This is a genomic window from Mediterraneibacter flintii, assembly GCF_055387595.1.
Map to the genome: position 1 here is coordinate 2,361,811 of NZ_AP031405.1, position 57,671 is coordinate 2,419,481.

Genomic DNA, 57,671 nt, shown 5'->3' on the forward strand with positions numbered 1-57,671 from the left:
AAGGATCATTCCTCTGACTAGTCCGTTATCTAACTGCTGTGATATTAAAAAAGGATATACATATACAAGAACAAGTACCAGACCCAAAAACAACATGCCGGAACGGTTATAGAACCGGCGTGATGCGGAAAGGATAGAATTTACTTCATCCGTCCTTTTTAAAGCCAGCGGATTATACAATGCTACAACTGTCGCTGTCCCTACTCCTGCTTCCGCCAATCCCAGATAGGTGAGAAACTGATTTACAGAGGTAATCATTCCATTGACACTGGAACCATAGGCTTCCAGAATAAATCTGGGCAGTATAATCCCCGACAAAAATACGATAACCTGCAACAGCAGATTCGCAGTCATATTTTTAAAAGCCAGTTTACTTCTCATGCGTTTTCCTTTCCTTTTCCTGCTTTTTCTGTATTGTCTCAAACACCATATCAACGATATCGCTATCGATAGTCTCATCAAATTTTCGTGCAAACAAATGTGGTGCATCTATCAGTTCTTGAAAATCTTCTTTTCTCCAGACATATGGCTGTCCCCGTTTCCAGTCAATCAGGCGTAAACAGGCAAAATAATCATCCTTCAAAGAAAACACATTTTTTCTGAAGGGAGAATTCCACACTAGCGTCTGTACAAAAAACTCATCACAACAGAGTGTTGCATGAAACATTTTATAAATGAGCCTTTCATTTTTTAAAATGTACTTTAACAATCCATGTGTTATACTCATCCAGTTTGCTCCAAGACAGCAGCACATGTTCCCATAATTCCGGCAGATTCCCAGTTTTCTCTGTAAGAATAAAGAGACTCTCTCTGCCTGATATAAGATACCTCTGTTCTCTCTGCCGATTTTTTCCTGCAAAAAGCGATACTGTTCATATTTATATGCAGATTCTTTCCAAAAGTCAGACGGACAGAAATACAAAAATTCCTTTCCCTCGTTCTGCTTAAAAAATGAATGTATCTGATCCTGTGTTTTTAACGGCAGATCAGCACCACTCAATAAATGATAATATACATAGTCCCCTTTTTTAGCAGCTTTAAAAAGGGACAGCTCACTTTTAATCTGGCTGTATCCACCCCATGTCTCCTTTACAGGGGGCACAAAATAAATATGGGATCGTACAGTACAGCTTTCTAGCTTTCTCTTGTCATATATAACATTCTTTCCTATATGGATATATATATCATTTCTTTCATCATCCAGCAGTATCAGCAGCTTTTCAAGCAATCCGAACTGATGATGTGCTTTGATTAGATACGCATGCTTTTTCATTTTTCACCTTTTCTTTTCTTCACTGATAAATACCAGTCTTCGGTACACGCCTGTATTTAAAAACAAAATCAGTGCTGCTGTTTTCCGCTTCTTCTGGAAATAGGGATTTTTCATGATCAAAAACAGATGCCTTTTTATAAAGCACTTCAGTTCTTTATATCCCTCCAGCTTTTTATACCCTTCTTCCATAAGCATTTTATCTAATACAATAAATCTGGACCATATCCATAGGCACTGCGCCTCCTTTTCCAGACTTGGAAATGCCCTTTTTACAACCTGGTAATTCTTTGTATACCCGTCAATAATATCAAAAAGCTGCGGTCTGTATGCCCTGCCTGTGATACTGTCCTCTCTATGAAGATAATAATATTTGGGCTTTGTTCCGACTGCTACTTTCTTTACTCTCTGCATTAAATCCACAGTATAATAAATATCTTCATACAGTCTGCCTTTCGGAAACCGGAGATCTACCATACATTCTTTTCTTATCAGCTTATTCCATATCTCTCCGCGTATCGTATGTCCCCGCAGTATACAGCGAAAGGCTTCCTCACCACTGCATACAAAATCGTCTTTCTCTTTCTGTGCCTCTATTCTGTCCTTATAGACTTCATAAATACCGCATGTCGCCATATCAGCGTTAGCTTCTTTTATATTTGTATATAAATATTCCAGCATATCTTTTTCAATATAGTCATCACTGTCCAAAAAAATTACATATTTGGCTTCTGCATAGGGAATTCCCGCATTTCGCGCGTCGCTCAAGCCGCCGTTTTCCTTATGCACTACCTGTATTCTTGTATCTTTTCTGGCATATTCCTCACAGATGTCTCCGCACCGATCGGGGCTTCCATCATCCACCAGGATGACCTGTATATCTGAAAATGTCTGTCCCAATATAGAATCCACACATTTATGAATATACGGCTCTACTTTATACACTGGTACGATCACACTAATTTCTGCCATTCTCCCTCTCCTTCTTTCCACTTTCATAATAGGATAACAAAGTCTGCGCCGCGCTCTCGATGTCATATCCTGCCTCACAGAATTGTCTCTTTATCGCAGAATTGTATGCTTCCTTTTGTTTATGTTTTTCAGCCGCAAGAATACAATCCCGCCATTTCTCCTTTGTCGCTTCCAAAGAAAGAAACTCTACGTGGTCTGTTAATTTTACTTCCTTTGTAATTGTATCTGCCATAACGCTGTATATTCCAGATGCCTGTGCCTCCAAAGCAACGATTGGAAGACCTTCAAATAATGACGGGAAGACGAATACATCCATCGCTTTCCAGAGTCTGTCCACATCCTTTCGGATTCCAAGAAAACGTACTTTTTCTTCCAGATGACAGTCTTTTACTTTTTGTCTAGCCTTTTCCTGCAGTTCTCCGTCACCGATCAGTAGAAGCACCGCGTCCTTTCGCGCCTCTGCCACCTTTTGAAACACCTCTATCAAAAACAAATGATTCTTCTGTTCCTCAAACCTTCCCACATGCCCTACCACAAATTTTCCGTCTAGGTGTAGTTCTGCTCTTACTTCTTTCCTGACAGATTCAGAAAATAAAAACTTTTCCATGCACAAAGCATTGTGAATCAAATGAAACGCATTCCCCTTGACAATCTTTTCCGAGAAAAGCCAATGTCCCGCCACTTCACTGCATGCAAAATAGACAGACGCCGTCCTGGGAATCAAACTTTTATTTACGCGGTGAAGAATATTGCGCAGTAATCCCGGGGTAGAAGAATTGTGAGAATGTGCGGCTATTATGGGCACATTGCTCTGTTTTGCAGCCAGCAGAGGAACAATATTCGCCGCCGACAGCATGTTTACATGAACTACGTCATAGTGCTCCTTCTTTAAGATTTGTATCATTTCCTTTTGAAATGCCATTGGGTGCTTTCTGGCATCTGTTGTATGAAATACCCTGCCTCCCAGAGAAAGAATCTCCTTTTCATAGGCAAGCTGTGGGAACATACTAATAAAATCGAACTGTACCCCCATCTTTCTCATCTGCCTGTAATATGTCATCACAAAGCTCTCGATTCCACCGGGATTATAGGACATCCCTACTTGTAATACTTTCATTTTCTTTCCCGTCCTGTCTGCATACCCTATGCATGCTTTGTCAATTCCTCTATTAGCTCCTGCCATTGCCTGTATATCTGTTCCTTCTCAAATCGCTGTATACCTTCTTTTGTATACTCTGAGAATGCTACTCTTTTTTCATCGTCCAGCATAAGTTCTTCGATCCGCTGTGCCATCTTGTCCAAATTATACGGTTCAATCAGATAGCCGTCTTTCCCGTTCTCTATAATCTCCCGCGGTCCAGTCATTACATCAAAGCTTATCATCGGCAGTCCGCAGGCTTTCGCCTCCAAAAGTACAAGCGGCAGCCCTTCCCTGTAAGAAGGAAGGACAAGAAATGCATAGTCCCCAAACTGTCTGTATACCTGCTTCACATTTCCCTTAAAAATCACCTGTGAAGTCAAGTGGTTTTTCTCTATACTTTCACGTATCTCTTCCAAAGTATCACCTGTTCCATATAAATGCCATTCCCAGTCCGGATGTACTGTCAGCACTCTTTTCGCAACCTCCACAAGCATATCATATCCTTTTTCCTCACTGAATCTACCTACCGTAATAATTTTCTTTGATGTATGGTCGTATTCCCCACGACATTCCAAAACCTCCGGTGCAATCCAATTATAGATACTTTGCACTTTCTTTGGATTCATATGAAACCTTCGTATATAATCCTGCCTATTTTGCTCTGTCAAAGTCACCGTCTTATGAGAAATCAGAGAAGCCCAGAATCGAAAAGCTGTAATATCCTTTTTCTCCTGCTCATTTATCAACGCTCCATGATCACAGAATACATACTTTGCCTTTGTAAAAAAACGTACCGGAGATACTGTCAAAGCCGGATGATTCTCCATTAAAAATACCAGGTCTATCTGATTCTCTTTTATATACTTTTTAAATGGTTTAAAACATTTTTGGATTCTCTTACGTATCCTGCAATCCCATTTTAGTTCGGCGTGGTAATGTATCCGTTCATCCCATTCATAGGGCACTTTACCATCTTTCCCAAAAATTGCAAATATATATACTTCATAATCATTGCAGAAGGCATTGGCAAGTGAAGTTGTCACCTGTTCAACGCCTCCTGTCACTGTCATATCATAATTTACAAAACATATTCTTTTCATGTTAACCTCTTATTTTCGCTTTATCTAACTGACTTTATGTCTAAAACACTCTCTATAACACTTCTTTCCTATTATAAGCAAAAGTAACTGGCCGCGTCAATAAAATCATTAGAACCGTCAAAGTCATATTCCATAAACTACTCAAAATATTCAAGGTTGAAAATAGTCGAATTAATTCTATTGTTTTCCAAATTTTTCCATTTTAATATAATTAGCGGAGATTATAAATGGATTGGAGGATATTGTCATTGAATTATAGACAGATTATCAGTCGGCTTCTAGATTGTCTGGGTGCTAACAATTCATGTACAGGATATGATTACATAATATATGGTTTGTTATTAGTTATGGATGATGTAAAAAGGATAAACTTAATTACAAAATCTCTATATATTGATATTGCTAAATTTTACAATACAAGTTGGAATTGTGTCGAAAAGAATATCAGAGCTGTCGTCAATTCTATATGGAATTCAGGTAATGAAGAACTATTAGAAATCATTTTCAAAAAATCGCTGCAAAAGAAAAAACTAACGAATAAACAATTTTTTAGATATATGTATGAATATATTTCTGTTTTATATAGTAAAGCATCGATTGAAGATTATAATTTTTGTTTCACATGTCCGATCTCTCAACATTATTGTAAATGGCTGGATGAGTTTTATAAAAACGTAAAGAGCCAGTCTGAAAATTAGAAGAAAAATTCCAACACAGACTGGCTGGAGTCCGAAAACTTTCATAAATATATAGTCTAAGACTCTGATATAATAAATTTTAACTCATAGCAAAACAAAAAACACTTATGTATCAAACACAAGCAATATAGATACATGGACAATACCTTTCAATAATCGCTAAAAATATAATATTTATATAGCTAAAGATATTCAAGATACACTCAGTATCTAAGTGATAAAACAACGTAAAAAATAATAAGCAATCAAACGAATGTCTCTCCTGGTTATAAAAAATTTTAGTATTCTGATATTTATAATTGCCGCAATGTCTATCATTATAAACATATATGACTAAATCGGCCTCTAGTCGAAGTTATTTCATAATCTTTACAGACATACCTTACTAAAGCTAATACTATTGTCACTATTTTTTCTAAAACAGAATACCAGCACCGCATCATATTTCAAGTAAAACTATCTGACGTATATTTCTGACAAGCCTTGGAAGGCTTTCTCTGCAACTCTCTAACCAGCTATCTGCTCCCAGATGAAAGGGAAAATAACTAATTTTTAATTAAGAAACCGAAAAAATAGTTTATAAATATTCAAATTTTATGACGAGCCAAAAGAATACCCAGAGTACACTTTCTCCTACTTTTAAATTTTCGTCAGCTATCCTAAAATTATCTATACGACTAATACTATAGAAGTATTAAATTTACCTACTCGAAATTAATCAGTAGCGGTGTATTTACGCAAAAAATACTTATACTATTGAAAACACATATCTAACAGTCTTCACTCCTATAATGAAATTGCCCTCTACTATCCGGAAATATAGTCATACTTATGAACCATTAAACATCATGTATGTGTACAGTTAATAACTTGGAGCATTCTTTTTATTTGGTTTAAAATAGGAGCGAATGCTGTGCTTCTCAATATAGCATCAAATGATAATAATATAAAAACAAAATTTTTTAACTCAATATAAATTTTATTTCAACTTATTTAATTCCTATAAAATATTTATCATTAAATTAACTAAAAATTGTTATATACAAACGACACTTCTGGCCCTGTATTAATAACAATTCCCCACAACAATATCAATAAAAGAATTGCATATCCTAAACAACGTAAAATTCCTGTACTCTTAAGTTTTTCAATAATACTCCGATATTTTATAATCCACATATAGCCATCCTTTCCACCCCAAGTGCATTGCATCATGCATAAAATATGGTTCATACTCTTTTTCTTCCAAGGTAAGACAATCTATATCATACTTCTTACATTGCTCTGATACCCAATCATATAGTTCTCCCCGTACATCTTGGTTAATTCCTATATAATCATAATAATATCCATTTGTATTCATCATAATTATATATGGTTGTATCCCTAAATCCTTACATATAGAAAGAAAATGGATAAAATCTTCTCTTTCCTTTGATTCAAATTTCACATTAATACCTGTATTTTTTAATTCCTCGACTTTATCTTTAATATATGTGTTATAATATTCATCTTCTACATAAAAAGGATTATTAGTACAACTCATTTTTCCTTGTTGTTCTGCTTTTTCATTCTCCTTTTCCCAATTAATTTCTAACACTTCTTCTGGAGAACTCTGCATTACTTCAATACTTTTCATTTTATTATACAGCTCATATTTATCCCTGAATTTCAACATCTCATAATTTAGCCTATAATATGGTTGTAGTACTGTCAGTATAACTTGATTTAAAGTAGTATCCTTCCCATAAAGAGTAGAATATATTTTCACATCTTCATATTCTGCTGTAGTCTCTAATATTTCTAAAAGCCTTTCACATATATATTTCTTATTTTCAAAACTTATTTTTTCATTATACATTAATGTATAAAATTGAAGTTCTGAAAAATTAGCTAAAAATCCCGAAATATCAATATCATCACCTTGAAACCATTGTAATGAAACAATCGCAACAGTTTTCGGGTCCTCCGTGGTCATCGCACTTTCACCTAACGTGGCTATATTCATAGATTGTAATAGACTTTGTACATATGCTCGTCCCACAATTGTAACATCTGCATCCAAATCAGAATTTGGAAACATATTAACCGGATTTTGCTCTACCATTGAACTTAATTCTGAAGATCCTAAAATTATTAAGTTGTCCTTATCTACACTTTTTTCTAACACATAGTTTGACTTAGTTCCATATTCATGTTCAAGATAGTTTGTATACATCTTTTCTATCTCATTGTCTATATACCTATTTATTAATAAGAACATACTCATAAATATGATAATTGTGCCCAATAAAATAATTGCACCATGGATCAGTTGTTTCTTCATATTAGTATTGTACCTTTTTCTCTAAATATTTTACAAAATTAGTTACTGTTGAAATGTCCTCTTTCTGTATATCAGTTGGTTGTAACCGTATTCCACATTTTTCTTCTATTCCTAATAATACAGAAACTATTCCTAACGAATCTAAAAATCCTGCTTCAAATAAATCCAACTCCTCATCTTCTCTTACCTCATCTGTTTCACATGCTTCTTCCAAAATTTCTAGTGCAATCTCTTTTAAATTTTCCATTTCCATTACCTCCTACTTAAATTGAAAAAAGATACCCTGAAAAAATTAACATTCCCACAGCTACAACATGAAAACATACAACTCGGCTAAGCCAATTATAATATTTTCTCTTTTTAAAATTTTTATAAACTTTACTTTTCATATATATGTCTGTTATCACTAATGCTATGCCTTCATATAAGCCATATAATATATAGAACAAATATGGGCCATGCCAAATTCCCATAACAAGCATTGTAACCATATTTCCACATCTCGCAGCATTTTTTTTGTTTTTAAACAACCCATTTCTCATATTATTTAAAACAAATCTTTTATAAATATAATCTCCAAACCATGTTGAAAGTGAAATATGCCATCTTTCCCAAAATTCTTTCATATTACGTGCCAAAAATGGCTTATTGAAATTTTCCATCACTTTAATTCCAAGAATATAGCCACTTCCAATAGCCATACTAGAATACCCTGCGAAATCAAAAAATAGATATAATGTGTATGCATACATATATATAATAATTGTTTTTATCGTATGTTCTTCTGGCAATGATAATATAATATATTGGTTTATTAAAAAAGCAAAACCAAACTTATAAATAATACCTTTGCCAATTTTTCTAAGTCCTGCCCCTAAATATTCTGTCAAGTATTCTGTACGTGGTATCACTCTATTCGCATCCTGTTGAAATCTTTCGTATCTATCAATAGGCCCGGAACTCAATGTTGGAAAAAAAGTAATAAAATATATTATAGTTCCAAATGACAGTTTTTCTATATGCTTATCATGAATATCTATAATCAACTGCCATATACGAAAACTAATATATGAAATTCCTATAAATCCAACTCCACTAAACCTTGTATATACACTTAATTTCACAAGAAATATAGGTAAAATTGACATCCCTAAAACTATAAAGTATACGAATTCGCTAGAAATCTTTTTTGAAATATAATAATATGCAATTATTAATATCAATTCACATACTATAAATACACAAAATAATTTTATTGCCAAACTGTCGAGCCCGAGTAACAAAATAAACATAGGAATACTTAAAACTATTCCGTAATACTTTATTTTTTTTTGAAACAAATTTGCTATAATAGCTGGAATAAGTAATAAGGTAAAAATATATATTATCAATAAACTTCCATATTGAGTAAAAGGAATCATTTCAGATATTCCTCCTCCAGCTTTTTCTTGTCAACTTTTCCATTTGTATTCATCGGAAATTGCTCTACTATTACTACTTTTCTAGGCACCATATAGGATGGAATTAACTTTCTAAGTTCTTTCTTTATCTCAATTCCTTGTTTCATTTCAGATAAATTTTTCTGTTCCTTCAACATAACAAAAGCCACAAGATACGAAACTCTGCCTTCTTTATATACAGGTATTACAGTACTATTACTTACATTGTCAATTTTATTTAAATTATTACTTATATCTGTTAATTCTACTCTAAACCCATTTAACTTAATCTGGGTATCTTTTCGTGTTACATAATATAATAATCCATTTTCTTCAAAAACTATATCACCTGTATAATATCCTCTTCTACCACTTTCATCATTAAAAAATACTTTTTCTGTCTGCTCTTTATTATTAAAATATCCATTACTGATACTATCACTTACAACAACAAGCTCTCCGCATTCCCCTTCTTTTACTTCCTTTCCATCTTTCAGTATCTTATATTTTCCATCTGCTAAAATTTTTCCTATAGGTAAACATTTTATATCATTTAACATTTCTTGCGTAATCTCGCAAGCGCTTAAAAGTACAGTTCCCTCTGTAGGTCCATATCCATTTATAATTTTAATATTAGGAAACTTATCCTTTATGGATTCAACTAGCCTTTTAGAAAGAATTTCGCCCGCAAGTATAATCAATTCTAGTTCTTTCAACATTTGGCAGTCAAACTTTTCATCAAATGAGCAGATTTCTAAAAACGTAGGAGTAGACACCCATGCTGCAATATTACTTTCTTTCAAATACTCAAACAATTCCTTTAAATTATCCATCATAAGTTTATCGATGGAATATAGCGTTTTCCCCATAGCAAGATATATGTATATTGCTATGACTGATACATCAAAGGAGTACGATACTTGATTTAATACAATTTGTCTATTTGAGGGTAATACGCATATCTTGCTAAACCAGTTGACAAAATTCATAATATTCTTTTTTGTAATTTGTACTCCTTTAGGTTTTCCTGTACTCCCAGAAGTAAATAAAATATAGCAGTTTTCATCTTCTTTAACAGAAACTAATTTATCTATATTCCTCCCTTGCTTTTCTATAAATATACTTTCCAATTTATTTTTATTAATAGAAACTATGTCTACTATATCTTCACAGGTATAATTAAAAATAACTTCTGCCTCAGTTTCCTTTATAATTTCCTTTACTCTTCTTAAAGGAAACGTAATATCTAACGGGACATACGCTCTTCCCGTTTTCAATGCTGCAACCATAGCAATAAGAATCTCAACATCCTTATTTCCATATATCACCACCGGTCTTTTTGTCTTTAATTCACTTTCCATCCATACAGCTAAACTTTCGGACTTTCTCCATAAATCTTTAAATGAAAGTTTAACCTCTCTGTGGTAGATAGCTATATCTTCACAGTTTTTTCTTTTTTCTAGTTCATCTAATAACCACATATATTCTCCTAAGTCTCCCTCTCCTATTTAACGTTTTACTTCATAATATAATTGGCAATATTTTTCTTTAATATCTATAATATCCAATATTCATATCGACATTCCCTGATATACCTTGTACACTTCCTCTAGATGAATACTGCCAAATTGTAACATTCCCCGGCCCACTATATTGATACCCCAAATCTGGTGTATAGTCTCTATATTGAGCTATCCACACATCTTCCTGACTAAATTGCTTCATATCAATAATATTCTCTAGCCAGTTTTTATTTGCGTATATCATAAATTGATATCCATTACTTTCTATTACCTGCTTAAAAGCTTTTATAATATTAGTAAGTTCAGTCTTTGACAAATTTTCCGGGCCTTGTGTTTCAATATCTTCCACATCATAAGCAACAGGATATGAAATATCATAACCACTCGATTTTAATGCATTAACCACCATTTGAGCTTCTCTTCTCGCTTCATCAACACTTTCAGCATATCCATAACGGTATACTCCTACTGAAATACCATTATTACTTGCATTTGCAATATTATTATAAAATTGGCTATCTATCGTTAAGTTATCCATTGTCCCTGATAGAATTCTAAGCATGGCAAAATCCACATCTGATTGTTTTACTTTGCTCCAATCCACATACCCCTGCCATGCTGAAACATCAATTCCTTTATCAAAAGTTCCATTTGAAACCACATTTAGATTATATGATAACGTTAATACAGCATTTGCTTTATCCTTTATATTTACAGAATATGTATACATTCCTGGCATTTTGGTTCTAAATGAATATGTATTAGTTTCACTATACTCTTGAACAATTTTTCTTTCTCCTTCAAATATCTGGATAAATTGATACTCATATCCACCATACCCATTTGTTACATTAGCAGTCAATACAACATCACGACTTGAATATACTGGACTAGTAACACTACTATTCAAAGTTCCTGTCATTTGCTTGGCCGGATGTCCTATAACCTGAATAGAGTATTTCAATGTTATTTTCTGTTCTTTAGCATCTTTTATTATCACATAATAGTCGTGTATGCCGATTGTATCTGTTCTAAAACTATAAACATTATTTTTACTATATTTCTGTACAACTTTTCTTATTCCCTGATATTCTTCTTCAAACTGATACTGATATTCTCCATATCCTCCTTCTGCTTCTGCTGTTAAATACATACTTCTGTCTACATACTCATAATTTGAAGCACTATTTGTGACTTTTCCCGATAACTTATATGCAGGATGGCCGACAACTTCTAATTTATATGATAACTCTATTTCTTTCCCTTTACTATCCTTAATAGTCACATAATATACATACTCTCCAATTTTATCTGAATTAAAAGTATATATATTATTTTCACTAAATTTCTGAACTACTTTCCTATCTGTATTACCATATACTTCCTCAAACTGATATTTATATCCCCCATTTCCACTCAAAACATTTGCAGTTAATACTATATTTCTTTCAGCATATACCGGACTTGTTTGATTACTCGTAAGCGTTCCTTTTAATTCCTGGGCCGGATATTCCCTTACTTCCATTGCATATGACAATTGTAGAGTCTTCCCTTTTGCATCCCGTACATCCACATAATAGGTATGTACTCCTACTCCTTTTATCCCGTTTACTGTATAGCTATTCTCTCCACTATAGCTTTTTACTATATTCTTCTTTCCATTATATACTTCTGTAAACTGATACTCATATCCACCATTTCCACTGCTTATCTCTGCCGTCAGTGTCACTGTCCTCTGTTCATACACAGGACTTGTAGGATTACTCGTAAGTGTTCCCTTTAATTCCTGGGCCGGATATTCCCTTACTTCCATTGCATATGACAATTGTAGAGTCTTCCCTTTTGCATCCCGTACATCCACATAATAGGTATGTACTCCTACTCCTTTTATCCCGTTTACTGTATAGCTATTCTCTCCACTATAGCTTTTTACTATATTCTTCTTTCCATTATATACTTCTGTAAACTGATACTCATATCCACCATTTCCACTGCTTATCTCTGCTGTCAGTGTCACTGTCCTCTGTTCATACACAGGACTTGTAGGATTACTCGTAAGTGTTCCCTTTAATTCCTGGGCCGGATATTCCCTTACTTCCATTGCATATGACAATTGTAGAGTCTTCCCTTTTGCATCCCGTACATCCACATAATAGGTATGTACTCCTACTCCTTTTATCCCGTTTACTGTATAGCTATTCTCTCCACTATAGCTTTTTACTATATTCTTCTTTCCATTATATACTTCTGTAAACTGATACTCATATCCACCATTTCCACTGCTTATCTCTGCTGTCAGTGTCACTGTCCTCTGTTCATACACAGGACTTGTAGGATTACTCGTAAGTGTTCCCTTTAATTCCTGGGCCGGATATTCCCTTACTTCCATTGCATATGACAATTGTAGAGTCTTCCCTTTTGCATCCCGTACATCCACATAATAGGTATGTACTCCTACTCCTTTTATCCCGTTTACTGTATAGCTATTCTCTCCACTATAGCTTTTTACTATATTCTTCTTTCCATTATATACTTCTGTAAACTGATACTCATATCCACCATTTCCACTGCTTATCTCTGCTGTCAGTGTCACTGTCCTCTGTTCATACACAGGACTTGTAGGATTACTCGTAAGTGTTCCCTTTAATTCCTGGGCCGGATATTCCCTTACTTCCATTGCATATGACAATTGTAGAGTCTTCCCTTTTGCATCCCGTACATCCACATAATAGGTATGTACTCCTACTCCTTTTATCCCGTTTACTGTATAGCTATTCTCTCCACTATAGCTTTTTACTATATTCTTCTTTCCATTATATACTTCTGTAAACTGATACTCATATCCACCATTTCCACTGCTTATCTCTGCCGTCAGTGTCACTGTCCTCTGTTCATACACAGGACTTGTAGGATTACTCGTAAGTGTTCCCTTTAATTCCTGAGACGGATATTCCCTTACTTCCATTGCATATGACAATTGTAGAGTCTTCCCTTTTGCATCCCGTACATCCACATAATAGGTATGTACTCCTACTCCTTTTATCCCGTTTACTGTATAGCTATTCTCTCCACTATAGCTTTTTACTATATTCTTCTTTCCATTATATACTTCTGTAAACTGATACTCATATCCACCATTTCCACCGCTTATCTCTGCCGTCAGTGTCACTGTCCTCTGTTCATACACAGGACTTGTAGGATTACTCGTAAGTGTTCCCTTTAATTCTGTAGTTTCTACACTTCCTCCTGCCAGTGCAATATCTATTTTTTCTTTCCAAACATTATATCCCTCTGCCCTAAGATGTACTCCATCGCCATAATATAATTCTTTTTTAATTACTTTCGAATCACAAAATTCAGGATATAGATTAATAAAGTTTACATTTTCACTTCGACATAGATTTTCAAGAGCTGTATTTACCTCTTCTACTTTACTATTTTTCACATAGCTCTCACCTGTTGGTAAGATACTTTGTATAAAAATATCAGAAACCGACATATCTTTTTGTAATTTTTTTATAATCGTCTGCATATTTTGTACAATTTCTGCTGTCTCAATACCTTGTGTTAAGTCATTAATTCCTCCCATAATAAAAATCTTATCGGGTTTCACTTCTATAACAGAATCTATTCTCTGAAGCATCTTACCAGTGGTGTCACTTCCTACTCCCATATTATTCACTTCATATTCTGGGTACATTGATGCCCAATCATTTCTCGCAGTTAAGCTATCACCTAAAAAAGTCATTTTAATTTTTTCATTACTTTGCAGAGACTTACCTGACTGTACTTCTATAGTTCTTGATAATTCTAAAGTTTTTTCCTTTGCATCCCTTATGTTCACATAATATGTATGCGTTCCTATCCCTATAACTTTATCGATCATATAGGTGTTATCGCTACAATATTCTTTTAATATTTTTGTCTGTCCATTATATTCTTCTGAAAACTGGTACTCATATTCACCATTTCCTTCCACTATATCTGCAGTTAAAATAATCTCTCGACCCTCATATATTGTTTCTGATACACTGCATTCTAAAGTCCCTTGTATATCAATAACTGATTCTAAATCCTTACTATTACTTTCCTCACTATTGGTTTCCTCTTCTGTTATTTCTGAACCTTTTTTGTCGATTACCGATATGCAAACAGCTTTTGTAGATACTATATCTTCCTCATCTTTAACATTAATTATATATTCGAAATATCCTTCTTGATCACAGACAATATCAAAATTGCTATTGTCACTATACTCCTGAATGACCACTTCCTGAACTCCATCGTTTTTCACGAGTTCGTATTGATAAAATTTATCCTGTATTTGGGGTATAACAACAATTTTTAATGAACAATTTAAGTCTTTTTCCAAATTAATCTCGTTTTTGCTTTCGTCAAAGACTTCATTATTTCCATTCTCATCTTCTATTGTTAACAAAAAGGAATTTTCTAATAATGTACTTCCTTGTTCTTCTGCATCAGCTATATTTGTTCCACTACTTATCAGTAATATCACTATTAATACTACACTAAATATTTTCTTTAAAGCTCCTCTTTTTTTCATCGTTCTTCTTCCTTTACATTAAAGTTCTAAATATGTTTGATTTTCCTTTTCCAAAATGGTAATTTTATGATTCCTACTAATGTTCCTACTCCATAAGCTACATGTAAAGATAAAAAAATTAATGGAAGTAATAAATAATATATATAGATTCTCTGGTTTTTAATAGCAAAAAATGACATAATTATATCTAGCAAAAAATATATTATTAAAATTCCAGACAGAATCCATGTTATTCCTAATATGAAGCAAAATAATGCTATAATCAAAGACATTATAAATCCAAATGGTACAAAATGATAAATAGAAAAACATCCTGGACAGATCCCCAATGTCAATCCAATCCAAAGTCCATTTCCGAACTTCTGACGAATCATTTCCCTCCAAGTCCCTCTGGAATGCTGATAAGATATAATTCTAGGATCGTAACAAATTTTATATCCTGCTTTTCTTATTCTATAATGCATTTCATTATCTTCTGTTCTTCCTAAATTTTCATTGAAAAAACCCGCTTTTTCAAACACTTCTTTTTTATATGCTCCATGAAATACAGATTTTACATATGTTTTATGGTGGCTTTTTCTATATGGTGCAATGCTACTTCCAAACATTGATGTTTCTGCTAAGTATAAAGTATGCTTCCAAGGGGTACTTTCCTCTGGTATGTTAGGTCTCGGACCACCAGTTACATCCTCTCCGCTTTTTATACACCGTACATTGTTTGAAACAAATTCTTTTGGAATTACTGTATGAGCATCAATACGTAAAATGATATCTCCCTTTGCCTCTTTTATTGCAATATTCCAGCCTGCTGCTTGTATTTTTTTTGGATTGTCTAAAACCTTTACCCGAAGGAATCCATTCTCTTCCTTAGCAAAGTTCTCCATCAATTCCTTTGTTTTGTCTGTAGACATAGCATTAACAAAAATAATTTCTATTTTATTATGAGGATAATCTTGATTTCTTATATCTGAAAAAAGAGAACCAAGATTCCTTTCTTCATTATAAGCAATCACACAAAATGATACTATCATTTGTTTCTCCTTATTTTTTTACTATTTAACGCATATATTATATCATCTTTTTATATTCTATCAACTTAAATTTCCCTTTATCTCATTATTTTCGATAATAATAATATTTTTAATCAGCCAAATTTCAGCTCAGTTAACAGGTCGTTTTTTAACCTCTAAATGATAAACTAATGTTGTACTATTTCCATGCTCGTCTTTTACATCAACATAAAATGTATGTTCACCTAAATTTTCTGTAACAAAAGAATACTCATTATCCTCGCCATATTTCTGAACTATTTTTTCAATACCTTTAAACGACTCAGAAAATTGGTACTGATAGTTTCCCTTTTCTTCCATTGTAACAGACAATGTCACTCTCCTATTTTCATATTCAGCTCCCTGAGTTTGAATACTTGCTTCTATCGAACCATGCAATTGAGTTTTTTCTTTAATATATAGATATGAAAAACTGCCCAATAAAGCTAAGATGCACCCTATCGCAATCCCCCCTCTAACTTTTTTATTTTGTAAAAACCTGATTTCTTTTTTATTGCTTACTTTTATTCCTTCTATTGGCATCAGCTTCATTTTTATATAAATAGTCTGTAATATTGGTATTTTTGCAGAAATCAAAGCTCCTAGCCAACAACATCCTACACATACCCAAAACTGCAATGTAATACTAAACATAATCCAACTTGTAGATTCTGCTCTCGGGATATAAAATATAGTAAGTAAAGAAATAAATATAATCGTATCTGACAATAAGTGCTTTCCTATATAATATAGCATCCATATGAGAAGTGCTCCTAATAGTAAGCTTATTACCATAACTCCTACATACCCAAAATCAATGTAATTTTCTAACACATAAGAAGACCCCCAGCCTTGTCCTTCTAGATACTCCTTTCCCTTTGTTACATAAGATAAATTATGAGATAGACTATTGCTCTGTGTTCCATTAATTACGCTATTTTCAACAGGCAAAGCCGATGTTCCAAATAATGCCTGGCCTATACGTCCATGTACAATATAATCAATAAACTGACCAAATGTATAATTTCGTCCATTTCTTTTGGGCAGCTTGTCTATTACGGAAATCCCACGCGCAACAACTTCAAAGGTAACTCCCTGTCCTATAAAAAAGTCCTCTATCATTTTAAATATATTAAAATTGAGTACACGTAAACCAGATCTAATAAAAGAATATGCTGTCATAAATGCAAGTGCTATTGGCGTTCCTATTATAACAATTCCTTTTTCAAATCTCCCAAACCACTTTTCCTTATCTCCTTTAAAATCACGTATAAGATAATAAACAAGGATAAAAATGGAATTTAACATGATTGTTCCACGTACTCCTACAATTAAGTCAGGTAATGCACTTAATTCAAATAATGCCAATACAAAAAATGTTCGTCTCTTTCTCGGCCTAGTTGCTAAAAATATGCACATGCTATATTTCATCATGGCACCTATTGTGGAAATAAACCATGGCAGTTTACTTGAAAAACTACTATAATATTCCAAATAACTATGTGTATAAACATATAATATTTTTTCTATACCCTCAATAAAGAAAAAAACTGCCGTCAGATAAAATACCACCATCGAAACTATCTGCAAGCAGTTCCTGAACATTGTACTATCCTCTTTTTTACTTAATACCACCTTATTTGCTTCAAACCTATTTATATTTAATATGTGTGATGTACCTTCTGCGCCTAATTGCATAAACAGCAATGAAAGAAAAATAATTAATACAGCTACATAAAAATTTTCTTTTCCAATACCTTCTACATTCCACCATTTCTGTCCTGTAACAGCTTCTATTACTGGACGTACAATTAAAAAAACACCAATTGTAATTTGCATCCAAAAAAACAACATTCTTTCTTTAAAATTTTCAAATGCAAAAACAAAATTTAATAGCCAAATCGATGTCATAGATAAAATATTCATAGAATAATTCTTCTTATAGAACCATACTAAACTTACAATTAAAAGTATACCTAATAGTATATAACGTATCCTATATATTGAGTGCTTTTCTATTTTCATTGATGTTTTCCCTTCTACTCTATGTAAAATTTGGCTATACACTTAATCATACATACTATCTCTTTTTCAAAAATTTGTGAATTGTATACCGCCAGTTAAATGTTTCATTTGCTTTAAGAAATGAGACTCCTGTTGCCAAAAAGCAAGTTATCTTACATGTTGCCAATGTCTTTAATATTATGCAGCATATTAAAATAATCCCCCCCCCATTTTTACTCCCACACTAATAATTCCTTCCACTTCCCATCCTATATAAGAAAATATTCTATTTAATAAATTATGCATCAGATAAATTCCAAAAGACATTTGTACAAATGGCACTATATTCACTTTACTCTCTACGGAATCTAAATTTTGTTTAAAGAAAAGAAAAATACACGCTGCTAATAAAACAGCAAATCCTGCACTTTGATCTTGAATTTTTCCTGTATAACTATCTTCCAGTGTAATAAAAATTGTACTTGATGATATCAAAAGTAAATCAATAAATCCAACTGAAATTAGTATTAAATTAGATATATGCCGCTTCATATTGCCTAAAAAATATCCGAGTATAAATGTACATAAATGGCCTTTTAAAAATCTCAATTCTACCAAGGGGCCAACAGCTATAATATCTTTTATATCATCAGGTACTATAGCAGAAACCATACTTTGTAAAAAAATAAATATAATTAATACAAATAAATATTTTTTGCCTTGTCCATTCAAATTATTAATTGCCACATATAAAATCGGAGAAAGTAAATAAATTGCAATCAACGTATATACATACCAAAGATGCTGCATAATAGGCGTAGAAAACACTGATAACATATATTTTATAAAACTGCATAATAAAATGTCGTCATTCTTCCACATCACCCATAAGGTAACTAAGCAACTCCAAAAGATTAATGGAACTATTAAGTGTACAATTCTATGTTTTAATAATACAGTTACTTTTTCTGTTTTAGAGTCTGTTAGAATTAAATATCCTGACATCATAAAAAAGAGTGGAACTGCCGTATATCCAATTGTAGAAAGAACTATCAAAATACTTCTTACTATTGAATTAACATATATATCTCCTGAAATAATCGGTGAAGCTACATGCAGATATACGACCAGAAACACTCCTAAACTTCTTAAATAGTCAAAATATTTTATATGCTTTCTTTCCATATTATTTTCCTATATAATCTTTTATCAACTCTGTTACTAATTTTCCCTCTTCCTCAGTTAAATACGGGTGAATCGGAAGTGAAAGAACAGTATTACACAATTTTTCTGCTCTTGGACATTCTACATACATATCTATTGCTTTAAAAGCGGTTTGATGATGCATAGCTTTGGGATAATAAATCATAGTTGGTATTCCAGCTTTCTGCAAATGCTCTTTTAACCCATCCCGCTGAATATGGTTTTGTAATCTTATAGTATATTGTGCCCAACTAGAAAGAAAATTTGGTAATATTTCCGGAACTTCCACTACCCCTTTCAGTAACTTTGTATATTGAGAAGCTACACGATTAACATTTTTCACCTCATAATTTTTAAATGCATTTAACTTCACTTTTAGAATTGCTGCTTGTATTGTATCCAGCCTTGAGTTCCACCCAATTCGTATATTATCATATTTATATGTTCCCTTTCCATGAACTGATATGGATCGCAAATATTCCGCCATTTTATCACTATTAGTAAAAACTGCTCCTCCATCGCCGTAACATCCTAGCGGCTTTGCTGGAAAAAACGATGTAGTAGCAGCATCACCAAAACTGCATGCCCGTTTATTATTTATCATTCCACCAAACCCTTGAGCACCATCCTCTAAAAGAAATAAATCATATTTGTCTGCTATTTTTTGAAGTTTAGAGTAATCAGCCGGCTGACCATATAAATCAACTGCAATAATAGCTTTTGGTCTCAATTTTCCCTCTTTAATAACCGCAACAATTGCCTTTTCCAAAGATTCTGCATCTGCATTGTAGGTATTCTCGCATACATCATAAAATACAGGGGTCGCTCCTTCAAAGGAAACAACCTCTCCTGATGCAAAAAAAGTAAAGTCGGGCACAAATACAGCATCCCCTTCTTTAATTCCCCATGACATCAATACCATAGTTAAAGCATCTGTCCCATTACCGCAGGTAATACAATGTTTTACACCTACATAATCCGCAAGTTGCTTCTCCAATTCCTTTACCTGCGGACCATTAATATACTTGCAATTATCTAATACCTCCTGTATAGCCTTATCCATTTCTTCTTTTAGTGTCAAATACTGTGTGTTTAAATCACGAAATTGCATTTTTGTCACCTTTCTTTCATACATTATTTTTTTCATTAATATATCTAATAATTTTTGCAGGATTTCCAGCAATCACACAATTTCCTTCCGGAAAGCTTTTTGTAACAACTGCCCCTGCACCCACCGTAGTATGTGCTCCCAAAGTAACTCCTGGTAAAATAACTGCATTCATTCCTATCCAGCATTTTTCCCCAATATATACACTTTTTCCCGCTTTCCGTAACTCTGGATCCGTAACATCATGATTTGATGCTATAATTCCTACTCCTGCAGCAATCCAAGTTCCTCTGCCAATAGTTATATGTGAATCCATAGCTTGATAATACACTCCTAATCCTTGAAAATTACGAAGATCTTCTGGGCAAAACTCAATATTTTCCCAACCTATTACTTTAACATTTCTTCCAACCGGCCACGGTACTCCTGGATTACTTCCTTTTAATAGCCTGTCCCAACCGTCGTGATAGACCCATTTCCAACCGGGAGCTAAAAAACAACCATATTTTCCTCTAAACCATTCGCCTGTTAGATATTTCTTTTTATAATAACATAAAACAAAAATCTGCCCCCAAAAATAACACCAAATTCTTTTAATTATTTCCCTCAACATTATACTTTTCCTCGTCATCATTATTAAGACTTTTCCACAATTTTCTAATTACTTTTTTCTCTAAAGACAGATAGATTAAACCACCTATTCCACATAAAATAATTGTTTCAAATATACTTCCAATATTTTTTTCTAAAGGCAATATTCCTTTTGTCATAAACATAACTGTTCCTATACATATGTTATAAAAAGTAATTTTCCCCAAAGATTTCCAAGGGAAAATTTTTTGAAACGATATCCCTGTTACTTTCGATGTATACAAAAGCTGTATAAAAGCTGTGATTGATATAGATAAAAATGTAGCTATTGCCGGACCTATAAATCCCACTGTAAAATATCCCACTGCATTTAGTATAACATTCAAAATCAAACTTATAATCGATGTAACAAAAATAAATTGTGTTTTACCTATTGCATTTAGAATTATGCCAAAATACGTAACCCTTAATAATAAAACAAGGGTATAAACTCTAAAAACGCTAATACCTGGAAGATATTTTTCTGAATACAAAACAATGATAACATCTTGTGCAAATACAAAAAGAACCGTGGACAAAAATGCTATAAAAATGTATGCCAAACTGGTTGCATTTTTCCAAAGTTCTATAGCCTTTTTCTTTTTCTCTGCTTTTAAAAATTTAACTAATTGGGGCATAAGTACTGCTGTAATCGAACTAGCCACAATTGTTACCGGCATTTCTTTAGAAGCGTTTGTATAAATCGCCAACTCTTCTGTAGTATAAAAGAAGCCTATCATCATTTTATCCAGTTCTATACTAATTGTTCCTACAACTGACGCCAATCCTACAGGTATTGAAAACATCAAAATTTCTTTTATTCTATACTTCTGAAAAGAAACTTTTAATCCCCCTACTAAATTAAAAGAAATTTCATAAACCCAAATAGAAAAGAATATTTCTGTTAACAGGAAAAAAATCATGTATATATAAAAAGAAATTTTAAACCACCAACATACAGCTATAACTCCTAACGTTAACAAACCATATAAAATTTTAAATATTACTAATTTTTTTATGTTATGAAAAACAATTAATATATTCTCAATTCCAGAAAGTATAATCTTTGTCCATGGATACAAGAGTAAAAAATACCAAAATAAACCTATTAATGAATTATTAAAATACTTTTCTATTACTGGAATAAGTAAAATTAAAATAATTCCTGATACTATTCCCGCAATTGTACATAAAGAAAAATAAATAGATAAAAAGTCTTTTTGTTCTTTTCGGTTGTCCGCTTTCGCCAAAAAATAATTAATGCTATTTGGCAAGCCAATCATAAAAATAGTAACGACAATTGTAATAACTAACTGTAATTGTGAATATATACCATATTCTTCCAAAGTTCTAAACCGAGATAAAAGCATTGTTGACAGCATAGTTAATAACGTAGTTGCAACTTTTACAGCAGTTAATTTAGTCGCATCTCCAGCAATAGAATTTTTCATCTGTACCCCTTTCTTCACTTGATATTGTCACATGCCGCCTCTATCTCTCTAACCACTTCAGACCAATCAAATTCCCTCGCACGTTCTCTTGCACACTCAACCCAACTGTTTGCTACTACCGGATTTTTTAACACGAAGTAAATCCCGTCCGCAAGAGCTTTTGCGTTCCAATTATCAACCAACTTCGCCGAAACCCCATCTTGTAAAAGTTGTCGATAAATCGCAGAGTCCCATGCAACAATCGGACGTTTAGAAATCATTGACTCTAATATAGACATTCCATAACCTCCCCCACCAGCGGCGCAAACATTAACGTCTCCACCTTTGGCATACGATACCACATTTCTGTGCTCTCCTAATAAATGAACTTGTTCTGCTACTCCTAAATTCTCTGCATATTTATTAAATTTCTCAATATTTCCTTTTCCAAGACCAACTAAATGCACTTTAATATTATAAAATTCTTTCAAATATTTTACTGCATCAATTATTGCATAATATCCTTTAATCTTCTGTACAGTTCCTATCGTAACCAGTTTAATCTCATTCTCCAAATCCAACTTACTATAATCAAATGGTTCTACTTGATCATATCTATCGAAATCAACTCCATTTTTTATTACAATACTATGAAAGCCCTTCTTTTTTAAAGCTGCCTGTGTATCCAGTCCATTTGCCCATATTGCATCCATTGCCTGCAGATTTTTCTTTTCCATTCTTTTAGCAATACCGCCAATTCCAGGATAAGTTTCTCCCAAAACTTCTGGGTGCAAACTTCGACAAGACGCTACCATTTTTGAATTTGGAAAATCTTTTTTCAAAAGTCTCGCAGTTTTTGCTGCAAATACTGTTCCTAATCCAATAAAATAATACTTTTCATTTCTATCTAAATACTTTTTAATAGCTTTGCGCATACTATACACTGTTATATTAGAATTATATACAGCTATATAAGAACGCACAAATGGCCTTAAAATTTTAATATGATTCAAATTAGATACTGGTATTATTTTAATTTTAGGATTAATATCAGTAAATTTACCAGCTTCATTACCTTTTCTGTAATTTTTGACAGTAAAAATTGTTATATCATGTTTACTAATCATTTTCTCACATACATGATATATCCAAGTCTCAATTCCTCCTGTATAATAAGGATATGTTGAATCAAAAATAAACACTAGTTTCATAGCACTTTTCTCTTAGTAATATGTTTTCCTTCCTAATAAAAAATTTTTACAAATAGAATTAAATATAGTTGATTCTGTCTTTGTCTAAATTCCTTATATTGATAAAGATATAGAGTATTATACAAAACAAAAAATACATTGTATACACATTTGAAGGGCCAATTACCCATATAGGGAAACTAAAGATAAATATAATACTCAATTTTTCTATAGCTCTCAAAACATTCTTCCCTAAATATAACTTTATTGCGTATAATAATGGAAAAACTAATAAAATAATACCTAGAAATCCCCAGTCAACCATAAATTCCAACCATGCATTGTGAAGATTTAAGCTTGATCCATTTAATGCCTGTACATATTCTGGATTTAAGTCTGGGAACTCAGCTTTTAGGGCAATCCCTAAATTTCCAGCTCCAAATCCTATTCCTTTCATTTCCCATATTTGTTTTAAAGCAAATAACGTAGTATTAGTTCTGAAAGAAACTGAAGCAGTATACGTAGGATATGGGTTATCAGTAAGTATTCTGCTAATTGGCTCCATAATAATTCCTTGTAAGGAATACCCATTAATAGTTGGATTTAGTAAAATAACACCAACACCTATAAATAAAGCTAACATAGGCACTGTCAAACGCCTAATAATGAAAGACCCCTTTGTAGACTTTGTGTTGACACAAAAAAGTAGGACTATTTGAAACAGACATCCGAACAAAGACGCTTTACAATCATTTATATATAGCAGTAAAAAGAAAAAAACTATCATCAATAAAAAAACTATATTTTTTCTTTCTTGTAATCTTAAAAGATATATAGGCAGAATGGCAGCAATATAACATCCGTAATTATTAGGATTATCTATCGGAAGATTCCCAAAAAAGAATGGAAAAATATCTGATAAAAATAAAATAATTCCAAGTAACATGCCCATAAAACAAAGCCAGTCTCCAAACTTTTTTTCAAATCTATTCCCTTCTTTTTCTTTTATTATAGAAATGAGCACTACAATTAAGAAAATAGAAAAATATAAAATTGTATATTTTATATATGCTGAAAAATCAAACACAAGATCTGTTCTATAAACTCTATAAAAAATCACATTAAAAATACTATTTATAAAGACAAAGACCATGCCACCTATAATTAAACGTCTAAACCATTTTGGATATAAAGCAATTATAAGCACTGCTATGGGAATGCTTAATCTGAAAAAAGTATATGTTGTTCCAGGGATACGTAAAATATCACTTAATACAGCCAATGTTAATATAAAATAGAATATTTTTTCAGTATATCGCTCGTTATTCATTTTAAAATATAATTCTTTATTCATGGTTTTAAATATACCCAGCCATTAAATTGTTTGTCATATAGTTTGTTTAACTGTAGAATGACATTCAATTCTTCTTTTTTAGTTGTCATAGATTTAATGATGAGGTATGTTTTTACTGTTGATTCTTTAGAAACAATTTTATTATAATTTTCAAAATCAGTAATATAAAGATTATCCAAATTTAATGCTTCCAGTTCTATTTTGATTTCTCTGATGTTATTTCCTAACACTAAAATTGCTTTTTCTTTTTTATTGAGAATAGTACACCATATTTTTAATAACTGACTATCTTTTTTACTAAGTTGTAATATTTCGTCTTTACCTAAAGCTTGTCTCAACTCCTCAGGAGAGGAAATGTGTTTATCCAAAATCATCAACACATAAACCAGAAAAACTCCACTTAACATAACTGCAAAAAATATTAAAACATCTTTCAATAAAACTGGACTATTCTCATCTTGAGTAACATATCTCTCAAGTCCCCCTATTTTTATTAATTCTGTCTCCTGTCTATAATTCTTCATTTTTTCATTAAGAACACTAATTATTGCATTCATTTGAGTATTCGCCAAATTTTTCTCATTAAATATTTTTAAAATAAAAAAATTACTATTTGCTATTGGTTCTAGTAAAATCTTATTCCAGTTACTGATAATTTCTTCACCTTCATTTTCCAATAAATCATTGATTTCTTTTTGTACATCTTCTATACTTAATAGGGTCTTACAATTTCCAATAATTGAAGAAGTTGCTATATTTTGTATATTTTCTTCATCAATTTTAACCGGTAAAATCTTCTGTTCATAAGATTCTATATTTTTATCTGAATTCATATTAGAACGTATACCCATTCCTAACAAAATACCGCCCAATATCAGACAAATCATCAAAATCCACCAATATTTTTTTAAATATGTTATAGTTTTCTCTCTTGTTATAATCAATTCTTCTAACATGTTCACCTCTGATACCTATTTAATTATCTCAAAGTTTTTATTAGTTCAATTTCTTTTTGCGTAGTATTTTTTCCAAAATATTTTTGATTTTTTGCTATTTCTCGATTAGTCATAGCATAATTAAATATTTTTGAAAAATTTTGCCGGTCTTTATCATTTGAAATAAAATAAACATTTTTAAAGCCTTCAAATACTTCTTTGCATACGGGTATATCAGATGTTATCAGCGGAATGCCATATGTTGCCAATTCACAAGCCATAACCCCCTGTGCATCTGTTCTTGTCGGCATTAATGCACATTTTGACTGTTCAAGATATCTGAGTATTTCTTCATGTTTTAAATACCTGGGAATAACCTCCAGATTATGTGGCTTTTCATAATGTTCAAAATAATTTCCTTTCCCTATTAAGCACATTTTATATGCTGGATTTTCTTCTGCAATACGGCATATAACATCTACACAATATTTAGATCCATCCAAATTATTCCGGATGCTAATAATATCATATTTTTTCTCTTTTTCCGTATTATATGTAATACGTTCAAATTCCTTTCCTATACAATTGTAAATAATATGATATCTATCCACTAAATACTCTTTATTTACTTTTGTCCACTTTAGAAATTCATCATACATCCAATTACTTACAAATACAAATTGTATCTTCTGGTAATTTTCTTCAAAAAATCTTTTCCACATCTTTAATTTTATAATATCATATATATCTTTTGCTTTTTCTAAAACAAGATTTCTTTTTATATATTTATAAGGTTTCGGATAAACTTTTGCGCATCTAAGAACTTCATGTCCATGAAAAAAAAACATATAATTATCAAATTTTGAACCATACTTTTTTACAAATCTATAATGATGCTTCAAATTACATGCATGAATTATCAAAAGTTTCCCGTACTTTTCTTTTTCTATACATTTCTCATATGTTTTCTCCGTAATCACTTCAATTCCATCTATTATATAATCATGTTGTGCACTAAAATTTAGAACTGTTACATAAATCCCAGCTTCTTTATAAGCCATATTTCTAGCATGTACATAATACAAATTAATTCCACCTTGCAGATCCGGATATGACTCTACTGCTATCAAACTTTTCATTATTATGCTCCTAACTTTTCTACTATTATGTCCGCTATTTGCAAACTTGCTGTACCATCACCATATGGATTTGATGCTTGGCTCATACGATTATATTCATCTTTATTTTCTACTAACATTTTAAAGCTCTCATATATCTTTAATTCTTCTGTTCCTACTAATTTTAATGTACCTGCCTCAATTCCTTCAGGTCTTTCTGTAGTATCTCTCATTACAAGTACTGGTTTTCCCAGAGATGGAGCTTCTTCCTGTATTCCTCCACTATCAGTTAAAATTAAGTAACTTCTTGCTAAAAAATTATGAAAATCAATTACATCCAATGGTTCTATAATATGGATTTTCTCATTATTTCCGAGAATTTTATCAGCAGTTTCCCTCACTACTGGATTCATGTGAATTGGATAAATAACTCTAATATCTGAATATTCATTACAAACCCTTTTTATAGCTCTAAACATATTTTCCATAGGCTGTCCTAAATTCTCACGTCTATGTGCAGTAATCATAATAAGCCTTTTTCCCTCACACCAATCTAATTCCGGATGTCTATAATTTTGCATTACAGTTGTCTTTAATGCATCTATAGCTGTATTACCTGTTACAAAAATAGTCGATATATCCTTTCCTTCTTTTAGTAAATTTTGTTTCGCCATTTCTGTAGGCGCAAAATTTAAACGGCTAATAATACCAACAGCTTCCCTATTAAATTCTTCAGGATATGGCGAATCTATATTATACGTACGTAAACCTGCTTCAACATGTCCTACAGCTATATTTAAGTAAAAACATGCTAATGCTGTCACAAACGTAGTCGATGTATCTCCATGTACTAATACCAAATCTGGTCTTTCTTTCTCCAAAATCTTTTTTATTCCATTCAAAATATTAATCGTGACATCAAATAGAGTTTGCCTCTCTTTCATTACAGATAAATCATATTCTGGAATAATCTGAAAAGTATCCATTACCTGATCAAGCATTTGTCTATGTTGACCTGTTACACATACTTTTATATCTAGATTTTTTCTCCTTTTAAGTTCTTTTATTAACGGGCACATTTTTATTGCTTCTGGTCGCGTCCCGAAAACCACCATTATCCTTTTCATATATGCTCCTCTATATGTTTTATCAATTTTTAATTCGTCAAAAAATATCTTTAATTGCTTTAACTTAATTGATTTTCCAAATATTTAAAACTCTCCGATCATATCAATTGTCGAAAAATCATTTAAAGGAAGCCTTACCACATTCCCTTCTTTTTGACTTTTATAAATTGCTAGTACTAATTCTAGTGCATTTCTTCCTGCATATGCATCTACATATGGTACTCTATTATTTTTTATTGCTTCAATCATATCTGCATATAAACTCGTATGGCCATTTCCATACACATTACTCGTCTGCTCTTCTAAACCTTTATTTTCCTGATCTTTAGCTGTCTCGTCAGAAAAATTCCATACATCAATATTATTGGTAGACTTTCCTCCTAATTTTACCGTTCCCTTCTCTCCAAATAAATATAATGTTTCTTCTAAGTTTTGAGGATAAACATTTGTTGTACCTTCCACTGTAGCAACTGCACCATTTTTAAATTTCACTACTGCCATTCCTATATCTTCAGCTTCAAGATAGTTGTGAAACTGCTGTTTTGTAACACCATAAACCGATTCTATATCATCCCCCATCATCCACCGTAAAAGATCAATTCCATGTATGCACTGATTCATTAATGCACCGCCATCCTGTTTCCAGGTTCCTCTCCATGGTGCTTGTGAATAATATTCTTTATTTCTATTCCAACGTACATGGATGGAACCATGGGATAATCTTCCAAATCTCCCCGTATCTAAAGCTTTTCTCATTTCCTGAACAGCAATATTGAAGCGATTCTGATGACATGCTGATACTTTTACACCTTTTTCTTCTGAAAGGCTAATAATTTTATCTGCATCAGATATGCTCATAGCCATAGGTTTCTCAATAATAACATTTACTCCTTGTTGTATACAATATAACGCAATTTCCGCATGAAGACCACTTTCTGTTGCTATCGCAACTAATTCTGGTTTCTTTTCCTCTATCATTTTTTTATAATTTGTATATCGCGCTATACTTTTATTATGCTTCAACCCGTGCTTATCCAAAACTGCTTCTATATGTTCCGGTATTATATCACACGCAGCTACAAATTCAAGTTTATTATTAAGCGCCGCTTTTATGTGATTAGTTGATATTCTGCCACAGCCTATTAATCCATATCTCATACTACCATCTCCTATAAAATTTCTATGTTATCTCTATCATCTATATTTTTCATTACGTTCTTTGTATCAAAAATCGCTTTTGCATTTCTTTGAATCATATCATAATTTACATTGCTATGAGCCGTTGTAATCATTATCAAATCATATGCCGCTACTATTTCTGGAGTCAGCTTTTCTATACCTCTATGCTTTTCTCCTAAATATTTATACTCTTTTATCCATGGATCGTAAAAGTCTACCTTTGCCTTTTCTCTTTTTAGAATTTCAATCACTTTAAGAGCTGGACTTTCTCTGTAATCATCAATATCCTGCTTATATGCTACCCCAAGCACAAGCACTTTTGCTCCGTTCATGGCCTTAGCATAAGAATTAAGCAGCTTGCTCGCTCTTTCTACACAATATTCTGGCATCTTGTCATTAATCATCATAGAACTTTCAATCATAGAAGTATGAAAACCATATTCCCTAGCTTTCCAACTTAAATAATAAGGATCAAGCGGAATACAATGACCTCCAAGGCCCGGTCCTGGATAAAACGCCTGGAATCCATATGGCTTTGTTTTCGCAGCGTCAATCACTTCCCACATACTAATTCCCATTTCTTTACATAACATCGTCAGTTCATTAATAAGCCCTATATTAATATTTCTATACGTATTTTCTAAAATTTTTTCCATTTCGGCAATTGCTGGTGAAGACACCTCATATACTTCTCCATCCAGTACTGCACGGTACATAGCTGCAATTACCTCTGTAGCATCTTTTCCTATTGCCCCAACTACTTTAGGTGTATTTTTTGTTTTATAAATTAAATTTCCTGGATCTACACGTTCTGGTGAAAATCCTAAATAAAAGTCTTCCCCACACTTTAGCCCCGAACCTTTTTCTAAAATTGGTTTAATTAATTCTTCTGTAGTACCTGGATAAGTAGTAGATTCCAATACTACCATCGTTTCCCTAGTTAAGTATTGTGAGATTTCCTCTGCTGATGCCTTCACATAGCTAATATCTGGTTGCTGATGTTTATCTAAAGGAGTCGGAACACAAATAGCAATAAACTCTACATCTTTAACAAAGCTAAAGTCAGTAGTTGCCTGTAACATACCGCTTTTAACTAATTCCTTTAAATCACTATCTACAACATCTCCTATATAATTGTGCCCCTTATTAACAAGATTTACTTTTTCCGTTTGTACATCAAACCCAATTGTTTTAAAACCTGCTTTTGCTTTCTCTACAGCAAGCGGTAATCCAACATATCCTAATCCTACTACTCCTACTGTTATTTTTCTCTCTTTGATTTTATTAAGTAATCTTTCTTTCATAATCTTTCCTTCCTTATCACACACTTTTTTACTATTACATTTTTATGATATTAGCTTTATAAGCCATACACAAACTCAAAAATATACAAGCACTATTTTACACCATCCCTCCTATAATTCTTTCTCAAAATTTTTTCTCTTTAATAACTATATATTTTGAAACTACTGCATTATAGTCCGCTGCCTTTCTTATTTCACATGAAAAAACATCAGAATTATACAGTCCACTCTCTACAAAATACCCTTTGATATTTAATTCTTCAGCGCATTCCATATCTAAAGGGCTATCTCCTATAATGATATCATCCTTATTAACAATATTTTTTAAATATTCTAACTTAGCATTATTGGAAGTCGGTTCTACTACAGTAATACTGTCAAAACAATTCTTTATATTTAAATACCCTATTTCCCATCTAAGATTCTCTGCATTTCTTCTTTGAGAAAGTAATTTTACATGATACCCTTCTTTTTTCAACTTTTCATATGCCAATTGGGGATTATCTATAATTCTGTCTTCTTTTAAATATTCCTTGTTTTCTAGCCTCTCTCTTTTAAACATCACATAATCTTCAATATCTATATCCCTTTGGCAAAGCTCTCTGATAATTTCATGTTCTTTCTTTCCCGTCCGTTTTCTATATACAAATATCCCATAAGGCAGTCGAAGATTAAAATTATTAATCATATACTCCTGTATAATTTTAAAATATCGTGGAAAAACGTCTACAATAGTTCCATCAAAATCAATATAAGCTGTCCTATTCTGCATGAACATAAACCTCTTCAAAATATCTTATCATAGTTAAACCTATATTCTTTTCATCTCTTCTCCATTTTGTTATTTTTTCCCCTAAAATTAATCGTACCAGTAGATAAGGTATATCAAACCCACTTGCTACAGTTACAGGTAATCCTCCAGATGCAAGACGTGTATTAAAATCAAAAATTTTAAGATTTTTTTCATTATCTATTTTAAACTGAAAATTTACAGGTCCTTTTATACGTCCTGTAGATTCTAATTTTTCAATAATTTTTTTTACACCATCTATCTCCCTGTTTATACTAATAACAGCTCCTCCCCCATTCATTTTCTTCCGTTCTCGTATATTATATCCAATACATTCCCCCTCCCTATCAAATAAACAATCTACCGTATATTCTGTTCCTTCTAAATATTCTACTACAATTGCGTTTTCTACTTTTCTACTATAATATTCAAATTCATCTTTATTTTTTATTATAAATGTTTTTTTACTTCCGGTGTCTTCTTTTGCTTTTAAAACTACCGGATATACTTTTGGTGCCTCCACAATAATTGGAACCGCGATCCCTATTTTATTTAAATATTGATAACACGTCTCTTTATTATGTAATAATTTGTGAGTTTTATTGTCCATAATAAGCAACTTATCTTTATATCTACCTATCTTTTCTTCTTCTTCACAAAAAGCATTCATATCATATGAAGTTATCGGAATAATAACATCTACCTTTTCTAACTCGATAATTTTATTTAACTTTTCAAAATATTTTACATCATTTACTCCTGGTACAGTATAGAAACTGTCTAGCCAGATTTTAGAAGCAACTAATTCTGACATATCAACCCCTATCAACCTTAAATTCCTATACTTTCTAAGACTTTTCGATAAAAATACCCCCGTAGAACCCCCAACAGATGTAAGAAGTACATTCACTTTTTTCATTTACTTCCTCCTAATTGCTAACAGCCGAATATAATACATACTCTATTTTCTCTGTCAAGTATTTATAATCAAATTTTTGAGCCACTGCTTTTGCATTATTACACATTTCAGTATATATATTTGTATCCAAATTACTAAACTCTATCATAACCTTTGCATAATCTTCGGCGCTTTGAAACTCTTTTGCAATTCCTATGTTAAATCTACTAATTAAATCGTATTGCATATATACATTAGATAATACCGGTTTACCACTAGCCATATATTCAAATAATTTGTTCCAGCTACATCCATAATTTTTTATATTGGTTGATTTTACATTAACCAAATTGACATCTGATTTAGAAAGTATATAAGGTATATATTTTTTTTCAACCTTTCCTTTAAATACTATATTAAGTCCACAGCGCTTACTTTCCTGTTCTAATGCTTCTTTCTCTGTCCCGTCTCCAAATACTAAAATTTGTAAATTCGCAATTCCTTTTTCTTTAATTACTTTTGCAGCCTCTATTAAACTTTGCAAATTATTAGCCAGTCTGATCGACCCCATATAAACAAATTTAAATTTACTTTTATCATCCAAATCTAAGTCTAAATATTTAAATGTTTTCTTATTCCTTTCAAACTCCTCTATATCCACACCATTATTTATATAATTCACCTTTTTAAGATCTATTTCAGACAGTAATCCTCTTTCAGTAAAATAATTTTTCCATCCCTCCATGGTAAAAATCAATTTATCTGCTTTCTTATATATCCATTTTTCCAACTGATATAAAATCAAAATTATGGGATTATATTCCGATAATTTATTATACTCAACCACTGATTTAGGCCACAAATCCCTCACTTCCACTACGACCGGAATCTTATGTTTTCTTCCGAAAAGCAGTGCAAAATACGCAACAAACAAATCCGGTGAAGATGTATAAATCACATCCGGCTTCTGTTTTTTATAAAACAGTTTCATTGTTTTCCATGTTTTAAATGGAAGATCCATCATATTAATGATTCTATCCAGCCCATTTCCCTTATAGTCTCTGCTGCGCACGAAGGTATATTCCACCCCATCTTCCATTTCTTCTCTGTAAAGGGATTTATCTTTAATCATGTTAATATCTGTATTGTGGATTTTACTGGAAGTAAAAATCTTTACAGTATGTCCTTTTTTTTGAAGATATTTGGAAAAATAATAATGTCTTACTAACCCTCCCATACTCGGTGGTATTGCATAGTGATTAACAATCCATATGTTCATCGAGGTTTCTCCTTCATTACCTGTTACTTCATCACCGCCACTACTGTGGCGATCATTGTCTTTATATCCTGCCAGAAACTAAAATTTTCGATTGCTCTCAGATTATACGCCATTTTTTCCGGCAATATAGTTTCTATATATACCTGATCTGCATTATCTGCCGATTCCAGCAGACGTTCTTCATCTTTATATTCAATGCTCGCCAGAGAGGTCACCCCTGCCGGAAGAAGAAGCGTCGCTTTCATTTCATTTGTATAGTGGACAACATACTTTTCTACCTCTGGCCTGGTACCCACAAAGGTCATATCTCCCGTCAAAATATTCAGAAGCTGCGGCAATTCGTCCAGCCGGCATCCTCTCAGTGCCTTTCCGGCCTTTGTCACCCGCGCATCTCCTTTTGTCGTCACCTGAGTCCCCATCTTATCCGCATGATTTACCATTGTGCGGAACTTAAATATCCGAAAGGTTTTTCCATACTGTGTCACTCTCACCTGTCTAAAAAATACAGGTCCTTTTGAGTCTGCCTTTATCCAGACAGACAGAATAAGCAGTATGGGAGATAATAGAATAAGGAGCAGACCTGCGGCTATTATATCAAATATCCGTTTTAGAAGCAAACTTCCTTTATGTTTCTGCAGTATGTTATAGTATTTTTTTACTTCCTCCACCTGCATATCCTCGGGAAGGTTCTCCCATTTTCTCATGTTTTTCTTATTCCTCGCTTAAACATTTTTTAAACACTTCAATTACATACTTCACTTCTTCATTCGTCAGCTTCGTATGAAGCGGCAGCGTTATTTCATTTTCAAACATTGCATATGCGTTTGGGTACTGTCTCATATCAAACCCAAGCTTCTTATATGCAGTCAAAAGAGGAAGCGGTTTATAGTGCACATTCGTTGCCACTCCGGCCTCTGCCATTTTCTTTATAATCTGGTTACACTCTTCCCTGTTTTTCCCATTTAGTCTTACCAGATACAAGTGTCCGCTAGATGCATAATTCTTTTCAAAATGTTTAAGAACTTTCACATCCAAACCTTTTAATCCTTCATTATACCTCTCTATAATTTCTTTTCTTCTCTTTAGAAGCGCAGGATATCTTCTTAATTGTACAATTCCAAGAGATGCCATAATATCTGTCATATTACATTTAAAATAAGGTGCCGCAATATCATATTCCCAAGCTCCCAGCTGGGTTTTTGCCAATGCGTCCTTTGACTGACCATGCAGAGAAAGAAGCATATACTGCTTGTAAATCTCTTCGTTGTCCACACCCTCTATATCTCTCCATACAACTGCTCCGCCTTCCGCAGTTGTCAGGTTTTTTACAGCATGGAAGGAAAAGCTTGTAAAATCTGCAAACTCTCCGCTGTGTCTCCCGTTTTTCACCGCGCCAAACGCATGCGCACTGTCTGCGACTACCGCAACACGTCCTATTTTTTTCTGCAGCTTAGTCTCTCCATGAAATAGTGCTTTTTTACGTTCTACTATCTCAAAAATCCTTTCATAATCGCAGATAACGCCTCCCAGGTCAACCGGAATAATTGCTTTTGTCTTTTCCGTAATTGCTGCTTCCAGCTTCTCATAATCCATTTCGTAAGAATCCGGCTGTACATCCACCAAGACAATCTTTGCTCCCACGTGATGGATCACACTCGCAGATGCTGTGTACGTATAGGCGCTGGTAATCACCTCATCTCCTGGTCCAATTCCAAGTACCCGCAATGTCATTTCGCTGCATGCTGTCGCTGAATTCAAACACACTGCTCTGCTCGTATGGCAATACTGTGCAATCTGCTTTTCAAAAAGCTTTGTCTTAGGTCCTGTTGTTATCCAACCGTTCCTTAAAGTATCTGCTACTTCCGCAATTTCCTCTTCTGTAATATCCGGAGGGGAAAACGCAATATGCATATTTTTCATTTATCTATCCTCCATCACTGGTTTTTCATGGCTTGCCTTTCCAAGACTTAGAAGCTCTTGATAGGATTCTTCGTCCCGTTCTTTATCTTCTGGTTTAATGTGGTATGTCGGCACGATTCTGGATACGATCTCTTTTACATCTCTGCGTTCCTCTGACGCTGCTTCCTCTAGAAGCTTTAATTCGCTCAAAAAGTGTACTTCATTAAACTCCAGAGGTTTACCTACATAAATCAGATTATTCGCGGTTTTTTGAAGTCCCTCTTCTTTTGTCAAAATTTCCTCATATAGCTTTTCGCCCGGTCTTAAGCCCGTATAGACGATATCCATATCTACTCCTAAAGTATACCCAGAAAGACGAATCAGATTCTTTGCAAGGTCTGCAATCTTCACCGGTTCTCCCATGTCCAGAACAAAAATTTCTCCACCTTTGGCAAATGCGCCGGCCTGTAAAACCAAAGATACTGCCTCTGGTATTGTCATAAAATACCGTATAATATCTGGATGTGTAACCGTAATCGGCCCTCCGGCTGCCATCTGTTTTTTAAACAACGGAATAACGCTCCCATTACTGCCCAGAACATTCCCAAATCGTACCGCTACAAATTCTGTACGAGAATATCTGCTGAAGGTCTGTATAATCATCTCGCAGAGTCGTTTAGATGCCCCCATAATATTCGTAGGATTCACCGCTTTATCTGTTGAAATCAGTACGAACTTTTTTACACCATACTTGTCCGCTGCTCTTGCTGTCTTGTAGGTTCCAAATACATTATTTTTGATCGCTTCATTCGGGCTGTCCTCCATCAGCGGCACATGTTTATGAGCTGCTGCATGGTAAACCACATCCGGACGATACAGCTCCATTACACTTTCAATCCGCTTTGTATTTCTAACAGAACCAATCAAAACCTCCAGCTTTAACGCCGGATACTTTTTCTTTAATTCCTGCTGTATATCGTAGGCATTGTTCTCATAAATATCAAATATAATCAACATCCTCGGATTATGAGCTGCTATCTGCCTGCACAGCTCACTGCCAATAGAACCACCGCCTCCTGTTACCAGCACAACTTTATTTCGAACATAACCAGAAATGCTGTCTATATCAATTTTAATTGTATCTCTTCCAAGCAGATCTTCAATGGAAACCTCCCGCAGCTTCGAGACGCTTACTTCCTCTGTAATTAACTGATATACTCCCGGCAGTACTTTTAATTTACACTCTGTCTCATTACAAATACGCAAAATATCTCTTGTGTCTTTCGCACTTGCCGATGGAATCGCCAATATAATTTCATCAACATTATATTTCCTGGCAAGCTCTTTTATCTTTGTCCTGTCTCCCATTATACGGACGCCGCGGATATATTTTCCTTTCTTAGAAGGATTATCGTCTATCACACAGACTACATTCCGATTTAGATGTCTGCTGGTTTTCATCTCAGTGATAATAATATTCCCAGCCTCTCCGGCTCCGATTACCATCGTATTTACAGGGCGTTTTCCACTTCTTACTAATCCTCTTTTCAGGACATGTAAAATTCGATAAGAAAATCTTGTAGCCAGCGTTGTCATTGTCAGGAAAAAGAAATAAAAAATGTGAAAGCTTCTCGGTACTGCCAAATATAGAAAGCTCATTCCCATTGCCTGAAATGCTGTCGAAAGCATGCTTGCTCCGACAATCAGCCCCGCCTCATGCATACTTGCATAAGACCAAACTCTATTATAAAGATTTAAAACAAGGAAAATCACAAGAGTTGTTATCACATTGACGGCTACATAGGCCCTCACGCTCGCCATATATTCTGCCGGCACCCATCCATAATATACATTGTCTAGCTTGAACCGGATAATCAATGCAAAGTAAGAATCAAAGATAATTGTAAGAATATCTACAATGAAGAGCAAAATCATTCTTGTCCTTGAAGTCTTTAGACTAAATATATTTTTCATAATAATCCTCTCCGATAATAATGTTACAAATTATTACAACTTTTTTACATACTATAATATCATACCAAATTTCTAAAAATTATACAACGATTATATAGAGAAAAAATGTATAGATATTGTGTCTTTTCGAGAAAATATACAGCAAAAAGCACAAGAAAGACTCCTAAAGTCTTTCCTGTGCTTTTTTTAATTCAGTGCTTCTCCCTCTGTAAGCGTCCCGCCTTCTTCTTCCACCACATTGATCAAATCTATGATGTCATCTACTTGCTCATAATCCGGCTCTACAACGGAAAGAAGCGTATCGTAACCGCTGGAATAGCAGTATCCTTCACTATTATACCCTTGTGCAGCCACTGACTGAATTGTCCATTTTGGATTTTTATTTAATTGGTGTTTAATCAATGCGTTAATCTGATTTTGAGACATATTCGTTTCTACGTCCTTGCTTACTTGATTCATAATACTATTTGCTTTCAAAAGCATTGTCGGAGATAAGCACTTCTTCAGCATTGCTGTAATAACCGCCTGCTGGTTCTTTCCTCTCTGGTTATCCCCATCCGGCAGATTCTGCCGTTCTCTTGAAAATGCAAGCGCCTGCTCACCAGTAAAATGATTCATTCCCTGCTGTACATCCATGACATATTCTGAATCTGGGCTCGTAGTGAAGGCATACTCTGAATAAACATCGATTCCGCCCAACGTATCTACAATATCAATCAAAGAGGTAAAGTTCAGCCTTGCATAATAATTGATGTCCGTCTCATACAACGTTCCTAACGTTTCCATAGATGCATCTACACCGTAAATCCCCGCGTGTGTCAGCTTATCCGGCAATCCTTCCGAAATTCCCGGAATCGGAACGTAATAGTCTCTTGGAGTTGTTACAAGCAATATCTGGTATGTCGTAGGATTTACAACTGCAATAATATTTACGTCACTCCGGCTTGTCTCTGATACATCTCCATATACGTCAATTCCACTGATATATACTGTAAACGGTTCTTTCGTAATGCTGTTATCTGAAGCTCCGCCGAACTCTAACTGTATCCGGATTTCATGGCTATAGATTACCTTCACACTTTCTTCAAAATCCGGCACTGCTTCCTCCATCAGGCTTGTATATGCCTGGTTATATACAATAGCATCCACTTCTCCGTCGCGCAATGCAACCGCCTGTTCCTGAATCGAATCATATTCCTCAGTCACTACATCGGTTCCCAATTCCTGCTGAATATCTGTCACTGCCGCCTGCATGTTATCCGCGCCTTTATTAAACTGTACGCCAAAAATATAATCAGCGGCATCCTCTAACACCTCTGCCGGATCATCTGCTCTGACTGCCACTACCATCTTATCTACCTTATAACCACCGCTTGTGATTTTTCCAATCATATCATTTGCCTGCGCTACATAGTAAGAGCCCGTCAGCAGAACCAGCGTCATAAAGAGGCTGAATATTTTCCCTGGCACCCCTCGCTTCTTACGTGCCACCTGGGAATTTAAAGTAATACACCACAGCAGAAACAAAAATGCCGCTATTAATGTCAGGTATTTCATAGGAAGCATGCCCAGAAGGTAAAGCACTATCATCAATACAATGCTGGCAACTGTCTGGAGAACAATGCAAAATGTTCCAAACCGGTTCCGCTTTGAACGTCGTGCGTATTTATCTGTATTTCTTTTTCTTCGTGCAGTATTCCCTGCCTGCTTTTTTTGCTTTGCCATCTTAAATTCCTTTTCATCTATTCAATTTCTTACTATTCGGCAAATAATCTGGAAGGATATGCGCCTTTCTCTATCAATTCTCTGACTGCATTTACAACCGTTTCCTTGTCTTCCTTATACGTCACTCCAAACCACTGATCATAAGACTTTAGCACTTTCACTTCCAGCTTTTCTTCTGCTAACAAGCCTCCTATAATTGTAGGAAGCAGATACTCTGCCTTTAAATCTTCTTCCGCCACATTGTCTAAGAAGTCAGAAAACCCCGTTTTCAACACATCAAAAAAATCTACGGTTAATCCCCACATATTCATAGACACCGGAAGGTTTGCATCCAACTCAATGACTTCCTTGTCCGTCCGTATTACAGCTCTTTCACCGTCTTTTTCAATATTACTCGTTTCTGTTATATCTGTCAGATATCCGTCTTCTCTGACATGGCAGACGCCTCTTGTCACACCGCCATTGTCACTGAGCGTATTTTTCAGTACGAAGCTAACCATACAAGCCTGTATTTTATCAGCTTCTACCGGAGTTGTCAAATATCGATACGCTTTCACAAATGCCTCTTTTCCATAATAATCATCTGCATTTATCACTAAAAACGGCGTATTTACCACTTCCCTGCAGCAAAGAATTGCTTGTCCGGTTCCCCATGGCTTTGTCCGGCCGGCGAAGCGTTCTTTATATCTATCTGGAATATCCGTCACTTCCTGATAAGCATAGTCCACTTCCGTTATCTTTTCGATCCTTTCTCCGATGATCGCTTTGAAATCTTTCTCTAAGTCTTTCCGGATAACAAACACAACCTTGTCAAAGCCTGCATCCAATGCATCATAGATAGAATAATCCATAATGATTTCTCCATTGGGACCAATTGGTTCTAATTGTTTAATCCCACCGCCAAAACGGCTACCAATTCCCGCCGCCATAATCACTAATGTAGCTCTGCCCATCTTTTTTCTCCTTTTATTCTCCGGACACGCTGTAATCCTTGTCCGTTTTTATTCACCTAAACCATCCTCTACAATGCGTACCATCTCTTCTAGAGCTTCCTCTTCATCTTTTCCCTCACATAAAATCTCGATCTCATCTCCACTCTTTATGCATGCCCCTAATACACTTAGCACGCTTTTCGCATTTGCAGTTACGTCCTCCGACTTATTTATTTTTCGGATGACAATTTTACATCCAAACTGCATTGCTGTTTTACAGAACAATCCCGCCGGTCTTAAGTGCAGACCGGTAGGATTCTTAATCTTTACTTTTCCACTAACCATCCCTGTATACGCCTTTCCTATTCTAACTTTCTTTTTCTTCTAATATAACTTTGATTGTAGGGGTCTCTTTTAAACTGATCCCCTCCGGAACATCTACTGTCACCGGCACTTCATATGTACCGGGGTCTGTGTATTTTTTTAGATCAATAGAAACCGCTTCGGTAATATCCAATGTCTCCAATAATTCTTCCTTTCCTGTAAACTGCAGGGAAATCTCCGCACCAATCTCATAGCTGATCTTCAGCTTGTCTGAAAGGTTGCTGACCTTGATTGATTCTGCCTGCACCTCAACTGTCTTGACTCCTTCCTGCTCTATCAGAATTGTAACAACTACATTATTTGCAGTCTCTTCCGCCAGGCTGACGCCTTCTGGAAGATATGGAAGAATATCAACCGTTCTTTCCTCTTTTTCCTGGATCCCACTGATGTCTATCTCGGAGTCTGGTATTTCTATTGATTCAATTTCATCCAGTGTCTCTCTATCTCCGCATATTTGAATACTTTCGGGCTCTGCAGTCAGACCTGCATACAGGTACCCCTCCGCCGGACTGCCTGTAACGCCAAATACAAGCGGTACTGTTTTCGTTTCCAGCATTTCTACATATACCGTAATTCCCTGTTCTCCCAGGTTATTCGTCAGTTGTGTCTGGTCTATCGCATTTCCGTTGACATCATACAAGATAAGTTCTGCCTCTACTTCCGTATCCTTAGAAAGTCCAGATACGTCAATTTTAGCGACTGCCTTGCTGATCTGCTGTATCTGAGATTCAGAGCCTCCGATAGAGATCTTCTCCGGATTTACTGTCATCTCTCCGACGATATAACCATCCCGCGGTGTTCCCGTAGCGCTGACCGTAAGCGGAAATGTATTCTTTGTCTTTCCTTCTATTTTAATCTTCAGATTCCCTGGGTTTGCCTCTGCCGATTCATATCCCCCAGAAACTCCTTTTACACTCACAGAAATTGGGACAAGATATGTGTTTGTATCCATTGCGCTTAGATCCGCCGTAGCAACAATGTCCTCTTTTGCAATGTCAGCCAGCACAGAACGCTTTGCATAAACTGTCACAGACGTCTTCTGTTCATCTAAGACCTGATATACTTTCCCCTGGTTTGTCACAACCTCTGGATTCGTAATCATCACGTCCACATCAGAGAACGTTGCTTTTGATACAGGATCGTCAATATTTACTACGATCAGCCAGAGCAGGGCAGCGAAAACAAATGCCATAATCTTCAGTCCAAAATTACGTGTCAAACTATACTTCTTCATCTTTCCGCCGTCCTTTCTTCCACAGAGTAAATTTCTTAGATTCAGGACTTCTATTCTGAATCTGGTGCAGCCTTGCAGCCAGATATTCTCTTGTTATGCCTCTTGTCAGATAGCCTCCCATTGCAACAGAAACCTTTCCGGTTTCTTCTGATACGACAATCACCAGAGCATCGCATACCTCGCTCATTCCCAACGCCGCCCTGTGCCGCGTTCCCAGATCCTTGCTAATCTGCATATTATCTGAAAGCGGCAGATAACATGTTGCAGAGGTAATTCTATCACCGCGTACAATGACTGCGCCGTCGTGAAGCGGTGTATTATGTTCAAAAATATTCAACAAAACTTGAGAAGAAATTTTACAGTCTAATTCTATTCCGGTCATTTCATACTCTGTAAGCCGCGTAGCCTGCTCTACAACTATCAGCGCTCCTGTGCATACGCTGCCCATATCAAAACATGCCGTAACAATCCCGTCAATCGTCTCGTCTGAAAATCTCTGGTTCTCTTTATTTTTATCAAATGGATTGATATTACTCAGCAGATTTTTTTCTCCCAGCTTTTCCAATGCGCGGCGAAGCTCCGGCTGGAACACCACGACTGCGGCCACAGCAAGTACATTGATTGACTCTCTGGCCAGAAAAAGGATTGTATGCATCTGAAAAATAGCTGCAATCAAAATAAACAGGAAAAGTATAATAATCCCCCGAAGCAGCATCCATGCCTTTGTATTCTTAATCCAGAGCATAATTTCATATACAATCACAGCAACAATGAGGATTTCAATGATGTCTGTCACATGTATATTCGGAAAATACCAGCCGTCTATATAGTTTTTAAAAAATCCGCTAAGCCATATTCTCACTATGTCACCGCCTTATTTCTGTTTTTCTTTATCCAGGCCAAGTTCCTTGCTCAAACTTCTCGTAAGGAGAATTTCATCTGTAGACTTCGCTCTTTCCTCCCTGCTGTTTCCTGCTGTTTTTCTCTGGACAGGCTTCTTTCTAATCCCCTTTGGCATGCCCTCTGCCTTATTTTGTATTTCTTCCAGATCGATAGCGACTGTTTCCTGCCCCTGATGCTCTGTTATATGCTTCACGCTTTTCTCCGGCACTGCCACTCCTACTTTCGGCACTGCTTTTACATAATAATAGTATTCATCATCTTCAAATTGTATATGCTCTGTTCTAGAATAATCCACAGAAAAGAAAAGAAATTCCAGCACGAATCCTATCAACACCGCCACAACACCGCTGCCAATCAAAATGATATAAGAAATATGCAGTCCAAGTGCAAGATTTCCGGCCATACCAATGATAACTGCAGTGACAGCCCCTGCTGCAGAAGCAATCTTCCATGCGTGATCCACCGCCCGAGTCCGTATCGCATTTACTACTAAAAAACTAATTGCAACTGCCAGTACCATCGTCCACATTTCTTTATTGCCAATCGCCTGTTTCGCAAAAGTCATAAGCCCGCTTATCATGCCTCCTGCGTCTGCTCCCTGCAGAGCAGTAGAAGATATTTTTACCAGATGCACCATGTAATAGGCAATCACCCCGCATATAGCCGGCACAACAAAGACTGGTCCCCCTAAAAGTCCAAATGCCACCGGAACAATGACAGGAAGTTTATAAATACAGGCCAGCAGAGCAATCAAAACTACCCACGCATTTTTCGGTGTAAAACGAAAATAAAAAATATACATCATCAAGAAAATCAACGCCGTAAAAGCTGCAATCGGCACAGATAGGACATATAGATGTATGATAACCAGAATGGTCGCCGCAATCACTGTAATCAGAAGCGGCAGAAAAGCACAAACTGCTGCAAGCCCTAATGTACATAGGATGGAAGAAGCGCTCTTCATAAATCCGATATTCGCATTAATTGCTCCAAATAAAAGTATTCCGAATAAAAACTGCAGCGCTTTTATTATATACATAGAATATTTCGCATATATCTGCTGCATCTGTTCTCTTAAAACCAGTAATGTACTCATACCCTACTTTTTCTCCTTCATATACATCTTTCCCAGACGGGATAAATCCCTGTAATATTTCTTCACTCTCTGCTTTGCCTGATTATGTTTTTTCTTGTAAAATCCACTCGCACAGACGCCGTATATAACAATCAGAACAAGGTAAGCGCCGATCGCCACAGCCGCTATGACAAATAACTTTGCAAAATTCAAATCCTCCAGCAGGCTGTCTGAATAGCAAAAAACTACCAGTCCCGCTGCACAGACATACCCGATTGTAACCCATACAAGAGTAATCCATGTATGCAGGCTTGCATAATCTTTTTTATAATAACTGCTGATTTTCAAATCCTCTTCCGCCTGGTTCTTTTCATAGATCGCCGCCCTTGTCATCAGGCGTATCCTGCTTTTGTCCAACATATGTACCTTGCACACCTTTCTATGATTCACTCTATTTTCGCCCTTATTTATATTAACACATCATTTTTAGTATAGCATACACTCAAAGCCCTTGTCCAATGCTTATAGTCAAAAAGTAAACATTTTGGACTCCGGCCTTTTTCAGTATTTTTGCCGCCGTATGTATGGTGTTTCCTGTCGTATAAATATCATCAATAAGCAGGACATTGTTCTTTGCCTTCCATGCTTTTGCCACTCCGAATGCGCCTTGCATATTTTCGCCCCGTTCCTTGTCATCCAATTTTTTTTGCGGCTTTGTCCTTTTTACGCGGAATAATGCCTCTGTATTGACTGGAATCCCCGTCTGTTTTCCCAATTCTCTGCCTAATAACTCGGCCTGGTTAAAGCCTCTCTTTTTTTGCTTCGAGGGATGGAGAGGAATCGGAAGAATTTCTTCTATTTTCCATTTATAAACCTGTCTGCCGTACCGCTTAGCCAGCTCTTCTGCAAAAACTTTCGCATACACCCTTTTGTTGTGATATTTAAACTGATAAATTGCATGGCTTACTGGTTCTCTGTGCAGCCACAGACTTTTTCCCTGTGTATAAGCTAAACTGTGCTTCCGGCAGTCTCGGCAGAACTCTGTTTCCTCTTTTTCCACAGGCTTTCCGCATTTCATACAACGCGGCTCTTCTATGTATCTTATCTTTTTTCTGCACCCCAGACATATTCCTTCTTTTTCAATTTTCCCACAGAACGGGCACACCGGCGGATATAATAAATCTAAAATTCTAAAATACGCTCTGACAGGCTTGTATATCTTCCCTGTTCGTTTTTGTTTTGTATCATCTCTTGAAATGTCGCATCACTCCCTACAATTGTCAGACATTTTTTCGCTCTTGTCACTGCTGTATATAAAAGATTACGGTTATATAAAAGCCGCGGACCCGAAAGGAGAGGAAGAATCACCGCCGGATATTCACTCCCCTGAGATTTATGCACTGTAATTGCATAAGCAAGCTCTAATTCATCCAGCATGTCAAATGGATATTTGACCTTCCGCCCTTCATCATATCCGACTGTCAATGTCTCATCATAAAAATGAATTTCCTGTACAATCCCCATATCCCCATTAAACACACCCATTCCTTTATCGACCGTAAGTCCAAACTTTGTGCTGACCTCCCATTCCAACTGGTAGTTGTTTTTTATCTGCATGACTTTATCTCCCACACGAAAAATCCTGCCGTTTATTTCTTTTTCTTCCTTCTGCGGCGCTTCTGGATTTAAATATTTCTGAAGAATCGTATTCAGCCGTTCAACTCCAAGCAATCCCTTCCTTGTCGGTGTCATTACTTGAATTTCTGTCGGAAGCGCATCCACGTATTTAGGAAGTTTTTTTTGAATAAGGGTAAGTACTACGCTGATAATCACATCTGCGTCCTGTCTTTTTAAAAAGAAAAAGTCTCTGCTCTTATTATTCAGGATAACTGGTTCGCCTGCATTGATTTTATGAGCGTTTACTACAATATCACTTTCACCTGCCTGGCGGAATATTTTTGTCAGGGTTACTACCGGAAACCGCCTTGAAGAAATAATATCCTTGAGCACGCTTCCAGGCCCAACCGATGGGAGCTGATTGACATCACCGACAAGTATGAGGCGCGTTCCCGGGATCACCGCAGATAACAGGGCATGCATAAGCGGCAGATCCACCATAGACATTTCATCAATAATAATCACGTCTGCTTCCAATGGGTTCTCCCTATTTCTCATAAACCCGCCTATATTTCCTTCTTCCTCCGGATTTCCGTTTACTTCCAACAGCCGATGGATTGTCTGCGCCTCATATCCTGTCGCCTCTGTCATTCTTTTTGCTGCACGTCCGGTGGGAGCTGCGAGCAGAATACTCATTCCTTCCTTTTCAAAAAATTGTATCATCGTATTGATCGTTGTTGTTTTTCCAGTGCCCGGACCTCCTGTAAGAACCAAAAGCCCATGCTTGATCGCTTCAATTACCGCCTTGTGCTGTAACCTGTCTAAAGAAATTTGTTCCTGCTCTTCTACCTTTTGCAAACGCTTTTCCATCATGTCCTCTGGCATTTTGCAGTCTATATCTAAATCGTGAAGCATTTTTGCCGTATTTAGTTCCATATAATAGTAATGGGCGGGATAAACACAGATTTCTCCTTCAATTTCTTTCATCACGGTTTTGCGCTCTATGCACAGATCCATCACATATTTTTCGATATCTTTGATTTCTACCTCCAGAAGCTCTCCCGCCCTTTTTAGCAGTATTTCCTGCGGAAGATAGATATGCCCTTCCCCTACTGCCTGCTGTAACGTATAAAATAATCCGCTTCGAATCCGGTAGTCTGAATCTGTATGAATCCCAATTCTAGAAGCAATCTCATCCGCTGTTTTAAATCCAATTCCTTCTATATTATCTGCCAACTGATATGGATTTTCTTCCATTACATGGTATATCTTTTCTCCATAATGCCGATAAATCTTTGCCGCCAGTGTAATCGATATACCATATTTCTGGAGATAAATCATTGCCTGCCGCATGTCCTTTTTTTCTTCTATCTGCTCTGCAATTTCTCTGGCTTTCCTCTCACTGATTCCCTTTACTTCTGCCAGACGTTCCGGCTCCTGTTCGATGATTCGGAAGGTGTCCTCCTGAAATTTTGCCACAATCCGCGCTGCCAAAGCCGCACCGACTCCTTTTATAGCTCCGGAGCCTAAATATCTTTCAATGGACGCCTTATCTTCCGGTTCTTTTACTTCATGTGAAACTACTTTAAACTGATTTCCGTAAACACTGTGGTTGACATATTCCCCATGTAGTTCCATCAGTTCCCCCTCATTGATAAAATTAAATTCTCCCACACAGGTTATTTCCCCATCTTCATTTTCCAGATTCAGTACGGTATATCCATTTTCTTCGTTGCGGAATACAATATGCTCCACATATCCAGTAACTACTTCCACTCTTTTCTCCTTCTTCCATCCCTATATAGCTAAAACGGAGATGTGTCTCTTTTACACACCCCCGTCCCTGCTCTTTCCTATCTAAAAATCTTTTCTGCCACTCATAAATTCAACAAACTGACCTGTTCCAATGGCTACCACCTTCATCGGATCTTCTGCTGTCATTGTATTAATCCCTGTTTTTTCTTCTATTAATTCTTCCAAACCGCGCAGCATCGCTCCCCCTCCAGTTAAAACAATGCCTCTGTCCAGAATATCCGCTGATAATTCCGGCGGCGTCTGTTCTAATACAGAAATGACTGCTTCTACAATCTGACCGGTTGCCTCCCGTAGTGCCTCCTCCGTCTCAGAGGAAGTTACTGTCACCGTCTTTGGCAAGCCTGTCACCAGATTTCTCCCCCTGACTTCCAGTGTCTCCTCTTCCACCAGAGGATAGGTTGTTCCAATCTTGATCTTTATATCTTCGGCTGTTCGCTCGCCAATCAGAAGATTATGTTTCTTCCGCATATATCTGACAATCGCCTCGTCAAAATCATCTCCTGCAACCTTTATTGAAGTATTGACAACCGTACCGCCCAGAGAAATCACTGCAATGTCTGCCGTTCCTCCTCCGATGTCTACAATCATGTTCCCGCAAGGCTTTGCAATGTCTATCCCTGCCCCGATTGCAGCCGCAACCGGCTCTTCAATCAAATGTACTTCTCTTGCTCCTGCCGCAAAAGTAGCCTCTTCCACTGCTTTTTTCTCTACCTCTGTCACACCACTCGGTACACAAATACTGATCCGCGGCTTTTTAAAGGTTCGTTTTCCCAGGGATTTCTGTACAAAATATTTAATCATTTTTTCTGTTACAGTATAATCTGAAATTACTCCCTGACGAAGCGGGCGAACTGCAACAATATTCCCCGGCGTCCTTCCAAGCATCAGGCGCGCTTCTTCTCCAATTGCTTTAATTACATTTGTATCTCTGTCAAATGCCACTACAGACGGCTCTTTTAACACTACTCCTTTCCCTTTTACATATACGAGCACACTAGCCGTACCTAAATCTATCCCGATATCCACTGACATACTGACTCTCCCTTCTAATTTCTCTATACTCTTCCACTCTTCTCCCCTGTATCTTACTGTCTGGCACAGCAGACTTTTATCCAATCCATATGTGCAGATAAGCTGTGTTTCCCCTGCTTACCTCTTCATCTGCACCAATAGTATAATAAACTTTTCCAGAAATGGAAACCCCTTTTTCATATTTTTAGTTTTTCTTAAGGATTGCGTCAATATACTTACCTGTATAAGATTTTTTGTTCTTCGCCACTTCCTCAGGCGTACCTGTCGCAACAATCGTTCCTCCTTTATCGCCGCCTTCTGGTCCGATATCAATAATATAATCTGCTGTTTTGATGACATCTAAATTATGCTCGATCACTACGACTGTATTTCCATCTCCTGACAGTCTGCGCAGAATTTCTGTCAGCTTATGCACATCTGCAAAATGTAAGCCTGTCGTTGGCTCATCCAGTATATATACTGTTTTTCCTGTACTTCTGCGACTTAATTCTGATGCCAGCTTAATCCGCTGTGCTTCACCTCCGGAAAGCTCTGTGGACGGCTGCCCCAGACGGATATAGGAGAGTCCGACATCATTTAGTGTCTCCATTTTTCTTCGGATACTCGGAACATGTTCAAAAAATTTTAAAGCCTCTTCCACTGTCATATTCAGGACGTCATAAATCGTTTTTCCCTTATATTTTACTTCCAGAGTTTCACGATTATATCGTTTTCCGCCGCACACTTCACATGGTACATATACATCCGGCAAAAAGTGCATCTCAATTTTTATAATTCCGTCGCCGCTGCATGCTTCACAACGCCCACCCTTGACATTGAAACTAAATCTTCCTTTTTTGTATCCCCTGGCTTTCGCATCCGGCGTCGCCGCAAACAGATCCCGGATCAAATCAAACACTCCTGTGTAAGTCGCCGGATTAGAACGGGGGGTTCTGCCTATTGGAGACTGATCGATATCGATCACCTTATCAACCTGTTCTAGTCCTTCAATCCGCTTATGTTTTCCAGGAATTGTCCGGGCACGGTTTAATTCTTTTGCCAGCTTTTTGTATAAAATCTCATTGATGAGGGAGCTCTTTCCAGAGCCTGAGACACCTGTAACACAAGTCATTACTCCTAATGGAATCTTCACATCAATATTTTTTAAATTGTTTTCCTGCGCTCCTACAATTTTCAGAAATCCTGAAGGCTTTTTTCTCTCTCCTGGCACTGGAATTTTAATTTTTCCGCTTAAATATGCTCCAGTTATCGAATTTTTATTGTTCATAATTTCCCGCGCCGTACCGACTGCAACAACCTCACCCCCATGCTCTCCGGCTCCTGGTCCAATATCCACCACGCAGTCTGCCGCAAGCATTGTGTCCTCATCATGCTCTACTACGATCAAAGTATTCCCTAAGTCACGAAGATGCTTTAAAGTAGCGAGCAGTTTATCATTGTCTCTCTGGTGCAATCCGATACTCGGTTCATCCAGAATATACGCCACTCCTACCAAACCTGACCCTATCTGTGTCGCCAGACGGATTCTCTGCGCCTCTCCTCCGGACAGTGAACCTGCTGCTCTGGAAAGAGTCAGGTATTCCAGCCCTACATCCAGCAAGAACTGTGTTCTGGCATCAATTTCTTTTAATATCTGACCTCCAATTAGTTTCTGCGTCTCTGTCAGTTCCAAAGAAGACAAAAATATTTTCAGCTTTTCAATCGAAAGAGCCGTTACTTCTGCAATATTTTTCTCCCCTACTGTAACTGCCAGCGCACCCGGCTTTAACCTCTGTCCATTACATGCAGAACAGGGCGTAATATTCATAAATGTCTCATACTCCGCCTTCATTACATCCGAACCCGTCTCACGATACCTGCGTTCTACATTTTTTATCAATCCTTCAAATGCTACATCGTAGACTCCCTCTCCGCGCTGTCCTTTATAGTATACCTTTACAGATTTCCCATTTGTCCCATAAATTAATACATCGTGTATTTTTTTCGGATATTTCTCAAACGGTGTGTCCAAATCAAATTTGTATTCTTTACATAAAGCATCCAGTATTGCTCTCGTAAAGCTGGATTTATCCGTACAGGACTGCCATCCCATAACTGCAATCGCACCCTCATTGATTGACAAAGAAGGGTCCGGAATCATCAATTCTTCTGCAAATTCCATCTTATACCCTAATCCATAACACTCCGGACAAGCCCCAAATGGATTATTAAAAGAAAAACTTCTTGGCTCAATCTCCTCAATACTAATTCCACAGTCAGGACAGGAAAAGCTTTGGCTGAAATTCAACGCTTCTCCTCCTATAACATCTACAACCAGCAGACCTTCCGCTAAATGCAGCACACCTTCAACAGAATCTGTCAGTCGTTTCTCTATCCCCGGCTTTACAATCAGCCGGTCTACAATAATCTCAATAGTATGTTTGATATTTTTGTCCAGAGAAATTTCTTCTGACAGTTCATACAGATTTCCATCTACCCGCACGCGCACATATCCGTTTTTTTTCGCTCTGTCAAATAATTTAGCATGGGTTCCCTTCCTACCTCTGACAACCGGTGCCAAAAGCTGAATCCTTGTTCCCTCCGGCAATGCCATCACCTGATCTACCATCTGATCCACTGTCTGCTTTTTAATTTCTCTGCCACATTTCGGACAATGCGGTATTCCTATACGCGCATAAAGCAGACGGAAATAATCATAGATCTCCGTCACGGTTCCTACCGTAGAACGTGGATTATGGTTTGTCGACTTCTGATCAATGGAAATCGCCGGAGATAAGCCTTCAATACTCTCTACATTCGGTTTCTCCATCTGCCCTAAAAACTGTCTGGCATAGGAAGAAAGTGATTCCATATAACGCCTCTGTCCCTCTGCATAAATCGTATCAAACGCAAGCGATGATTTTCCCGATCCGCTTAGCCCTGTAAAAACAACTAACTCATTCCTTGGTATGTCCAAATCTATATTTTTTAAATTATTCTCATTTGCACCTCGTATTTTTATATATTTACGTGCATCCATCTTTATTCCCATAGTATGGTATATCCTTTCTAATATGCTGTCCTCTTTCAAGCCGTCTCACTAATCTTCTAATTCATTCAAGTATTTTTTCAATTCAACGAGTTTATCACGCAGCTCTGCCGCCGTTTCGAAATTCAATTCGGCCGCTGCTTTCTTCATTTGCTTTGTAATATCCGCAATCAACTTTTCCAGTTCTTTTTTACTCATAGATTCCGGATCTTTTTCAATACGCATCTCTTCTGCCGCTACTTTTCTTGAAATACTAATTAAATCTCTTACTGATTTCTGAATAGTCTGCGGTGTAATTCCATGCTCCTCATTATATTTCATCTGAATCTCACGGCGCCGTCTTGTCTCTTCCATTGCAAGGCGCATCGAATCTGTAATTGTATCTGCATACATAATGACATGCCCTTCTGCATTTCGAGCTGCCCGCCCAATTGTCTGAATCAGAGATGTCTCGGAACGAAGAAACCCCTCTTTGTCTGCATCTAATATTGCAACCAGAGTAATTTCCGGAATATCCAGCCCTTCTCTCAAAAGATTGATTCCCACCAGGACATCAAAAACATCCAGGCGCATATCCCGGATAATCTCCGTCCGTTCCAGCGTATCTACATCTGAATGGAGGTATTTCACCCGAATCCCTACCTCACGCATATAGTCCGTCAAGTCTTCTGCCATACGCTTTGTCAGCGTCGTCACCAATACTTTATTCTTTTTAGAAACTTCGCGGTTGATTTCTCCAATCAGATCGTCAATCTGCCCTTCTACCGGACGTACCACTACTTCTGGATCCAAAAGTCCTGTAGGCCGAATGACCTGTTCTGTCCGCAGAAGCTCATGTTCTTCCTCATAAGGTCCAGGTGTTGCAGAAACAAACAATACCTGATTGATTTTCGATTCAAATTCCCCAAAGTTTAGCGGCCGGTTGTCTTTTGCCGATGGAAGGCGAAAGCCATAATCTACCAGTGTCGTCTTCCTAGACTGATCCCCCGCATACATCCCTCCAATCTGTGGTATTGTTTTATGGGACTCGTCAATCATAATAATAAAGTCATCTGGAAAATAATCAATCAGAGTATATGGAGCCTGCCCGGGTTTTAATCCGGCAAGATGTCTAGAATAATTTTCTATCCCAGAGCAAAATCCAGTCTCTTTCAACATTTCAATATCAAAATTTGTCCTCTCCGCAATCCGCTGCGCCTCTAAAAGCTTGTCCTGGCGTTTAAATTCTTTTACCCGTTCTTCAAGCTCCTCTTCTATATCCTTTACTGCACGCTGTATGTTCTCTTTATCAACTACATAATGGGATGCCGGAAAAATTGCCACATGCTTGAGTTCATCTTTTATTTCTCCAGTAAGTATATCTATTTCTGTAATTCTGTCAATTTCATCTCCAAACCACTCAATACGCACAGCCGTATCCATAGAATTTGCTGGAATCACTTCGAGTACATCGCCACGCACGCGAAACGTTCCACGGTGAAAATCCATCTCATTGCGATCATACTGGATTTCCACCAGCTTTGCCATCACCTCGTCTCTGTCGCGCACCATCCCCGGACGCAGGGAAATCACCATGTTCTGATAGTCCACCGGACTTCCCAAGCCATAAATGCAGGAGACGCTGGCGACAATTACCACATCCCGCCTCTCCATCAATGCCATTGTGGCAGAAAGTCGCAGCTTGTCTATCTCATCGTTGATAGAGGAATCTTTGGCAATGTATGTGTCAGAGGAAGGAACATAGGCTTCCGGCTGGTAGTAGTCGTAGTAGGAGACGAAATATTCTACAGAATTATCGGGAAAGAATTCTTTAAATTCTCCGTACAACTGGGCTGCCAGTGTCTTGTTATGTGCAATAATCAGTGTAGGCTTCTGTAACTGCTCGATCACATTTGCCATTGTAAATGTCTTGCCGGAACCCGTAACCCCTAGTAAAGTCTGGCATTGGTTGCCTTCCTTAAATCCTTCCACTAGCTTTTTTATCGCCTCCGGTTGATCACCTGTGGGCTTATATTCCGATACTAAATGAAATAATTTTTCTTCTTTTTCCACGTCAACTACTCCTTACTTTGACTATTATTTTCTCATTTCTTATGAAAAATTCGTACAATAAAACACCCAAAAACAGGGCTAATATACCCATTGTACGAATTAAGTCACTAAAAAACGCTTTTTTGACTTCGCGATACTCCCCATCATTACATGATATTTGTTGATATTTACCGGTTCAGTATAGCACAATATTTCACATTTGCCTAGATATATCGAACAAACATTCTGTTTATACTCAATTTATTCTTTTTCGCAAAATAAGTATTTTAATGCATATTAAATGTATACCTTATCTGGATAAGCCTGTCCTTCCAAAGGGAATGAATAACAGTATGCCCTTTAGGATATATCTTTTTTAACTCATTCTTTACCACAATTTCAAACAGTAAATGCAAAAAGACAGGTATTATCAAAGAATTTTCTTTCATAGTACCTGTCTTTATCTAAACTTGCAGCTACTGCCTATGCTGATAGTCTACCCTCTCTTTACAAGGACACACACGCCTCAATCCATGATATTTTCGTGATTTGCAGTGTTATCCACAATCGGCGTATCCAGTACGCCTCAATCGTCTGCCTTGTAAAGAGAGGGTAAAAGAACTTTTAAAGACTTTCTAAGCTAGATTGCTTAATTTAACCGCCATCCGGAGCTTTGCCGCTGCAGCTCCACCATACGGCGGTAGAGGCCGTTCTTTCTCATCAAATCTGCCGGAGATCCTTCTTCCGCCACTTGACCGTCTGCCAGCACAACGATTTTATCGGCTGCTTCCACCGTACGCATCCGGTGAGCAATGACAAGTACGGTCTTTCCTTCTAGCAGGCGAGAGAGTGCCCCTTGCACCTTCGTTTCATTTTCTACATCCAGGCTGGCCGTCGCTTCATCAAGGAGAACAATCGGTGCATCCTTCAATAAGGCTCGGGCGATAGAGATGCGCTGCCGTTCACCTCCGGAGAGCTTTGCTCCGTTCTCTCCGATAGGGGTGTCATATCCCTGCGGCAGACGTTTCACAAATTCATCGCAGTTTGCGGCTTTGGCTGCGGCCCGCACTTCTTCGTCCGTTGCGTTGCGTTTGCCAAGACGGATGTTCTCCATCACTGTATCATCGAATAAAACCACATCTTGAAATACCATTGAATAATCTCGCAGCAGTACCTCTGGGTCTACGGTAGAAATATCTACACCTCCTACCCGAATCGTACCTTTGGAAATATCCCACAGCCTTGCGGCGAGGCGGGCACAGGTACTTTTGCCTGATCCGGATGGCCCTACCAGCGCCGTCACTTCCCCTTCTTTTGCAGTAAAGCTCACATCATGCAGAACTTCTTTCTCATCATAAGAAAAGTCCACGTGTTCAAAGACAATATCATGTCCCTCTGGCTCAAATTTTTCCGCCCCTTCTGCTGTAGGTGTATCGTAAATCTCATTCATACGGTCAGCAGATACCTGGGAAACAAACATTTCTGCAATGAGCGCCAAACTCTGGTCGAACGGAGCATAGACACGAGTGATGACAAGCAAAAACAGGAACAGAAGCATGAAATCAATACTGCCAGATAGAATCAAATTAGCACCTACAAGAATGGTTGTTGCCACACCAAGACGCATAATAACGCTGGCAGCATTGACAAAAAGACCGGTTCCTAATTCCCCCTGAATTGTAACTCGTTCATGTTCGTCGATTTTTTGATTCAGTCCGTTCAAAAACCGTTCCTCCTGATTCGTGGCACGAATCTCTCTGACATTTTCCAGTGCTTCCTGAATACCGTCAGATACTCGGACAGCAGCCTTTTTTGTCCTTTCTGCACTGCGGGCAGCTATCTTACGGCTGCCGAACAACAGACCAAAAGCCACCGGTACACCCCATAGGCAGGCGAGAGCCAGTCTCCAGTTGTAAACAAGCAGACACACGGCGATAATTGCCGTAGAGATGTAAGCACCGTACAGGTAGCCCAGCACATGAGACCAGACATGCTCCATCCGGTTGACATCCCCCATGATTGTCTCGGTCAGGTCTGCCAGATCACGTTTCCCAAAATATCCCAGCGGCAGCTTGCGAAGCCGTTCTGCCAAACTAAGACGTGTAGCTTTAACCTCATTATATACCAGCCCATAGGTAGCCCTATATTGCTGCAAATGCGTCACGAAGGACAAAAGGACAAAAAGAACCAGCAGTCCGATAATCATCGCTGTACCGGGTAGTTCCTTTCCCTCTGTCAGAGTTCCCGCGAATCCGGACATCACCAGATACAGGATGCTGACACCGCCCATGACGATCAGATTGACAATAATCGTCCAAAATGTACCTTTTTTTGTATTCCGGACTCCCTGATCCGTCAGGGCATATTTTCGCTGAAATTTCTCTCCAAACATCTACTCCTCCTCCTTTTCACTGGTAATTTTCCATTGAACTGCCTTGTTATAATCGGCCCACATCCGCGCATACACGCCTTTGGCGCCAATCAGCTCTTCATGGGTACCTTCCTCAGCAACATGTCCTTCCTCCAGGACGACGATCTTATCTGCGCCGACAACAGTAGAAAGGCGGTGCGCGATCATAATAACCGTGCGGCCTTTTGTCAGAGTAGCGAAAGCTTTTTGGATTAGCACTTCATTCTCCGGATCGGCAAAGGCCGTTGCCTCATCCAAAACCACAATAGGAGCATCCTTCAAAATAGCTCTGGCCAATGCGATACGCTGCTGTTCACCACCGGAAAGATATGTTCCTTCGGTTCCGATCTGTGTATCAGGTCCATCCGGCAGCTTATCAAGAATATCTCCACACTGGGCAGCCATCAACGCCTCCATCACCTGTTCTCTCGTCGCTTCTGGGCGCGCGGCTCGAACATTTTCCAGAATAGACGCTTTGAATAGGCGGTTATTCTGGAATACAAAGGCTACCTGCTCCATAAGAACATGTGGATCGATCTGCGTAACATTTACCTCTCCAACTTCCACAGCTCCTGTGGTCACATCCCAGAATCGCGGGATTAAACTGGCTGCTGTTGTCTTACCGCCTCCGGAGGGTCCTACCAATGCTACGGTCTGTCCCGGCCAGGCTGTAAACGAAACGTGAGAGAGCGCCGGATTTTTAGCTCCGTTATAGGTAAAGCTCACATCCTTAAATTCCACTTTATTATTGTGTGGTATCTGTGGATTACCAGGTGTTTTCAGAGTGGGGGCTTCCATCACCTGATTGATCCGCCCCAAAGCTGTACCAGCCAGCATCATACCGGAGGAAGCGAACATAATTTTTGCAAGCGCCGTAGAAATGATGGCTGAAAACACTGCATAAAAAACAAAGTCAGTGACAAATGCGACAAAATTACCGTCTGTCACTGCACCCGGTGCAAGGAACAGGGCTACCGGTACCAGAAACACAAAAGCGCCTTCGGTAAAGGTTAAGTTAATAGACTGAGGAACCCTGCACACATCCGCCTGATAATGTTCAGCTTTATTGCTGTAATCTTCTATAGCTTCTTGAAATGCTTTGAACGAGTAAACTGTCTGCTGAAAGATTTTCACTACGGGAATCCCTCGTACGTACTCCGTTCCAGCCTTAGTCATACGGTCTTGGGCTGCCTGATATTCCGCCATCAACTTGGTGTTTTTTCCACCCATCATGGAAAACATCGCAATGACCGAAATCACCGCCGCCAAAAGGCAAGCGGCTCCCATCCGCCAGTCAAAAACAAACATCATCACCAGCATGGCCACAAACAACACAATGGTACCTACAATATCCGCCAGATTGTGGGCAAGCAAGGTTTCGGTGTCGGCTGCCGCCGCATCCAGCCGCCCGCGGATCAAACCTGAAGCATTAGAATCAAAGAAGCCCAGGGGAGCTTTCATTACATGTGCAACCCCCTGCTTACGGATATTAGAAGCTGTACGAAAAGCTGCCAGATGTGTACACATCAAGCCTGCAAAATACAGGATAATGCCGCCTACTGCAAAGGCAAAGGCTATCCATCCATACTTGGAAACGTTCTGCGCCTGTGTCCATTTTGGTGCTACGGCGATCAGATCCCTGGCCACCAGCCAAATACAGATGTAGGGTGCCATACTAAGAAGCATGGATACTGCGGATAAAGCCAGTCCCAGGAAGGTCAGGCCTCTACGGCTGCCTGCGTAACTTAGCAGAACAGACATATCGCTCTTTTTTTCTTGTTTCATCGAATAACCTCCTTATAATAAAAAATATATTAGTTAGTTTAGGCTAACTTATGAATAAAAAAAATAGGACTACTCTGTGGCACTCTGTTTATTCAAGGATACAGAGTGCCCTTGTATATCGCTGCTATTCCCTTTTAGTCATGGCGACATTAGTTTTAGCCATCCGGCAGTATAGAATGCCTGAAGCTGCTCTACA

The 57,671-nt window shown here is 36.7% G+C and carries 45 protein-coding genes (2 of these 45 only partly in view); 1 reads left to right on the forward strand and 44 read right to left on the reverse strand.

Translation table 11 applies throughout. The features are described 5' to 3' along the window. The 5 genes in view from ACZ5C4_RS11250 to ACZ5C4_RS11270 are tightly spaced (at most 26 nt apart) and all read right to left on the reverse strand, a layout consistent with a single transcriptional unit that may run on beyond the window. Window positions 1-381: the start of a lipopolysaccharide biosynthesis protein gene (locus ACZ5C4_RS11250; protein WP_464521071.1), read on the reverse strand. 1,137 nt of this gene lie to the left of the window's left edge; the window shows 381 of its 1,518 coding nt (coding positions 1-381); the start codon lies at window positions 379-381; its stop codon lies beyond the left edge, outside the window. Continuing rightward, complete coding sequence (locus ACZ5C4_RS11255; protein WP_464521072.1) at window positions 371-1,273, reverse strand: beta-1,6-N-acetylglucosaminyltransferase; 903 nt, start codon at window positions 1,271-1,273, stop codon at window positions 371-373. The genes ACZ5C4_RS11250 and ACZ5C4_RS11255 overlap by 11 nt, the downstream gene beginning before the upstream one ends. A gap of 3 nt (window positions 1,274-1,276) precedes the next feature. After that, window positions 1,277-2,242: a glycosyltransferase family 2 protein gene (locus ACZ5C4_RS11260; RefSeq protein ID WP_464521073.1), complete on the reverse strand. Its 966-nt coding sequence runs from the start codon at window positions 2,240-2,242 to the stop codon at window positions 1,277-1,279. Then, the gene (locus ACZ5C4_RS11265) at window positions 2,229-3,359 is read right to left on the reverse strand and encodes a glycosyltransferase family 1 protein (protein ID WP_186874224.1); all 1,131 of its coding nucleotides are present in this window, start codon (window positions 3,357-3,359) and stop codon (window positions 2,229-2,231) included. Before ACZ5C4_RS11265 ends, ACZ5C4_RS11260 begins: the two co-directional genes overlap by 14 nt. A gap of 26 nt (window positions 3,360-3,385) precedes the next feature. After that, a complete protein-coding gene (locus ACZ5C4_RS11270) occupies window positions 3,386-4,483 on the reverse strand; it encodes a glycosyltransferase family 4 protein (RefSeq protein ID WP_464521074.1) in 1,098 nt (365 codons plus the stop codon). Between the two features lie 248 nt (window positions 4,484-4,731). Between ACZ5C4_RS11270 and ACZ5C4_RS11275 the strand changes: the two genes are divergently transcribed. Then, window positions 4,732-5,181, forward strand: coding sequence for a sporulation initiation factor Spo0A C-terminal domain-containing protein (locus tag ACZ5C4_RS11275; RefSeq protein WP_464521075.1), 450 nt, complete (start codon window positions 4,732-4,734; stop codon window positions 5,179-5,181). Window positions 5,182-6,328: 1,147 nt separating this feature from the next. Here the strand turns inward: ACZ5C4_RS11275 and dltD are convergent. From dltD to ACZ5C4_RS11470, 39 genes are all read right to left on the reverse strand, one after another. Further along, entirely contained in the window at window positions 6,329-7,507 is a 1,179-nt protein-coding gene (dltD, locus tag ACZ5C4_RS11280; RefSeq protein ID WP_464521076.1) for a D-alanyl-lipoteichoic acid biosynthesis protein DltD, read from the reverse strand. Window position 7,508: 1 nt separating this feature from the next. Beyond that, window positions 7,509-7,754 (reverse strand): phosphopantetheine-binding protein, encoded by a 246-nt coding sequence (locus tag ACZ5C4_RS11285; protein ID WP_464521077.1) that lies wholly within the window; start codon window positions 7,752-7,754, stop codon window positions 7,509-7,511. 16 nt (window positions 7,755-7,770) lie between these two features. After that, entirely contained in the window at window positions 7,771-8,928 is a 1,158-nt protein-coding gene (gene dltB / locus ACZ5C4_RS11290) for a D-alanyl-lipoteichoic acid biosynthesis protein DltB (protein ID WP_464521078.1), read from the reverse strand. Beyond that, window positions 8,925-10,427 carry a D-alanine--poly(phosphoribitol) ligase subunit DltA gene (gene dltA, locus ACZ5C4_RS11295; RefSeq protein ID WP_464521079.1) on the reverse strand — a complete coding sequence of 501 codons (1,503 nt, stop codon included), beginning with the start codon at window positions 10,425-10,427 and terminating at the stop codon, window positions 8,925-8,927. Before dltA ends, dltB begins: the two co-directional genes overlap by 4 nt. Window positions 10,428-10,494: 67 nt before the next feature. Further along, window positions 10,495-15,033: a GH25 family lysozyme gene (locus ACZ5C4_RS11300; protein ID WP_464521080.1), complete on the reverse strand. Its 4,539-nt coding sequence runs from the start codon at window positions 15,031-15,033 to the stop codon at window positions 10,495-10,497. 26 nt (window positions 15,034-15,059) lie between these two features. Further along, window positions 15,060-16,064, reverse strand: a complete 1,005-nt coding sequence (locus ACZ5C4_RS11305) for a glycosyltransferase family 2 protein (RefSeq protein WP_186874217.1) — start codon at window positions 16,062-16,064, stop codon at window positions 15,060-15,062. Between the two features lie 129 nt (window positions 16,065-16,193). After that, window positions 16,194-18,107: an O-antigen polysaccharide polymerase Wzy family protein gene (locus tag ACZ5C4_RS11310; protein ID WP_464521081.1), complete on the reverse strand. Its 1,914-nt coding sequence runs from the start codon at window positions 18,105-18,107 to the stop codon at window positions 16,194-16,196. 189 nt (window positions 18,108-18,296) lie between these two features. Next, on the reverse strand, window positions 18,297-19,271 hold the full coding sequence (locus tag ACZ5C4_RS11315) for an acyltransferase (protein WP_464521082.1): 975 nt from the start codon (window positions 19,269-19,271) through the stop codon (window positions 18,297-18,299). Between the two features lies 1 nt (window position 19,272). Then, complete coding sequence (locus tag ACZ5C4_RS11320; protein WP_464521083.1) at window positions 19,273-20,472, reverse strand: DegT/DnrJ/EryC1/StrS family aminotransferase; 1,200 nt, start codon at window positions 20,470-20,472, stop codon at window positions 19,273-19,275. Then, window positions 20,417-21,010 (reverse strand): DapH/DapD/GlmU-related protein, encoded by a 594-nt coding sequence (locus ACZ5C4_RS11325; protein WP_207723860.1) that lies wholly within the window; start codon window positions 21,008-21,010, stop codon window positions 20,417-20,419. The genes ACZ5C4_RS11320 and ACZ5C4_RS11325 overlap by 56 nt, the downstream gene beginning before the upstream one ends. Continuing rightward, window positions 20,991-22,478 (reverse strand): oligosaccharide flippase family protein, encoded by a 1,488-nt coding sequence (locus ACZ5C4_RS11330; protein ID WP_464521084.1) that lies wholly within the window; start codon window positions 22,476-22,478, stop codon window positions 20,991-20,993. Before ACZ5C4_RS11330 ends, ACZ5C4_RS11325 begins: the two co-directional genes overlap by 20 nt. A 14-nt stretch (window positions 22,479-22,492) precedes the next feature. Further along, on the reverse strand, window positions 22,493-23,668 hold the full coding sequence (locus ACZ5C4_RS11335; RefSeq protein WP_464521085.1) for a glycosyltransferase family 4 protein: 1,176 nt from the start codon (window positions 23,666-23,668) through the stop codon (window positions 22,493-22,495). Between the two features lie 58 nt (window positions 23,669-23,726). Then, entirely contained in the window at window positions 23,727-25,001 is a 1,275-nt protein-coding gene (locus ACZ5C4_RS11340; RefSeq protein ID WP_186874212.1) for an O-antigen ligase family protein, read from the reverse strand. Beyond that, the gene (locus tag ACZ5C4_RS11345; protein ID WP_464521086.1) at window positions 24,998-25,957 is read right to left on the reverse strand and encodes a hypothetical protein; all 960 of its coding nucleotides are present in this window, start codon (window positions 25,955-25,957) and stop codon (window positions 24,998-25,000) included. The genes ACZ5C4_RS11340 and ACZ5C4_RS11345 overlap by 4 nt, the downstream gene beginning before the upstream one ends. A 23-nt stretch (window positions 25,958-25,980) precedes the next feature. Beyond that, window positions 25,981-27,075 carry a glycosyltransferase gene (locus ACZ5C4_RS11350; RefSeq protein WP_186874210.1) on the reverse strand — a complete coding sequence of 365 codons (1,095 nt, stop codon included), beginning with the start codon at window positions 27,073-27,075 and terminating at the stop codon, window positions 25,981-25,983. Between the two features lie 2 nt (window positions 27,076-27,077). Beyond that, window positions 27,078-28,181, reverse strand: coding sequence for a non-hydrolyzing UDP-N-acetylglucosamine 2-epimerase (gene wecB / locus ACZ5C4_RS11355; RefSeq protein WP_464521087.1), 1,104 nt, complete (start codon window positions 28,179-28,181; stop codon window positions 27,078-27,080). Window positions 28,182-28,265: 84 nt separating this feature from the next. Continuing rightward, a complete protein-coding gene (locus tag ACZ5C4_RS11360) occupies window positions 28,266-29,339 on the reverse strand; it encodes a Gfo/Idh/MocA family protein (RefSeq protein ID WP_464521088.1) in 1,074 nt (357 codons plus the stop codon). Window positions 29,340-29,350: 11 nt separating this feature from the next. Continuing rightward, complete coding sequence (locus ACZ5C4_RS11365) at window positions 29,351-30,664, reverse strand: nucleotide sugar dehydrogenase (RefSeq protein WP_464521089.1); 1,314 nt, start codon at window positions 30,662-30,664, stop codon at window positions 29,351-29,353. A gap of 124 nt (window positions 30,665-30,788) precedes the next feature. Further along, on the reverse strand, window positions 30,789-31,436 hold the full coding sequence (locus ACZ5C4_RS11370; protein WP_464521090.1) for an HAD family hydrolase: 648 nt from the start codon (window positions 31,434-31,436) through the stop codon (window positions 30,789-30,791). Beyond that, on the reverse strand, window positions 31,426-32,373 hold the full coding sequence (locus ACZ5C4_RS11375; RefSeq protein ID WP_464521091.1) for an ATP-grasp domain-containing protein: 948 nt from the start codon (window positions 32,371-32,373) through the stop codon (window positions 31,426-31,428). The genes ACZ5C4_RS11370 and ACZ5C4_RS11375 overlap by 11 nt, the downstream gene beginning before the upstream one ends. 10 nt (window positions 32,374-32,383) lie before the next feature. Then, the gene (locus ACZ5C4_RS11380; protein ID WP_464521092.1) at window positions 32,384-33,631 is read right to left on the reverse strand and encodes a glycosyltransferase family 4 protein; all 1,248 of its coding nucleotides are present in this window, start codon (window positions 33,629-33,631) and stop codon (window positions 32,384-32,386) included. A gap of 23 nt (window positions 33,632-33,654) precedes the next feature. After that, window positions 33,655-34,335, reverse strand: a complete 681-nt coding sequence (locus ACZ5C4_RS11385; protein ID WP_464521093.1) for a sugar transferase — start codon at window positions 34,333-34,335, stop codon at window positions 33,655-33,657. 7 nt (window positions 34,336-34,342) lie between these two features. Then, complete coding sequence (locus ACZ5C4_RS11390; protein WP_464522337.1) at window positions 34,343-35,542, reverse strand: DegT/DnrJ/EryC1/StrS family aminotransferase; 1,200 nt, start codon at window positions 35,540-35,542, stop codon at window positions 34,343-34,345. Between the two features lie 9 nt (window positions 35,543-35,551). Further along, the gene (locus ACZ5C4_RS11395) at window positions 35,552-37,504 is read right to left on the reverse strand and encodes a polysaccharide biosynthesis protein (RefSeq protein ID WP_464521094.1); all 1,953 of its coding nucleotides are present in this window, start codon (window positions 37,502-37,504) and stop codon (window positions 35,552-35,554) included. Between the two features lie 186 nt (window positions 37,505-37,690). Beyond that, window positions 37,691-39,229 (reverse strand): LCP family protein, encoded by a 1,539-nt coding sequence (locus tag ACZ5C4_RS11400; protein ID WP_464521095.1) that lies wholly within the window; start codon window positions 39,227-39,229, stop codon window positions 37,691-37,693. A gap of 32 nt (window positions 39,230-39,261) precedes the next feature. Beyond that, on the reverse strand, window positions 39,262-40,182 hold the full coding sequence (locus ACZ5C4_RS11405; RefSeq protein WP_464521096.1) for a sugar phosphate nucleotidyltransferase: 921 nt from the start codon (window positions 40,180-40,182) through the stop codon (window positions 39,262-39,264). A 48-nt stretch (window positions 40,183-40,230) separates the two neighbouring features. Beyond that, a complete protein-coding gene (locus ACZ5C4_RS11410) occupies window positions 40,231-40,506 on the reverse strand; it encodes an HPr family phosphocarrier protein (RefSeq protein WP_186874199.1) in 276 nt (91 codons plus the stop codon). A 22-nt stretch (window positions 40,507-40,528) separates the two neighbouring features. Then, entirely contained in the window at window positions 40,529-41,779 is a 1,251-nt protein-coding gene (locus ACZ5C4_RS11415; protein ID WP_464521097.1) for a CdaR family protein, read from the reverse strand. After that, the gene (gene cdaA / locus ACZ5C4_RS11420) at window positions 41,766-42,635 is read right to left on the reverse strand and encodes a diadenylate cyclase CdaA (RefSeq protein ID WP_464522338.1); all 870 of its coding nucleotides are present in this window, start codon (window positions 42,633-42,635) and stop codon (window positions 41,766-41,768) included. Before cdaA ends, ACZ5C4_RS11415 begins: the two co-directional genes overlap by 14 nt. 18 nt (window positions 42,636-42,653) lie before the next feature. Next, window positions 42,654-43,778, reverse strand: a complete 1,125-nt coding sequence (locus ACZ5C4_RS11425) for a hypothetical protein (protein ID WP_464521098.1) — start codon at window positions 43,776-43,778, stop codon at window positions 42,654-42,656. A 3-nt stretch (window positions 43,779-43,781) separates the two neighbouring features. Further along, window positions 43,782-44,177 carry a hypothetical protein gene (locus tag ACZ5C4_RS11430; RefSeq protein WP_464522339.1) on the reverse strand — a complete coding sequence of 132 codons (396 nt, stop codon included), beginning with the start codon at window positions 44,175-44,177 and terminating at the stop codon, window positions 43,782-43,784. Window positions 44,178-44,259: 82 nt separating this feature from the next. Further along, window positions 44,260-44,886, reverse strand: coding sequence for a ComF family protein (locus ACZ5C4_RS11435; protein ID WP_464522340.1), 627 nt, complete (start codon window positions 44,884-44,886; stop codon window positions 44,260-44,262). Window positions 44,887-44,939: 53 nt separating this feature from the next. Beyond that, window positions 44,940-47,150: an SF1B family DNA helicase RecD2 gene (gene recD2, locus ACZ5C4_RS11440; protein ID WP_464521099.1), complete on the reverse strand. Its 2,211-nt coding sequence runs from the start codon at window positions 47,148-47,150 to the stop codon at window positions 44,940-44,942. An 81-nt stretch (window positions 47,151-47,231) separates the two neighbouring features. Continuing rightward, window positions 47,232-48,221, reverse strand: coding sequence for a rod shape-determining protein (gene mreB / locus ACZ5C4_RS11445; protein ID WP_186874193.1), 990 nt, complete (start codon window positions 48,219-48,221; stop codon window positions 47,232-47,234). Window positions 48,222-48,405: 184 nt separating this feature from the next. Next, a complete protein-coding gene (uvrA, locus tag ACZ5C4_RS11450) occupies window positions 48,406-51,252 on the reverse strand; it encodes an excinuclease ABC subunit UvrA (protein ID WP_464521100.1) in 2,847 nt (948 codons plus the stop codon). A gap of 48 nt (window positions 51,253-51,300) precedes the next feature. Then, complete coding sequence (gene uvrB / locus ACZ5C4_RS11455; protein WP_464521101.1) at window positions 51,301-53,301, reverse strand: excinuclease ABC subunit UvrB; 2,001 nt, start codon at window positions 53,299-53,301, stop codon at window positions 51,301-51,303. Window positions 53,302-53,929: 628 nt separating this feature from the next. Continuing rightward, window positions 53,930-55,672: an ABC transporter ATP-binding protein gene (locus tag ACZ5C4_RS11460; protein ID WP_464521102.1), complete on the reverse strand. Its 1,743-nt coding sequence runs from the start codon at window positions 55,670-55,672 to the stop codon at window positions 53,930-53,932. After that, window positions 55,673-57,475: an ABC transporter ATP-binding protein gene (locus ACZ5C4_RS11465; protein WP_464521103.1), complete on the reverse strand. Its 1,803-nt coding sequence runs from the start codon at window positions 57,473-57,475 to the stop codon at window positions 55,673-55,675. Between the two features lie 138 nt (window positions 57,476-57,613). Next, window positions 57,614-57,671, reverse strand: the final stretch of a protein-coding gene (locus ACZ5C4_RS11470; protein WP_464521104.1) for a TetR/AcrR family transcriptional regulator. The gene runs 560 nt beyond the window's last position; only the last 58 of its 618 coding nucleotides appear in the window; its start codon lies beyond the right edge, outside the window — the gene reads right to left on this strand; it ends in the stop codon at window positions 57,614-57,616.

Bases quoted from the DNA above. Each gene is read 5' to 3' on its own strand.
- ACZ5C4_RS11255 (WP_464521072.1), bottom strand. From the start codon at position 1,273: ATGAAAAAGCATGCGTATCTAATCAAAGCACATCATCAGTTCGGATTG.
- ACZ5C4_RS11260 (WP_464521073.1), bottom strand. From the start codon at position 2,242: ATGGCAGAAATTAGTGTGATCGTACCAGTGTATAAAGTAGAGCCGTAT.
- ACZ5C4_RS11265 (WP_186874224.1), bottom strand. From the start codon at position 3,359: ATGAAAGTATTACAAGTAGGGATGTCCTATAATCCCGGTGGAATCGAG.
- ACZ5C4_RS11270 (WP_464521074.1), bottom strand. From the start codon at position 4,483: ATGAAAAGAATATGTTTTGTAAATTATGATATGACAGTGACAGGAGGC.
- dltD (WP_464521076.1), bottom strand. From the start codon at position 7,507: ATGAAGAAACAACTGATCCATGGTGCAATTATTTTATTGGGCACAATT.
- ACZ5C4_RS11285 (WP_464521077.1), bottom strand. From the start codon at position 7,754: ATGGAAAATTTAAAAGAGATTGCACTAGAAATTTTGGAAGAAGCATGT.
- dltB (WP_464521078.1), bottom strand. From the start codon at position 8,928: ATGATTCCTTTTACTCAATATGGAAGTTTATTGATAATATATATTTTT.
- dltA (WP_464521079.1), bottom strand. From the start codon at position 10,427: ATGTGGTTATTAGATGAACTAGAAAAAAGAAAAAACTGTGAAGATATA.
- ACZ5C4_RS11300 (WP_464521080.1), bottom strand. From the start codon at position 15,033: ATGAAAAAAAGAGGAGCTTTAAAGAAAATATTTAGTGTAGTATTAATA.
- ACZ5C4_RS11305 (WP_186874217.1), bottom strand. From the start codon at position 16,064: ATGATAGTATCATTTTGTGTGATTGCTTATAATGAAGAAAGGAATCTT.
- ACZ5C4_RS11310 (WP_464521081.1), bottom strand. From the start codon at position 18,107: ATGAAAATAGAAAAGCACTCAATATATAGGATACGTTATATACTATTA.
- ACZ5C4_RS11315 (WP_464521082.1), bottom strand. From the start codon at position 19,271: ATGGAAAGAAAGCATATAAAATATTTTGACTATTTAAGAAGTTTAGGA.
- ACZ5C4_RS11325 (WP_207723860.1), bottom strand. From the start codon at position 21,010: ATGTTGAGGGAAATAATTAAAAGAATTTGGTGTTATTTTTGGGGGCAG.
- ACZ5C4_RS11330 (WP_464521084.1), bottom strand. From the start codon at position 22,478: ATGAAAAATTCTATTGCTGGAGATGCGACTAAATTAACTGCTGTAAAA.
- ACZ5C4_RS11335 (WP_464521085.1), bottom strand. From the start codon at position 23,668: ATGAAACTAGTGTTTATTTTTGATTCAACATATCCTTATTATACAGGA.
- ACZ5C4_RS11340 (WP_186874212.1), bottom strand. From the start codon at position 25,001: ATGAATAAAGAATTATATTTTAAAATGAATAACGAGCGATATACTGAA.
- ACZ5C4_RS11345 (WP_464521086.1), bottom strand. From the start codon at position 25,957: ATGTTAGAAGAATTGATTATAACAAGAGAGAAAACTATAACATATTTA.
- ACZ5C4_RS11350 (WP_186874210.1), bottom strand. From the start codon at position 27,075: ATGAAAAGTTTGATAGCAGTAGAGTCATATCCGGATCTGCAAGGTGGA.
- wecB (WP_464521087.1), bottom strand. From the start codon at position 28,181: ATGAAAAGGATAATGGTGGTTTTCGGGACGCGACCAGAAGCAATAAAA.
- ACZ5C4_RS11360 (WP_464521088.1), bottom strand. From the start codon at position 29,339: ATGAGATATGGATTAATAGGCTGTGGCAGAATATCAACTAATCACATA.
- ACZ5C4_RS11365 (WP_464521089.1), bottom strand. From the start codon at position 30,664: ATGAAAGAAAGATTACTTAATAAAATCAAAGAGAGAAAAATAACAGTA.
- ACZ5C4_RS11370 (WP_464521090.1), bottom strand. From the start codon at position 31,436: ATGCAGAATAGGACAGCTTATATTGATTTTGATGGAACTATTGTAGAC.
- ACZ5C4_RS11375 (WP_464521091.1), bottom strand. From the start codon at position 32,373: ATGAAAAAAGTGAATGTACTTCTTACATCTGTTGGGGGTTCTACGGGG.
- ACZ5C4_RS11380 (WP_464521092.1), bottom strand. From the start codon at position 33,631: ATGAACATATGGATTGTTAATCACTATGCAATACCACCGAGTATGGGA.
- ACZ5C4_RS11385 (WP_464521093.1), bottom strand. From the start codon at position 34,335: ATGAGAAAATGGGAGAACCTTCCCGAGGATATGCAGGTGGAGGAAGTA.
- ACZ5C4_RS11390 (WP_464522337.1), bottom strand. From the start codon at position 35,542: ATGCATATTGCGTTTTCCCCTCCGGATATTACAGAAGAGGAAATTGCG.
- ACZ5C4_RS11395 (WP_464521094.1), bottom strand. From the start codon at position 37,504: ATGAAAAATATATTTAGTCTAAAGACTTCAAGGACAAGAATGATTTTG.
- ACZ5C4_RS11400 (WP_464521095.1), bottom strand. From the start codon at position 39,229: ATGGCAAAGCAAAAAAAGCAGGCAGGGAATACTGCACGAAGAAAAAGA.
- ACZ5C4_RS11405 (WP_464521096.1), bottom strand. From the start codon at position 40,182: ATGGGCAGAGCTACATTAGTGATTATGGCGGCGGGAATTGGTAGCCGT.
- ACZ5C4_RS11410 (WP_186874199.1), bottom strand. From the start codon at position 40,506: ATGGTTAGTGGAAAAGTAAAGATTAAGAATCCTACCGGTCTGCACTTA.
- ACZ5C4_RS11415 (WP_464521097.1), bottom strand. From the start codon at position 41,779: ATGAAGAAGTATAGTTTGACACGTAATTTTGGACTGAAGATTATGGCA.
- ACZ5C4_RS11425 (WP_464521098.1), bottom strand. From the start codon at position 43,778: ATGAGTACATTACTGGTTTTAAGAGAACAGATGCAGCAGATATATGCG.
- ACZ5C4_RS11430 (WP_464522339.1), bottom strand. From the start codon at position 44,177: ATGTTGGACAAAAGCAGGATACGCCTGATGACAAGGGCGGCGATCTAT.
- mreB (WP_186874193.1), bottom strand. From the start codon at position 48,221: ATGTCAGTGGATATCGGGATAGATTTAGGTACGGCTAGTGTGCTCGTA.
- uvrA (WP_464521100.1), bottom strand. From the start codon at position 51,252: ATGGGAATAAAGATGGATGCACGTAAATATATAAAAATACGAGGTGCA.
- ACZ5C4_RS11460 (WP_464521102.1), bottom strand. From the start codon at position 55,672: ATGTTTGGAGAGAAATTTCAGCGAAAATATGCCCTGACGGATCAGGGA.
- ACZ5C4_RS11465 (WP_464521103.1), bottom strand. From the start codon at position 57,475: ATGAAACAAGAAAAAAAGAGCGATATGTCTGTTCTGCTAAGTTACGCA.